The following is a 57,671-nucleotide window of genomic DNA, read 5'->3' as shown; positions in this document are numbered from 1 at the left end:
AGCCGCGCTTCTTGTCGTCGTCGAATATGCAGAACATCCTGTCGCAGGTGATGGTGCTCGGCATTATCGCGATCGGTCAAACGTTGGTGGTTCTCACCGGCGGCATTGACTTGTCGGTCGGCGGCATCGCCGCAGTTTCTATCGTGGTGGGCGGCTTGGTTATGCCGAGTGCTGGCGTTCTCGTTGGCGTGAGCGTGATGTTGCTCGTCGGCCTCTTAGCGGGGCTGGTCAACGGCATCCTCGTCGCCTACGTCAAGCTCGCCCCATTCATTGTGACGCTCGGGATGATGTCGATCACTGCGTCACTGGCGTACGTGCTTTCTGATGGCCGTTCCATCTTCAACCTGCCGGATGCCTTCGCATTCTTCGGCAAGGGAAACATCGCCGGCATCAAGTTTTATGTCATCGTCTTCGTCGTCCTTTATGTTGCGGCTCACTTCTTCTTGACACGAAGCAAGCCGGGTCGTTTCATCTATGCAATCGGCTCCAACCCTGAGGCTGCTCGCCTGTCGGGTATTCGGGTTTCCTTTTATCAGGTGATCCCCTACGCCGTCACTGGCCTGCTCTGCGCTTTGGCAATGACGATCGAGTCGTCGAGGCTCGGCACCATCGACCCCAACACCGGTAGCGGCTTCGAGTTGACCACGATCGCGGCGGTCGTTATCGGCGGCGCTTCGCTCATGGGAGGCAAGGGCAGCGTGCTCGGAACCCTGATCGGAATCTTCTTGATCGGCGTTCTTCAGAACGGCCTCAACATCATCGGCGTCAATGCGTTCTGGCAGGGCACGGCGTTGGGAACCGTCATTATCCTCGCCGTCGTTCTCGACCGAGTAGTTCGCGTTCGCAAACGCTAATTTTTCACCCGCACAAACACAGCAACACACACATATCAAAGGAGAATCATGCGTGTAACTAAACCCTTCATCGCCGCAGCGGCAATGGCAGCGTCAGCACTGGTGCTGTCCGGCTGTTCCATCGATGGAGCTGACTCAAGCGGTGCTAGCCCCGAGCTCACGGTTGCGGGGTGTGAGGCCTCGAACGTCGCCTACATCACCTCCGCCACGAGCGTCGCATTCTGGCGTTCGCTTTCGGTCGGCATCCAGGATGCAGCTGCAGAAGCTAGCGCTGAGGTCACGGTCTATGACTCAGACAACAGCCAAAGCAAGCAGCTTCAGAATGCTCAGGATGCGATCACTGCTGGCGTTGACGCCATCATCTTGTCGCCCACCGACACAGCCTCGGCTCCAGCCGTGCTCGACGCAGCTTCTGCTGCCGGCGTTCCGGTCATCATCGCTGACATCGGCACGGACAGTGGCGATTACGTCTCACTCATCAAGACCGACAACGTTGCTGCAGCGGAGGGCGCTGGCGAAGAACTCGTCGCAGCCCTTCAGGCAGCAGGCTTCGACGAGGGCGAAGTAGGCATCATCGGCATCTCGCAGACTCGCCAAAACGGTAAGGACCGCACCGAAGGGTTCTCGGGCCCGATCGAAGCAGCGGGTTACACCATTGTTCCCCTGCTCGAGTCGGCTGATTACACCCGTTCAGAAAGCCTCGGCTTCACTCAGGACCTCTTAGCCGGACACCCCGACCTTCTCGGTATCTTCACTGAGCACGACGAAGCAACTCAGGGTGCGCTGACCGCAATCGATGGAGCAGAAACTCCCATCGTTGTCGGCTTCGACGGCAGCCCTGACACTCTGGCATCCATCAAAGCGGGCGACGTAGCCGCTGCAGCAATGCAGCAGCCGGTACTGATGGGCCAAGAAGCATTCACCGCCGCGTGCAGCTTCTTGGATGGCGAAAGCGTTGATGCAGAAATCAGCGTAGAAACGATCCTGGTCACGACTGAGAACGTGCTCGCCATCGAAGACCAAGTACAAGACACCGTCTTCAAAGAATAGACATCGAGAACTGGCATGACTGTTAACATTCCGCTCCTCGAAGCTTCGGGGATTCAGAAGAGCTACGGTGCCACGCGCGCTCTGGCCGGTGTCAACTTTGACATCGGCCGGGGCGAGGTCGTCGCGCTGGTCGGAGAGAATGGCGCCGGCAAGTCAACGCTCGGCAAGATTCTTGCTGGCGCGACTGAGATGGATGAGGGCACGGTTTCCGTGAACGGCAAGCCAGTCTTGTTCCGCTCAACTAAGGACGCTCTCGACCACGGTGTTGCGATCGTTCTGCAAGAGTTCAATCTCATTCCTGAGATGACTGTGGCAGAGAACTTGTTTCTCACTCGCCCCTCTGGGTACCGCTGGGGTTGGTGGAAGAGCCGCAAGTCGCAGGTTGACCAGGCGTCGCACGCTATTGCTGACGCCTACATGGATTTCGGTATTGATCCCGAAGCGCTGGTGTCTGAGCTGAGTGTGGCCCAGCAGCAGATCGTCGAGATCATCCGTTCACTTTCGGTGGATGCTCAACTCTTCATTCTCGATGAGCCCTCCGCCGCTCTGGGCCGCCGCGAGACAGATTCGCTGCTTCAGCTCATTCGTCGTCTTCGCGAAGATGGCCGTTCGGTCATCATCGTCACGCACCGTCTTGATGAGGTTTATGCGGTTGCTGACCGCATCTTCGTTCTTCGCGATGGCGTAGCGCGCGGAGAGTTTGATCCTGCCACCACCAGTACCGACGATCTCATTGCGGCAATGGTGGGTCGTGCGCTCGATAAGGAGATGCACGAAGCACGTACCATCCAGGTTCCAGGTGAAGCTGTGCTCACGGTCGACAAACTTGTCGTTCAGGGCACGTCATCCGAGTGCTCATTTCAGGTTCGCCGCGGCGAAATTGTGGGTGTCGCGGGGCTCGTGGGTTCCGGCCGCACTGAGCTGATTCGCGCTATTTTCGGTGCAGACCCGGCCATGAGCGGAACGGTTGCTTTGGGTGGCACGTCGGGTGTCATCCGCTCGCCGCTTGCAGCCGTGCGCGCCGGTGCTGCCATGGTTTCTGAAGACCGCAAGACTCTTGGTCTCCACACCGCGCTCACCATTCACGACAATGTGGTGCTCTCCTATTTGGCGAAGCACGGCAAGTTTTGGCTTAACCGCAAGAAACTTGACGCGGATGTCGCCCAGCAGGTCGATGATCTGCGCATCAAGATCGGCGGAAGCTGGCTAGAAGCGGGTGTGCTCAGTGGCGGTAACCAGCAGAAAGTTGTGTTGGCGAAGTGGCTGCTGTCGAAGCCGGATCTGCTGATTCTGGATGAACCGACGCGAGGAATCGACGTGGGTGCTCGGGCCGAGTTCTACCGTGTGGTTGACGATCTTGTCGCTCAAGGCATGGCGGTGCTGATGGTATCGTCCGAGATGCCTGAAGTGCTGGCGCTCTCTGACCGCGTGCTTGTGATGAGCAAGGGCGCAATTGTCACCGAGCTCACCAGAGAAGAAGCGACCGAGGAACGAATTCTGTCCTTCACCGAGGTAATGGCCACCGCGTAAGCGCTGGCCCCGAAGAGAACGGATGCCCCATGGCTTTCCCTACCGGCACAATTGTTGATCTCACCCTTCTTCTGGCAGAGGAACTCCCCTGCACGTGGCCGGGCCACATGCCCTATCAACAGAAGACGTTCAACTTCTTTGAAGACGGCGGATCCACCGAGGCACACCTGCAATCTCATTGCGGCAGCTACCAAACGCGGTGGCTCCTCATTGACGAGCACACGGGAACCCATATGGATGCGCCTGCGCACTTCCTGCCGGGTTCCCACACCGGCATCGACGGAGCATCCGAGGTCGGCGACATCACTGCAGAACATGTTCCCCTGGAGCAGTTGATGGGCCCCGCCGTCGTAATCGACGTCGAGTTCTTGGTGGATGCCGAGATGGCGCCCGGCGTCAGCCCGGCGATCACAGCAGACCACATCCGGGATTTCGAGCGGGAGCACGGCGAGATCGCTGCTGGCGATATTGTGCTGTTTCGCGCCCGCTGGGATGAAAAGCACTATCGCGCTGGCCTCGACGGACGCGCGTACGCGCACAACGGCGTCATTCTCAAAACAGGTCCAGCCTGGCCCGCCCCGATCGCAGAAACGCTCGACTACCTGATCTCCAAGGGTGTGCGCTGTGTCGGCACCGACGGCCCCAGCATGGGATCTGCGCACGACGGCGGCGGCGTTCACCTCGCGGGCCTCGGCAACGGTGCAGTATTCATCGAAGCTCTCGGCCACCTCGGCGCACTGCCGACCCGTGGCGCAGACTTCGTGTTCGCACCGCTCAAGGTTGCGCGCGGCACCGGCGCGCCGGGGCGCGCGTTCGCGTTCGTCTAGACCAGCACTCGGCTACGCCGACAGAGTTTCGAGGGGCACCAGAAATACGGCACCCCTCGAAACGGTTCTGGCTAGATGCTTCTGACTAGATGCTGTTGTGGTCCTTTACTGCCGCTTCCATGTCGGCAAGCCCTGGTGCCATAGCGGCATCGACGGCGAGGGGGTTGGATGCGTTGAGCTCCTGCATTCCGCGGCCGTCGGGTGCCGATGCGTTGATCTCGTGCTCGTCTGAGGCAAGTCCGGTCATGACCTGAGCGACGACGTCAGAAACGGGGCGGCGCTCCCAGTCAGCGTTCTGGCTGCTCATCATCTCGGTGTCGGTGGCGCCGGGGTAAACCGTGGCCACGTGCACGCCAGTGCCGTGGAGTTCGCGACGCATCGCTTCACCGAACGCGGCGAGGCCAGACTTGGTGGCCGCATAGACGGCGTAGAACGGCATCGCTACAAGGGCGATCTCGCTCGAGATATTCAGGATGAGGCTTCCGTTGGCAGAACCGCTGGTGCGAAGCTGCGGCAACAGTGCCTGCGTAAGCAGCACCGGTGCGGTGAGGTTGAGGTCGATCATCGCGGTGGCTTCTGCTGCGGTGGACTCTTCGAGTCGGCCGGCACGCACGTTTCCGGCGTTGTTCACGAGAAGGTCAATGGTGTCCCACGACTTCACGGCGTCAGCAACGTTCTGTGCGCCATCCGCCTGGCCGAGGTCCTGAACCAGAATTTCGGATGTTCCACCGGCGTTTTTTACGAGGTCGGCAGTCTCCTGCAGGGTGGCTTCCTTGCGGCCAACGAGCAGCAGGTGTGCACCCTTGGCAGCGAATTCGAGGGCGATAGCCTGACCAATTCCTTGGCCAGCTCCGGTGATGATTCCGCGACGGTTGTTGAGATCCATTGTGGGGATCCTTCCTATTGTGGGGACGGGTCGCGAGGGCGACCCGGAAACAAACTCTCGTTATGTACCGAACGGTACCATAAACATCTGGCCGCTCTCCGAATAGGTCGGTATTCTGTTCCTCACACAATGACGTGCAACGGAAAAGAGGAGCTCATGCCTTACTTCACCGTAAATAAAAACGCCCAGCCCAACTCCGGCGACCACGAAGTTCATGATTTAGCTTCGACTCGAGGCTGTCTGCCCAGTGTCGACAATCGCACCGATCTTGGCGAGTTCGCCTCGTGCAGCGATGCTGTTACTGCCGCGAAGAGCCAGTACCCGAAAGTCAACGGCTGCTACTGGTGCGCGATCACCTGCCACACGACCTAACACTGCTCGCGCCAGTACTGTGTGACCATGCCGAACCGCATCCTCATTTCTGGCCCCGTGTCGTGGAACAGCATCGTCTATCTCGATCACTTGCCCGAACCTCGCCCGCACATGCAGTTTGCGCTAGAAGATTTCGAGACTGTCGGCGGCACCTCCGCCGGTAAGGCTCTGCACCTAGCCGGGTTGGGCCGAAGGGTCAGCTGCCTTACGGCGGCGGGTGATGATGCGGCGTCTATCCGGCTACGCGCGGTGTTGGAATCGGCGGGGATTGAGCTGCTGTGCGCCACCGTTCCCGGCGCCAGTGAACGCCATCTGAATCTGATGACGAAGGCCGGTGAGCGAGTGTCGCTCTACCTGTCGACCCCCGCTTTCATCGAGCCGGATGTCGCGCAGTTTCGCGCGCTGGCCGAAGGTGCGGAGGCGCTTGTTCTGGACCTATCGGAGACCTCTCGAGCGCTTCTCCCCGAGGCTGTGGCATCGGGTATCCCTATTTGGACCGATCTCCACGATTACGACGGCCGGTCAGATTTTCACGAACCGTTCGTTCAGGCAGCGTCGCACCTCTTCATGAACGCCGATGGGATGCCGGACCCGCTGCCTTTCATGCGCGATCGGGTGAACGCGGGAGCGACGGTGGTCGTGTGCACGCTAGGTGCCGAGGGAGCTATGGCGCTCGACGCCGATGGACTCCACCGAGTGGATGCCGTACCTGCCGAAATCCGCGACACAAACGGTGCCGGTGACGCATTCTTCGCAGGCTTTCTGCACGCAACACTGTCGGGCGCCGACACGGATGGGGCACTCGCTACGGCAGCCTCGCAGGCGGTAGTCGCGCTCGAGTCGAAGCACCTTCATCCGTGCGTTGAGAACGCGCTTGGGTAGTCTTCGATTTTCTTCGCCGAAGCCTGCCCTCGCGGCCATGATTCAGCAAACGCCTTCCACAGCATCGGCAGAAGCAGGGCCGAAATGACCAACAAGACACCGCCGAACACTAGAAAAACAGTCGGCGCATCGGTAGCCGTCGCCAAAAGCCCTGCGAGCCCAGCGCCCACAGGAAGCGCGATACGAGCCAGCACTAGGTAGGTGCTGCTAACACGGCCTAGCATGTGCGGTTCGACGGTGGCCTGCCGGATGGTGATGGTCATCACATTCCACACCGTGACGGCTGCACCGTTGAATGCAAGCAATACCGATGCGAGCCAGAGGTCACGTGTCCAGGTGAGGGCGATGATCGAGACCCCGCTAACGAAAACGGAAATGGCTGCAGCGCCTGGCGCGCCTAGTCCCCGAATGACCTGAATCGCGATGCGTGAACCGGCTAAGGAGCCGACTGCAGCCAGAGCCAGCATGATGCCGAACCCGATCTCGCCAGATTGCAAGTCGCGCAGCGCGTAGATCGCGGCAACTCCCCAAAACGCTCCGGACACTCCTGCCCATACCGCCAAGAGTAAGGACATGACGCTAAGCAGTCGAGAGTGCATCACTACGCGAATCCCCTCGGCCAGCTCCTCGAAGAAATCCCGGAGGCGCCCTCGCCGAAGCACTCGATGCGGCACAGCAGTTTCGGGCGCACCCTCCACTTCGCCCAGCGACACCAACGCAAGGGAAGCGGCAGCCAGCACCAGCACGTTCGCGAGTATCGGCAGTGGTTGAGCCACTGCGAACAGAATCCCGCCCAGCGCCCGCCCGACGAACATCTCGCCGACAATCTGGCCGGATTGCAGGTCAGAGTTCGCGCGTCCCAGATTGTCCGCAGCCACCAACCGGGGAAGGATCGCGTGTGATGCTGGATCCGAAACCGCCTCCCCCACCCCATACAGGAACGCGGCCGCGCACAGCATCGGGATATCGAGCGCCTCAAGGGCTATCGCGACCGCCACGACCGCCAACACGACCGCGCGCCCCGCCTGAGAGAACGCGATCAGCCGTCGCTTCCTTACCCGGTCTACGAAGACTCCGGCAACCTGCCCAAAGAGCAGCGCCGGCACGTACGTGAATACGGTCACCAACGCAATGAGTGTAGGGTTCTCGGTTACTTGAGTCGCCAGCAAGGGCAGTGCGACGAGACGGATGCCGTCGCCCACGTTGGTCGCAGTGACGGCGCCCCAGAAGACCCAGAACGGTCGCCCTTGCTTCTGCCCGCTGGACACTATTCGCTTCTCGTCGGACTGCCTACCGAATAGGTGAATGCGCCGAGCGAGACAATATCTCCGCCGTCGACCTCCAGCTGCCGGATGGATGCCAGTGCACTCTCCAGCAGGGCGACTGCGGCTTCTTTGCCAGCAGCATCCAACCTCACCTGCGAGACGAACAGTCGCTGGGACTGGCTTGCTTCCATCTGCGTTGCCAAGGCCCGGAGCACCGCGGGTCGGGCACCCGGTTCGCTGCCATCAGGATCGCCGTCAATGGACGGTGCCGTGATCCCCCAGAGTTGCTGTCGTCCGCCCCGAACCGTGCGCTCACCAACCTGGCGCACAATGCTGGCATGCTCGAGCACGCGCAAGTGGTAACTAATGCTGCCCTTGTGAAGCCCTAATTCGGTCGCGAGCTCGGCCATAGTCCACTCGCGGTCTCGCAGCAGCCGAAGCATGTCGAGCCTTGCAGCGTTGGCAAGGGCGCGCAGGTCGCCCGTGCCGGATGAATCGTCAGCCGGAACAGAGGCCGTGCCATCTACCGAATTCGTCATCTCATTAGTGTCAACGAGTGTCGACACTAATGTCAAGAAATTGTGGACAAGCCCATTCGCGCGACGGCGAGGGCACCGCTACCGCGGCGTCCGCGACCGCTTCAACGCCGCCATTGCCGCGCGGTCGAACCCGAAGGTACGGCGAGCAACGAATCCACCGATGGTCGTTCCGGCAGCCAAGCCGAGCCCGGTCGCGAGTGCCATGACCATCGAGGGCAGCGCATCGGTGACGCCGAACTCAGAATCCATGAGCGCGTAAATACCCCGGTACAAAGCAAGACCAGGGAGCAACGCAATAATGCCGACCATGTTGGTGGCGCCTTCTGGCACTTTCAGCCAGCGGTAGAGAAGGTAGCTCACGACGCCGGCCGCTGTTCCGGCAATGGCAGGAGCAAGCCCGGGCGACGACGCCAAGGGCAGCACGAACCAGTAGACGGCGTACACGAGGGCGGCACCCATCGCCATGATCGGGAGCAACCGCATCCGCACATAAGAAGCAAGGGCGAAGCCGACGGCGATGATGGCCGAGCCGACCATTCCCGAGACGACACTGCGGCTGTCCCCCAGCGTGTCACCGATCGCCACCGGGATTCCTAGGCGCAACGAGATGCTGAGCACGATCGAGATACCGACAGCAAGGCCGAGCGTCATCATGATGACCTCCATGCCGCGAGCCGTGGCGGTGACGTAGTAGCCGCCGATCGCGTCACTCGCCGCAGACGTGAGGCCGACACCGGACAGCAGCATGATGATTCCGGAGATCACAATCACGGTCGGGCTGTTCGATCCGGGAATATCGATCCCGATTGACCGCAGCCAAAACATGAACACCGCAATGACGCTGATGACGCCGGCAGCGGCCATCTGCGCGAAGAAAGCGGGGACCGACAAACGTTCAAGACGACGCGTCAGTACATCAGAGAGGGCGGCGGATATTGCAGCCACAAGAACCAGCACAAAGCTGGCGCCGAAGATCACAACAACACCTGCCGCGAGTATGCCCTTGCCGGCGGTGACGACCCAGCGTCGGTAGGGATGCGGTGTGGTGAGGATCGCGCCCAGCTCCTCGCGGGTCTCATCCACATCCCCCGGGCCGTCGGGCCCAGTGATCACATCGATGAGCCAGTACACGTTCTGCAGCCGCGTGTAGTCAATGGTGCGCACTTTTACGATGCGCATGATCGACATGGGGTCTTCGTTCATCCCGCGGTGTATCGAAACGGTGAGCGACGTAAAGGTGATGTCGACGTGCATTCCGGTAACGCCATAGGCGGTGCTGATGCGCAGCACGGTAGCCACAACGTCAGCAGCGGATGCTCCGGTCGCGAGCATCGCTTCGCCCGCGCGCAAACAGAGGTCGATGACCGAGCGCGCGTGACGCTGGGACAGCTGATGTTCGCTCCCCGGCAACGACAAGAGTTGAGTGGGCGCAGTGTTGGAGCGCAGGGCTCCCCCGGCCATGGTGATGAGGGATCGACTGATCCGTTGCTGGAATGCGCGAAGTCGATTGTTGCCCGTAGTCACCCCTCTAGGCTACGGGCTGCAACATGGGAATCGGTCCGCGACGGGACCAATATCCACCGCCACCTCAACTAAATCGACTACTCTGCACGATGGTGAAAAAATCCACCGCTCCGGATGCCGCACCCTGCGTTTCAGCTCAGGGCGGGCTCCCCCAACAACTACGGCACGCACCACTAGCCAACGAAAAGAAAACGAGTAAGCGATGACCCGAGTTCACCCCGTCATACGCACTGTCGGTGATGCCTTTCGCGGCATGCTGATTGGCTTCGCTGAGATCGTTCCCGGCGTCAGTGGCGGAACCATCGGCCTCCTTGTCGGCGTCTACGACACGCTCATCGATGGCGCCGGGCACCTCGCCCGTGGTGTGGCGCTCACGATCGCCGACGGCATCCGTGGTCGCGGCTTCTCTCGCGCTGGCGCGCACTTCCGCTCAGTGCGTTGGAATGTCGTGTTGCCCATTGGTATCGGGATGCTCGCCGCCATCGTGATCGGCGCTGCGCTGCTCGCTCCCCTGATCGAGCAATACCCCACCGGTACCCGCGCTGTCTCTGCCGGACTCATCGCCGCGTCACTCATCGTGCCCGCCCGCATGGTTGGTGGGCGTTGGACGTTCCCCGAGGTTCTGATCGGCCTCCTGGCCGCCGGTGTCGCTGTTGCGCTCACGGGCTTGCCGCGTGGCGGGGATGCGGATCCCACGCTCATCATCGTCTCGCTCGCTGCGGCCCTCGCGGTGTGCGCCCTCGTGCTGCCCGGAGTTTCGGGCTCCTACCTGCTGCTGATCCTCGGCATGTATGCGCCGACTCTCGCAGCCGTGAACGACCGCAACTTCGGCTACCTCGGCGCCTTCGCCCTCGGCGCCATCATCGGCCTAGGCCTCTTCGTCTCGGGCCTGCAGTGGCTCCTCAAGAACCGCCGCCGCGTCACCCTCGTCATCATGACCGGCCTCATGCTTGGCTCGCTGCGCGCTCTCTGGCCCTGGCAGACAGAGTCCGGCGAAGTACTCGCGCCCGAATCTGACTTCGGAGTCGTGCTGCTACTCATCGCCGTCGGTGCCGCGGTCGTGCTGGGCATCATCGCCGCAGAAGCTGCGCTCACGAAGCGGCGGATGCTCTCGCCAGAGATCGTGCCTGATCCGGAGCCGCGTTCAGACATCCCCAAGTAGACCCACGGCTTCTTGGTTGTTCGGATTCACTCGTGCTACTAGTGATATCAGACGCGAACCCACTCGAGAAAGGGTCGACGGATGTCGCCAATCCAACGGAACCATCCGGAAGCTCCTCTTCGCCCAGAGCAGCATTATTGATCGGCGAGACAAGCCCGTCGTGTTTCGGACCGAGTCCGACAACAGCGAAATCCAGGGCATAAGCAAGCGAATCATCGTCGCTACTTTGGGCTCTTGTCAGTGGCGATCGAACTGAGTGAGATCACACGCCTGCCATACGCCACCCACAACGAGCCACCTGCAACCAGATGGCTCGTTCGCAAAACTTAAAGGCTCTGGACGATGATCTCGCAAAAGTTGCATCCCTCCGGGTGTAAGAGGCGCAGGCCTGTGCACCGCGGATGAAACGAGCTGCTTGACCTAGCCTTTCCGAACAACATCCGGGAGCGTTCTCGCCGTGTGCCGGCTGGGGACATATCTATTCGCGTCAGTTCGGGCTGCTATGGATGGATCGGGGGCTTTACCTCATATGGTTGGCTCTATGACTGTTGAAATCGCTGCCCTGTTCGTAGGATCGCTCTCTGCCGCGACTTCGATTCTCAACGAAATTAGGAGGAAGCGGGATTCGGCCGCAGATCGCGGCTTGCTAACCGCTCTCTATGGACTGGATATGTCTGTTGCGCTCCATGGGATTTCAGACGTAGCGCTCGCGGAGCGAATGCGCGGCGCCATGACTAACAGTCATGCCCGAACTGTATTTTCGGATATTCAGATAAAGCGATTGTTGTCCGAGCTAGTGCTCACAACCGTCGTGGAGGACCAAGATTCGGCAGCTGCGTCGATTCGAGTGCTCGTCACAACACGTACGCAGTTCCTCCTGCAAGGCCAAGTCTCTGACGATGATTCCGAGTATTTTGCACACGGTCTCGTGTCACTTATGGATCAGTATTGCAAGCAACTGCTCGACGCTGCACTTGAGATCTCACCCGACGCAGTCATAAAGATGCAGAGCTTGAACGTTGCCAAGCGAACGCAAGCAATCCTCTTGCGCGTGTCAGAACAAGCCGATGCTGTGGCCCGAATTCTTGCTCCCGACAACCTTCAAGAACGTGAAGGATTCTATTCGGAGTATAAGAAGATCTGCGCGGAAGTCCATGGCGCGATCCAGCCTCCGGACTTCGAGACTAATCAGCGAATCCCCCTCAAGGACCTTTACGTTGGCCCAGCAATCTTCAAGCTCGCAGACGATGAAATCGACAGCCAGCTCACAATCGACGAGTTGCTCGATTCGCTCGACCGGACTGTTGTGCTCGGGGATCCTGGGGGAGGGAAATCAACTCTGTCGAATTATGTGGCGACGATGTGCTGCGAAGGGAATAACAGTCCTATCCCCTACCATTTGACGCTCCGCGAATTTGCCCCGTTCGCAGACTCGCTTTCGATTCTCCAGTTTATTGAAAGACAACTTCCTTCGCGGTACCAGATCGAGCCGCCAGAAGGCGCGGTTGCAGACACGCTGTTGGCAGGCGAGGCAGTGGTCATTTTCGACGGGCTCGACGAACTAATTGATCCGTCGAAACGACGCGCCATCACGGCTGCAGTTGAGACTTTTGGGATCAGATACCCGCTTACGCGAATCTTGGTGACGTCGCGACGAGTCGGCTATGAGCAAGCGAGATTGGATCCCGCTATTTTTCAATTGTTCAAAATCGACGGTTTCAGCAGGAGCCATGTAGCCGAGTATGTGCAGAAGTGGTTTTCTTCACAGACGGGGTATTCGGATGAAGAAGCGCACCGACTCTCGGCTCAGTTCATGACCCAGAGCAACACAGTCGCTGATTTATCTTCGAACCCTTTGATGCTCTCCCTCATGTGCATTATCTTTCGTGGCGAGAGCTTTATTCCTCGAAATCGGCCAGCAGTTTACGAAAAATGCGCCAATTTGCTTTTCGAGAAATGGGATGGCCATCGCCAAATCGAGGTCCCGCTGAGAGCTCGCGATCACGTCGATGCCGCAATGAAGCACATCGCGCACCTTTATCTAGTGAGTGGGGCCAGTGATCGGGGCATCACTCGGGTTGATTTGGTCCGCGAGATGACGAGCTACTTATTCCCTCGAGCGATGGAAACGCTAGAAGCAGCAGAACGCGCCGCAGAGGAATTCGTTGATTTCTGCGCGGGCCGCGCATGGGTCTTCTCAGATGCAGGAACTACCGCAACTGGAGAGCCAATATTCACCTTTACCCATAGGACCTTTATGGAGTACTTCGCCGCTGTTCATCTTGTGCGCACTTGCGACACCCCCGAAAAGCTCGCGCGGACCCTGCTACCTCGAATCGCCCGAGAGGAATGGGACGTCGTTGCGCAGCTCGCAGTGCAGCAGTGTGATAAATCTCACGATCAAGGGACCGAGCGAGCTCTGCGCGCGATACTTTACGATCCGCGGAAGCGAACACCAGAAAATAGAGGACGAATTCTCGATTTCGTAGCACGTTGTTGCCAGTTTGCCGTCTTCTCACCCGCGCTGATGCGGGAAATTTCTGCCGCATGCCTAGACTACTTTTTGACGGCTAAAGTTCAGTCAGACGGCAGATTTGATTTTCTGCATCCATGGTTAGCCCTCCAGTCTTCTGTGGTGGACGAGCAGGTCTCCCTCGCGGTAAGAGCCCAAAACGACTTGTTTCTTGAAGTGCTTTCGAACCCAGATGACCCTCGAATCACCAATGCAACTTACTTAAGTTTCTTAGGCCTCATCCGTCGTTTCAACGGCCGTATGCACGTTGAACGAAACCGTTCGTCAGAGTGGGACGACATGTTCACAGGTCTCGTTGCGCGGGGACTGGATCCAATCGAGGAGACTCTCGAATCGAATCCTGAATTCTGGATCTATCTCATTCTTGGTGCGGTCGTCCCGCCAAGCGAAGCGCTAGCTGCGATGCGCGCATCGGGGCTCTCTTTTTCCGAGATGTATTTCAAGACGCCAGCTCTAGAGAAACAAGACATCGCGGACCACAGTTTGGTGGCGATACTTCATTCGGTTGTTTCTCGCAACGAGAGCTGGATGCGTGTGGCTGACTTAGATATCTTGATTCATGTCGCCAGCGAATTTCTTGAAGACTACTCGAACGTGACCAGCGTAACCATCCCTGAGAGCTACTCCCCCGAGGAAGAATTCGGCTACTGGCAGCCGGTCATTCCAAGCCCAGAGTTCATGCGCGATAAGGAGCTACCCCAGACACTTGTCGATTTCATCCTGATTTCCGCGACTGCGATTTTTGAGCTACAGCGCGCAGAAGGCCCACGTTCAGAGATACGCATCGGCTCCGAATCCGGCTCGTCACTAGTGACTGTGCTCGAAAGTATGAAACCTTTAGCTTCGGCGACAGCCTTGGATTTCGCAACCAGGTGGCTCGCAGGTGACACCAACTTCTTTAATTCGGTCGTTGAGAATGTCAACGCGGTTTGAGCCGTGTCAAAGTGACGACTACACGACCAGAATCAGTTAGCGGCATCGTCGCCTAGTCCGGAAAGCTCGAACCACCGAGCTGCTAGCGTCTGGCGCGAAGACGAACGATACAGACGGCGGTCACAATGAGTCGCTGACGCCGAAACACGAAGGAGCAATCCTGAGTTCGCGCCGGTGATTCATTCACGCCGCACGGATATTCCATCGGAAGCGCTCGACAGGCCTTTTCGAAATGAGTCTTCACGAATTTAGGGTGAAATCTCAAGCCCACGAGGCGTTCCACTATCGCAACCTCCGGGGACGCGAGGGCGATCACACCCAGAGTGTTTAGTTCTATTGGCGGTCAATTCTGGTGGTTTTTCGCATGCACCGCTGCACTTCGCGATCTGTCAACTCGCTTTCCTGCCACCGTTTATCCTGCGCTACACCCGCAGTCGGAATCTTGAGGCGAACATCCCTCTCGAATAACCATTCCTATCGCACGCGCCCTCCCCCATCGGCCCAACGAGAACCTGGAGCTATTAGATTGTGATGTCCTCTGCTTGCTCAATCGCTAAGTCGAAGTCTTCAATCGTTTGCTTCGTAAAATCCGCACCCAGCGTAAACCGAATACGTCTCGACTCGCTGGCATGCATCATGTGGCTGTTCCAGTCACTTAGTACGTCAACACCACTCACGTCATAAACGGCGAGATCACTCTTGTAGACGTATCCGTCGATCGTGCAGTCAGTCTCGACCGTTACGCGCATAGCCATTTGGCCAGGTTCACCACTACTGAAAACTTCGAAGTTAACGGTACGGTCGTCAGGAAGAATTTCGTCAAACGTACCCCCCTCCAGCAATGTGTCAATCGGGCTGACTGTCATTCCCTCGCCGATGTACTCACCTATAGTCTCAGTAAGATCTTGCCCGTAAAGCTTTTCCAGAGCGCAGGCGGAGAGTTCGACAACTCGTTCTAAAGTGAGGCTCTCTTCAGCGACCCGAAGCATCTTCGCGAGCGGTTCGATCTCATCGTGGTGGAGCAATTCTGCGAGACTTTTCACGATGACCATTTTTTGCTTTGGTGAAATGTCGCTCTGCAAATGCGGATGCAACTGAAGATTGTCGTCGACGCAAAAGTCACTGTGATTCGCAGTCACGAAGATCAGCAGCGTTTCAGGGTCGTCGAGCCCGTTGCAGAGCTCACGGACGGTCTCCCAAAGAAGGGCGTCTCTGAAACCCTTCCCGCTCTCAGAAAAGGGTTTCCTAAAGTCGAGATCCCTGAATAGTACATCCGCGATCGGAATGTTCGGGAATGCCAAAACTTCTGCTTTCATGTCTTGAATGGCTTTCTCCCAAACACCATAGAACTCGGACCTGTCCATGACAGGCGGGTCATGAACGATGGGAGCGTCACCGACTTCACCAAGGATGCTGTTGAAGCCTTCTAGGGCATTCAGTAGCTTTGTTCGTTTCTCGGTAAACCTTTTCGCCCACTGCCTTGATAGCTCATGAAGGACGACGCTCGGGATCACTAATCGAACGTGCCCAGCCCGTGAAAGAGCCAAAACCTCTTTGCTATCCGCACGCGTCAACGCGTTCGGCCCAAACACCGCGTTGGTATCAAGGACTATTATCGGCTTCATCCCTGTAGCCTACTGAGGCTCTAGGCCCTGTCATATCGTTCCTACTTGTAGACGAGGCCCGGCACTCCGAGAAAGCGGTCGTCAAACTGACCCACAACCATACGATTAAGTGAAAATCGATCCTGCCCAGGGAATGCCCTGCCGACTGTGCCCAGAAAGGTCATGACGAAGTCTCATGCGGGCCTTGAACTTGTCCCGAGGCAGGTAGCCGGCACCGATGAAGGACCGTACTGCATAGAAGCGGTCACGTCGCTAGTTGAAATGGGTGTCCCGCTCGGTTTCGATCTCGAATCACATCGTGTCTTTACGTTCGCCCACAATGGAACGGTCGACGGGATCGTTGCTATATGAGTTGGAGAGCACGATTTCGGAGAGAGATTCCTTGCAAATCACGGCACCTTCAAGGAGATGCCGGCCACATGATTGTCGTGTCAGATCTGAGGGTATTTCGATCATCACCCGCCGATGTGAACCCCGGGCTGGAAGCTGCAGAGCGCGTTCCAGCCTGCGACACGCGCGAACGCCGCTCGCGCTACCAGAAGGCAAGGCTCAGCCAACTGGCGTAACTAGGCCTCTTGCTTACTGAGCCCGCGGGCCTCGCTCGGCGGAGGTTCCGGGCCGGAAATGCCAACACGCGCTTCAACAATGTTTCCCTGTTGTCGGTCGCGAGCACACTACCCAGCCGGGTAACCACATCAGAAGACCTTGAGACGCGTCTCGCCCCGGCGTTTTCGCGCCTCGCGCTGCCCAGCAGACTTCTTCAACGGGTGGCCGGCGTGCTCGAGCGTCGCAATTGGGCTGCCGGTGAAACATCCGACGACGCCACCGTCTCTGCAGGCCAGCGCGCGCTAGCTGACGCCGGTGTGGATGCCTCTGAAGTCGGCCTCCTCATTAATCCGTCGGTCAGCCGCGAGCACCTCGTCGAATTCGGGGAACGTGTAGCCGTCGCACCGCGCCTTCGAACCAGCTGAACCACACGCTGGCACGATTGCGAAACTGGGCCCCGCTCGAAGAATTGAGAGCTAGTACTTGCCTCGGCACCAGTGCGAACAATGACGCAACCCAAATCTCAGCTCTAGCGATTCTCCAACGAGCACGCTCGTTGTTCCATCAGCTCGCGCAACCGGAGCACCGCCGCAGCACGACTCGTGACTTGCAGCACGCGAAATACCCCTTCGAGGTGCTTCTTCACGGTTGACTCCGACATGCCGAGTTCGCGCGCGAGCTCGTTGTTCGAACCTCCGGTGCGCGCGAGGGTGAGCAGCACTTCGGCCTGACGACGGGTGAGACCTGCCACCAAGAGCGCGTTCGTGTCCGCTGCGACATCCTGTTGCCTACGCAACAGCAGCACCGTGGGGCCAAGCCGCACCGGATGCACGATGCACTGCCAGCGGTGCGTGCCGATGATCACATCGTGACGAGAATCGTTGCCCGGCGCTTGCGCGGTGTCGGCGATGATTGACGCGAGGCTGTCGGGAACACGGGCTCCGGCATCCAATACCGTCGACGACGACGCCTCCACCACGCCATCCGAGCGCACCGACACGACCGCCCAGGCGTAACGGTCCATCTCTGCATCCACGAGGCGGGAACGCTCAGCATCAAGCGACGAACGGTGGTGCATCGCGAGATGACCGCTCAGGGCGTCCATGACGGCAACGTCGCGATCGCTGAACTCCCCCAGCTGCTCGCTACGGTTCAGGGCATAGGCGACCACGACATCCGGTGGCGACGGCAACTGCGTCACCAGCTGAAAGCGCACGCCGAACGGTCCGTAGAAGTGGCGGTAGAGGTCGGTGCCGGTGACATCCGCACCGCCCACAACATCACAGAAGCGGATAGCGCCGAGCCCGCGCGCGGAGTTCGCCGCCGCGTTCAGCGGATGCTGGTGAAAATACTTGTCGTACTCAGGCTTGAGCCGGGTCGCTTTGGCAATCTCGGTGGCGGGCGAAATCACGTACCGAAAGTCGCGGGTGGCCAGGACCATGTCATTGAAGGATGCACTGTCGCAGTCGATGACTTCGCGCACAGCCTCGAGCACATCCGCAAATTCGAGGGGCGGATGCTGCGTAAGCCGACTGGCAACTCGCAAGACGGCTTGCGCATCAGAATCGCTGAGTCCCATGCTCAAATACCCTACCCGCGCGGCTACGCCGAAAGACGTATTGCACAACCACTCTGACGGCGAGGAACCTTGATCTCATGACAACTGCGCACTCATCCCTCATGCCCTCTTCCGTTCTCTGGGCGCGCAAAGCACGACTCGCAGCAATCGTTCTCGCTGTCACCGCAACGCTCGCTGCGTGCTCCCCCGCTGCCGACGAACCCGCAGACTCTGCCACGACAGAAGAAACGACGACAGCGGATGAGACGACGGGTGACGAAGGAACACCAGACGAGCCTGCTGCCGGTGGCTTCAGCTCCGACGATGTCGGCAACGCCACGCTCCGCATCGACGGCGTCGAGTTCCCGGATTTCACCGGGGAATGCGACATCAGCAGGCAGGCAGGCAAAGAAGACGTCGGAGACCTGAGCGAGCCTGGACTCTTCATGATCATCGCCCTCGACAATGTGAAAGCACACGAAGAGATGTCTATGAACCTCGTGTCAGTCGCTGATGGTGGATTCAGATTTGGAGACCTCGTAGAAGCTGCAGGGGTTGGCAGCCCCGCCAAGGGCGAACTAACGCCGCAGTCGGAACTGGGGCCGCGAACGGCCGATGGCAGCCGCGACATCGTCGAACTGCGCTTTGCCGGAGCCTTCGAAGACGGCACCCCAATCGAGGCAGACATTGTCTGCGAGCTGCAGAACGCGTTCTAGCTCGCGACACGCGCGAACGCCGCTCGCGCTACCAGAAGGCAAGGCTCAGTCAACTGGCGTAAACTAGGCCTCTTGCTTACTGAGCCCGCGGGGCTCGCTCGACGGAGGTTCCGTGGCCGGAAATGCCAACACGCGCTTCAACAATGTTTCCCTGTTGTCGGTCGCGAGCACACTACCCAGCCGGGTAACCACATCAGAAGACCTTGAGGCGCGCCTCGCCCCGGCGTTTTCGCGCCTCGCGCTGCCCAGCAGACTCCTGCAACGGGTGGCCGGTGTACTCGAGCGTCGCAACTGGGCTGCCGGTGAAACATCCGACGATGCCACCGTTGCCGCAGGCCAACGCGCGCTAGCCGAAGCCGGAGTGGATGCCTCTGAAGTCGGCCTCCTCATTAACACTTCGGTTAGCCGAAAGCACCTTGAGCCGTCGGTGGCGGTGCGCCTGCACCATGGCCTCGGCCTGCCCAGCTCGGCCATCAACTTCGACGTCGCGAACGCGTGTCTCGGTTTTGTGAGCGGCATGAACCTTGCCGCGAACATGATCGAGTCGGGCCAGATTCGCTACGCGATCATTGTCAATGGCGAAGACGCCGACGACATCCAAACCAACACCATCGACCGCCTCCTGAAGCAGGATTCCGATCGTGACGGCTTCATGAGCGAATTCGCGTCGCTCACGCTCGGCTCGGGAGCTGCCGCTGCCGTACTCGGACGCACCGACGAACACCCGGCCGGGCATCCGATTCTCGGTGGCGTCACTCGCGCGGCAACGCAGTTCCACGAACTCTGTGTCGGCAGCGTCGACGGTATGTTCACCGACGCGAAAGCCCTTCTCAAAGGTGGCCTCGACCTCGTCGTTTCGGCGTGGAAAGAGGCATCCACCGAATGGGATTGGTCAGCGATGGATCTGTACGTCACCCACCAGGTGTCGTCGGTGCACACCAACGCCATCGTCAAGGCAGCAAAACTCGACCGCGATCGCGTGCCCACTACTTTCCCGCAGTACGGCAACGTCGGCCCGGCGTCGATTCCCATCACGCTTGATGAAGCGCAAGGGTCGCTCAAGAAGGGCGACCGCGTTCTCCTGATGGGCGTGGGTTCCGGCCTCAACACCGCAATGATGGAGCTCGCATGGTGACTGAAGCCGCTTCCCGCCCGCCGCACGACCTGCCCGGGCTCGACCCGCGCTTCAGCCGAGTTACCTCCGTGCCCGGTAGCGGTGTGGATGCGGGACTCACCCGCGACTGGCACTACCTCGACACCGGCGACGAGTTGGCTCGCCTCGGCGTCCCCGTTGCCGGCACTATCTTGGCCGTTCACGGCAACCCGACGTGGTCGTACTACTGGCGCGAGCTGCTGACGCAATCGCTGCAGGCTGCTGAGGCTGAGGCTGAGGCTGCGGATGCATCTGGTAGCGCGGCGCCCGCGTGGCGCGTCATCGCCGTCGACCAGCTCGACATGGGCTTCTCTGAGCGCACCGGCATCCATCGTCCGCTCGCTCAACGAGTCGCCGATCTGAGCGCGTTCACCGACGCACTGTCTCTTGACGGCCCCGTGATCTCGCTAGGTCACGACTGGGGCGGCGTCGTCTCGCTCGGTTGGGCTGTCGATCACCCGGAGCATCTCTCGGGCGTCATGCTGTTGAACACGGCCGTCCATCACGAGACCAGCAAGCCAATCCCCGCGCCGCTGCGGCTGGCGCGCGCCCGTGGGATGCTGGCGGCATCCACCGTGCGCACCACCGCTTTCTTGGAGACCACGCTCGCGCTCACGACCGATTCGCTCGAACCGGCCGTGAAAAATGCGTACCGCGCGCCGTACCGCACGGCAGCACGTCGTGGCGGAATCGGCGGCTTCGTTGCCGACATTCCCGTCGATGCCAATCACGAAAGCTATCGCGAACTCGACCGGATCGCCAGCGCTGTGGCCACGCTCGACCTGCCGGCGCTCATGCTGTGGGGTCCGCGCGATCCGATCTTCAGCGACTACTACCTCGACGACCTCATCGAACGCCTCCCGCACGCGAACGTCCACCGCTTTGAGGGTGCCGGCCACCTCGTTGCCGAAGACGTTCCGTACGCCGACTCGGTGCTGACCTGGCTCGGCGACAATGCTGCGAGTCTCGCGAACCCGGGCTCGGCTTCGCCGTCGCCCCGGGAAGCGTTCGCTGCAGCATCCGCCTCCGCCGACGCCGACGATTCGAGCTTCGTGCCGCTCTGGCGCAACCTTGATGAACGCGCCGGCGACACCACCACCGCCGTGATCGACATGTCGACGCGCGGGCAACGCGGTCCTCAGCAGGTCAGTTGGCGACAGCTCTCGGACCGCGTGAGTCAGATCGCCGCCGGCCTCACCGCGATCGGTGTGACGAAGGGCCAGCGGGTCTCGTTGCTCGTCCCGCCCGGGCCGACACTCACCGCAGTGGTCTACGCCTGCCTGCGCATCGGCGCCATCATCGTCGTCGCGGATGCCGGCCTCGGCGTCAAGGGACTCACCCGTGCCGTGCGCGGATCGTGGCCCGACTTCATCATCGGCGAAGCCCCCGGCCTCACCGCCGCCCGCACGCTCGGTTGGCCCGGAGTGCGCATCTCCACCGCGCGACTGCCCAAGGTTTCCGCCGCAACGCTCGGAGTCTCGTACAGCCTGCGCGACCTCATCACGCTCGGCGCCAACACAGCCCTCCCCGCCGAACCGCGGGCTGAGGATGACGCAGCGATCCTCTTCACGTCAGGTTCAACCGGCCCGGCCAAGGGCGTTGTTTACCGTCACGGCCAGCTTTCTGCTCTGCGGGACGTGCTTGCGCGCCACTTCGAAGTCACCGCCGACACCGGGCTTGTCACCGGATTCGCTCCGTTCGCCCTGCTGGGTCCGGCACTCGGCACACGATCAGTGACGCCTGCGATGGATGTCTCGTCTCCCCGCACTCTCACCGCCCGCGCCGTCGCGGCCGCAGTGGAAGCATCCGGGGGCAGCATGGTGTTCCTCTCCCCCGCCTCGATCCTCAATGTCGTGGCAACCGCGGGAGATCTCACCGCGCACGACCGCAGCGAACTCGAGCGCGTGCGCACCTTCCTCTCTACTGGGGCACCGATCGGCGCAGAACTGCTCGCCTCGGCAGCCACCATCATGCCGAACGCAACACCGCACTCGCCCTACGGCATGACCGAATGTCTCTTGGTGACGGACATCACGCTCGACGGCATCCGTGATGCCGCCGGTGGCACTCATACCGGCGTGTGCGTGGGCAAGCCAATCGGCGAGAACCTCATTCGCATCAGCGCACTCGATTCCGACGGCGCCGCAACCGGAACACCGAGCACTGAGCCCGGGGTTCTTGGCGAGATCATCGTCTCGGCGCCGCACCTCAAGGATCACTACGATCGCCTGTGGCTCACCGATCGCGCCGCTGCGCGCGAGACTGCTGTCGACACGGATGCCGCGGGCGCGACGACCGCACCCGATGCGCCCTCCGCTCGCTGGCACCGCACCGGAGACGTTGGCCACCTCGATGAACTCGGCCGCCTCTGGGTCGAAGGCCGCCTTCCTCACGTGATCGTGACAGCAACGGGCCCGATCGCACCGGTCGGCGCCGAGCAGGATGTCGAGGGCGTCACCGCCGTGCGCCGTGCTGCTGTTGTGGGCGTCGGCCCGCACAAGCTGCGCCAAGCTGTCGCGGTAGTGGAAACTATCTCGCCGACCCGGAAGCCTGGGCTCGCCGACCCCGAACTGACGGCGGCCATTCGCGCGAGCACAAACCTGCCTCTCGTAGCCGTGCTTGCTGTTCCTCAGCTCCCGACAGACATCCGCCACAACTCCAAAATCGACCGCACACGGTTGTCCGAGTGGGCCGAGCGACTGCTGGCTGGCGGAAAGCCGACCGCACCATGATCGTGCTCGTCACCGGTGCATCCGGATTTCTCGGTCGCGCGGTTGCCGCAGAAGCAGTCGCCGCGGGGCACGACGTGCGCACGCTGCAACGACGGCCTTCTGGTGTCGACGGTGTCACCGACTTCCTCGGTTCGATTACTGACCCGGAGAACGTCGCGACTGCGATGGAAGGCGTCGAAGGCGTCATCCACCTCGCCGCGAAAGTATCGCTCGCCGGCGACCCGCACGCGTTTCACTCGGTCAACGTTGAAGGAACGCGCCTCGTTCTTGCCGCGGCCGAGGCTGCGGGCGTCTCGCGCTTCGTGCAGGTGTCGTCACCCTCGGTGGCGCACTCCGGCTCCGCGTTAGCCGGCGTTGGTGCCGAGCCTGCGTCACCCGAACACGCGCGCAGCGAATACGCGCGAACAAAGGCGCAAGCCGAACTGCTCGCTCTCGCCAGCGATTCCGACCGGATGCGCGTGGTTGCCATCCGGCCGCACCTAGTCTGGGGTCCTGGTGACACCCAGCTCGTTGGCCGCATCGTCGACCGAGCTCGCCGTGGACGCTTGCCGCTACTCAATGGCGGCACCGCCCTCATCGATACGACCTACGTCGACAACGCCGCATCCGGAATCGTCGCCGCCCTGCACCGCGCCGACGTCGCCCACGGCAAGGCCTACGTTCTGACCAACGGCGAACCGCGTCCCGTTGCCGACATCCTGGCGGGCATCTGCCTCGCGTCGGGAGTTCAGCCTCCGCGCTGGAGTGTCCCGGCCGCCGTTGGACGCACCGCTGGCTCTCTCGTCGAACGAGTGTGGGCAGTGCGCCCCGGTGCGGACGAGCCGCCCATGACGCGCTTCCTAGCCGAGCAGCTGTCGACAGCGCACTGGTTCGATCAGCGCGACATCCGCGAGGCGCTCGACTGGTCGCCCGCCGTGAGTATTGACGAAGGCCTACGCCGACTCGCCCGTCACGAGCGTTAGCGGGTACGCTCGGGGCACGAGCCACTCGGCTCACAGGAGGACAACGTCATGGCCGATAAATCACCCAAGAAATCATCCGGCAAGACTGTAGCCAGCAAGTCTCTCAAAGAGAAGCGCGCTGACAAGAAAGACAAGGCCGCCGGCAAGCGCAAGGACTAGAACTTGGTCAGCGGCGCGGGTGCTTCTTCGAACGGAAGCGCCCGACCCGCTGATGGGCGGTTGTGCACCGATACCGCAGCCCACGCGTCGCGCTCCATGTCCGCACTCAGCGGCGAATGAATCTGAACTACCAGTTGAAAACGTAGGTTGAACGGCGCGCAGAACTGGCGGTAGAGGTCGGTAGGGTGACATCCGCGAGCTGAAGAGGCGGATGCTCCGTGAACCGGCTCGGAAACTCGGCTGGGATTGGTCCTGGCCTGGGAGAAGTCTTCAAAGAGAGACTGGTCTTCACACGTTCTGGGTAGCCGACCCTGAAGCACGTCGACCAAACCAAGTCAGTGCATCGAGCACGTTTCCTATTCGCAGGCACGCGGCTCGAAGCTTTTCGAGGATCGTTGCGGAAAAAAGGAGCGTCGGTCCGCGTGCGTCCTACCGTCGCGCTGACGCCCTAGCGAGACCTAGGTTTGCCACCAGCCCCGTAAGTTGCGCGGAAGGGGCGACCCCGAGTTCGGTATCCAGAATCGCTGTGTAGTGCTTGACGTGGGCCAACGCGTCGGAGATATTGCCCTCGGCGAGGAATGCGGCGACGAGCGCTCTGCGTGGGCTCTCGCGCATCGGCTCCACCGCGATCGCGGCAAGTGCAGACTCGATCGCCTGCGCAAACTGACCCTTGCGACGGTACGACGCGGACATCTGCTCGAGAGCGTGCAGCGCCGTCATCCGAAAATGTTCACGCTCGATGTACACCCAGTCGTCGTCCCAGTCGGGCAGGAGCTCGTGCGCAAACCAGCCCAGCGGCACCACCACGCCTTCGTCGGGGTCGTGACCAGACGCGAGTGTGTCGGCAACACGAATGACGAGGTCGACGTCGGCCTCCACCTCAGCCCCGATCCATAGCATCTCGGCCTCGCCCTGGATGAGTTCGGGGAGCACCTTGCGCAGTCGCCACAGCGTAGATCTCAAGCAGGCGAATGCGTGATCCTGAGACGAATTGGGCCAGAGCACACCCGCGGCACGCGATCGTGGCACCGGCTGATGCTGCAGTCCAAGGTAGGCGACGAGCCGCGTCGCACTGGCCGGAATCGGGCGTGGCCTCCCGTCCTGGGTTACAGCGAACCCATTTAACAACGTGAGGTGCGTCCCACTTAGCGCGCCCATGTCCCACTCTCCACGGTCATCGTCGGCCCCTCCACGGGTCATCAATCGCGTGCCCACCACTCGCGGCTGGACCTCCACTTTATGACTGTTTGTCCTAGTTTGCGTCGATTGCGTCACCGCACTGTCACCGAGCGCTGTCGAGCGCGGAGATGCAACGGTGATGACGCGGTGATGGTCCCGCGATCACCATCGACGCTATGGATGAGGCACAACCACACGACGCCATGCTCTTCATTGCGGTGTGGCTCGAGGGAGGCCCGGAGCGGGCACTGCGGGTGAAAATCACTACCGTGGGCGATTACGCCGACGAAGTCTTCTACGCCACCACTGTTCCGGAGGCAGCCACCCAAGTGGAGCGGTGGCTGCGTCGTCAAGAAATGTCGCAACGGTGACGCTGCCATCACGCAGCGGTAACACTGCAGGGTTCATCGTGGGTCTCGCAACAGTCCACTTCAGCGGTCGTTGGGAGCAATGATGGAAACGGTTCACGGCACGTACGGCATGACGAGCGAGTCCTACCCACCCGCATTTACACCGCTAGTTGAGCCGAATCAGCTCCTCGAAGCAGGCACCGAGCCCCTGCAGCCGGAATCCCCTATGACCTCACCGTTCGCGGAGAGTTTCGCGACGCTCACCGAGGAGGAGTGGGAGGGTCAGGCACTCGAAGATCTCGCGAGCGAGATGGAGGATGAACAGTTCTCGGCTGCCGTCGACAGTCTGGTGAATGAGGCCGCGCGGCGCCATCTCAACGCAATGTCTGGGTGGCGCGAGGCCGAGGGTGGCTCTGCACTTGCGCAGAGCGACGTGGAGCAGTGGATGGAGTCCATCGTCTCCGAGGCGGAATACATGATCGATGAGCTGGAGCGCGAACACGACGGACAGTCACTCGAATGGTTTTCAGAACTTGAACTCGAAAACGAGTTGTTCGGTGCCGCCGAATACGAGGACAACGCTGGCAATCCGCTCGACTCTCAAGAACTCTTTTTCAAGGCCCTGCGGCGCAAGTTCAAGAAGGTGGTGAGTTTCGCCAAGAAGGTCATCAAGAAGGGCGTGAAGTTCATCGGCAATTTGAACCCGCTCAAGCGCATCTTCGCCGCCATCAAAAAGGCGGTGCGCCCGCTACTCAAGCGTGTCTTGCGCCGCGTGCTCGGCAAACTGCCACCACCATTGCGTGCCGTCGCGGTCCGTGTGGCCAAGAGGTTGGGGATCAAGACTGAGGTCAGCGAGCTCACCGAGGCCGAGGCGTTCGACCTCGACGTCGCGGGCGAACTCTTCGCCCCAGCGTTCAACACCGAGGGCGACTTTGAACACGAATCCGAATATGAGGGTGCACCCGGTGGCGACGCCTATGAGGCTGACGTCGCAACGCTCGACCGAGCCCGCGACCGCCTCGCGCATCAGCTCGCAGAAATGGAGAGCGGTCAGACGCCGCTGGCAGAGATGGAGCAGTTCTTGCCCGCCGTTATGCCGCTCCTCAAGATCGGCGTCAAGATCGTGGGCCGTAAGCGGGTGGTCGGCGTGGTCGCCAAGGCTCTCTCCGTCGTCATGGCTCCGCTGGTCGGGTCGCAGGCCGCAAAACTCCTGTCGCGCTACATCGCGGATTCGGGGTTGAAACTCATCGGCTTCGAGGCCGAGTCTGCCGCCAACGACCCCACGCTCGGAACATCCGCCCTCGTCGCGGCAGCTGAGGCGGCCGTGGCCCATGTCGCGACCCTCGACGAGTCTGTCCTTGACGACGACCGGCTGCTAGAGGGTGAGGTACAGGCCGCTTTCGCGGAGGCGGCCGCGCAACACATACCCGCTGCGCTCCTGCGCCCTGAGTTCGTGGACCCGTCGGCTGAGGGCGGAGTGTGGGTGTCGATGCCACGGGCAACCGCGCCAGTGTTTCGCTACAAGAAGTTCAGTCGGGTGATCCCGCTGCGGGTGCATAAGTCGCTCGCGCAGTCGGTGCGATTCACCAACGGAGAGACCCTGGAGTCGCGGATGCTCGAGGCAGGGGTCGAGGAGTGGCCCGCTGAGGGCGAACTGGAACTGTATGAGTTCCTGCCAGGTGGTGAGGTGGGCCACCTCACGGAGTACGAGTCAGACGGTGAAGCCTCGACCGCCGACGAGTTCGACGAGTTTTCCGAGGAAGTCGCCGGGATGCTGGCTCGCAACCGGCGCCTCGGCAGCAACGCCCGCGGGAGCGGGTCGCCGCGCAGGGTTTTCCGGATCAAAGTTGCGGGCAAGCGGCTGCGCAAGCGTTCCCCATTCTCAGTTCGACTCGACCTCTCGTCGCCACGACCGGAGATCCGCCTCTTGCTGCGCGTAGGCGAGCGCAGCGCCCATCGCATGGCGCGCATGCTCGACTCACGCCAACTTACCGAGGTAGTGAAGGTCGCGAGGTCGGTGTTCGGCGAGACTCTGACCGACGCGCTCGCGGCGCGGCTCGTCCACATGACCAAACGCCGCCAGATCACGATGCCGGAAGGATCCACCAAGAAATTGGCGGGAGTTCTGGTTACTGGGGCGATGACAGCCTTCTCGAAACAGCTCCCGGGGATGGCCTCGACGCTCAGTGCCGCCGCCAAGGACGCGGCCTCCGGAGTGACGCTCATGGTGACGTTCCGCTTCGCCGACAAGGCGGCGCTGATCGCCGCGTCGCCCGCGGAGCCCACGTTATCGATCAAAGCGGGGTACCACCGTGCCTAGTTCAGCAACAAAGCGCCAGCTCGCCGCGGAAATCGCCCACTGGTCGCTTGCCATCGACGCTCTCTATGATCTGGACACAGCGGCTTCTCCCGAGGGCTGGCGATCGCTCGAAAGTTATCTGAGCCGCAAGTTGAGAGACCGCATGCACGCCATGGTCGCGGAATTGCGGTCAGAGGGAGCCGACCTCATGCGCTGGCACGATGCCGGCGGCGAACCACACGAGGTGAGGCGCCGCCTACTCCGGCTGCGATCGCGTTACCTGCGCGCGGAGACGATCCTCGACTTCTATAGCACCGCGATCAACTCGCGATCCAATCCCACAATGGGATCGTTGCTGCGCGGCTACGACACGCTCGCGACCGACTCCATGGCTGCGGCTCTGCTCCCCCTCGGGCACGAGCCCATCCCGGCACTCGTCTACGCCGCGATCGGCAAGGGAGCGAGCGTGCTGCGGGCCGATGTCCAATTGTGGGACCACGCGCACCCCTCACCGGCCGCGGCCATCAAACTCACCCGGCACAATTTGTCGCACCCTACGGCCCTGTTCCACGAGACAGGACACCAGGTATCTCACCAAATCGGGTGGAAGGCCGAGCTGGCCGAGGCGCTCGAGCGCGAGCTGTCCCCAGCGTCCCGCAACGTCGCGCTGATGTGGGCGTCGTGGTCGAGCGAGATCGCGGCTGACGTCCACGCCTGGGCGCAGAGCGGCTGGTCGTCAGTCGCGGCACTCGCCAACGTGGTGGACGGCAGCACTCGCGAGGTCTTCCACATCCGACCGGGCGACCCCCATCCGTTCCCCGCGGCGCGCGTGGCATTCAACGTCGCTATGTGCCGCAGTTGGTTTGGCGCCGGTCCTTGGGACGACCTAGGTCAGGCGTGGCAGGAGCGACACGACGTCGAGAGCGCGGGACAGGCCGGCGAATTCATGACAATCAGCTCAGGGATGATGGAGCGCATCGTGGAGGTCTGCACCCGTAGGCCGATGAAGGCGTTTCAGGGCGCGACCGTCACCCACCTGATCGACCCGATGCGCGTCAGCCCTAGCGCGCTCGCCGCGCTCGCAACTCAAGCGGGACCGTCGCTCCTCACATCCACGTATCTGCGCCGGCGCGAACCGTTGCGCATCCTTGGTTTGCTTTCTGCGCGGTCCCTTGAAGAGCCGCACAAGGCCGCCGAACATCGCGCGGTTCTCCGCAGTTGGGTTACCCAGGTGGGTGCCGATGCTATCGACGCCACTGGAGCGCGCACCAGCGTCACTTCGCCACCTTCAACACTTGTTGCCTAGGAAAGGAAAACCCTCATGACCACTAACGAGTCCACCGCACCCGCATCGACCGGGTGGGACGAGCGTCAATTCGAGGAGATGTTCGACAGGGCGATTGCACGCTTCGCCGGCGGGCCGTTGTCCGCGCCTCGCGACTCCGGGCCAACGCGCGAGGAGGTAGTTCAGTCGGACACGGCATTTCGGTACGGGATGATCACTGGTCTGCTGGGGAGAACCGGGCGAGGCGGCAAGTCCACGTTCAGCGGCTTTGTGCCGTCGACGCTGCACGGCAGAACGCTCGTCATCGAAATCCCTCCGCGTGCACGCCGCGGTGAGACGGTGGAGCTTACGCTGCGCACAAAATCTGGCGAGATCGACTACTACGATGCGGGCGAATTGTCCGACGCAGGCACCGTTGAGGTGCCAAGTCAATCATCCGGATCCGCAGTGGTACTCGCGGTGGTGTACGACTCCGCTGGTCGCATGATCGCTGCGTCTGCGCACCCGACGAAGAGTTCGGCACATCTGCCCGAACCCGCTGTCGGTGCCCGCTCGAACTCCCCCAAATCGCCGAAATCACCCAAGAACTAGGAGAGAAGCAATGTTCCTCAATCTAGCGAACACGTTTGTAGCGCAGGGCAAGCCCGCCACATCCGTTTTTCTCGTGCACCCGGTCCAGCTCAGTCGATGGCTCGACGAGGCCTGGGCCGCGGGCGCCCTCGTTCCGCCCCTCCCTGGCGTCACTCCCCCGAATGCCGCTCCCCTGCTCGGCGCGAGCCAGATCATCGAGGACCTCAATCTGCCAACGCAGGCTGCAGGGGGGCTGATCGATCCATCCGGAATCAGCGTCACTAACCCCGACAACTGGTCGCGCGTGCGCGGGCCGCTTGAGGCTTCCCCTGGATCGGGCGGGCTGATCTGGCACCAGCTGATTTACGCCTACCTTGTCGAGAGCACCGGCGTCATGGAGATCTTCTCGGAGGTGGTGCGCAGAATGGTGCTCGGCGAGACCCTCGGCTCGCTGTCGCCCGAGAGTGTGAAGTGGCTGCGCAGCACGGAGGAACTGTTCTTCAGGGATCCGCCACTGTTTTCCATCGGCGGCGTGATCAGCGAGATGCGGCCCTACGCCCGCGTGAACCGCCGCAACGCCTACTGGCGGATGTTCGGGCTCGACCTCCCGCACCAGATCCCCAACATCTGGGGCGGCGCCACGACCCCCGACGCGTGGAAACAGGGAGTCGGGAGCGGAGTGAACCTCGACTTCCGCGAGAAGTGGACGGAGTTGTTGCGCCAGGTCTGGATGGGACTCGAGAACCGCAAGAACGCGGCAGGAGTTAACCCCACGGATCCGTCGTACGTCGCGCTGCTGTGCCGTGCGATCCGCGACATGCTGAATCAACGCAGGCAGGGCGGCGCGCTGGCGCGCGAGGAGTTCGCGTACGTGTCCGCGCTCAGCTGGTTCGACCTGACATTGCGCTCAGACTCGCCGATCGTGAAGGACCTCAAGGCCCAGGCGAGTACGCCAGACGGGCGTCTCACGGCCATCGCAGAGCGGGTGGGAATGAAGTCCGCCACCCGAAGCCGCGAATTGCTGGAGATGGCGGAACTCTCGTCGAGCGTTCTCCGCGCCATTGAGTTGGGAATCTTCGACGATCCGGTCCAGGCCGAGGCCCTCTACTCACCCGCGTCGCAGTTGACCGAGGACATGAACGACCTCATCAACCTGTGGCAGTCAGCAACAGGCGATCGAGTCAAAGAGCGTCCCACCGGCACTGCTGTGACCGCCAGCGCGCAGCCGCTGCGCGTGCCACGCCCAGAACTCGCGGCCACCCGCGCAGGTGCCTGACATGTCGACCGCAGATTACTTCGCCGCCCCGGCGTCGCCGTTTGGGGAGGTGTCGGACGTCGATGCAGACGGCGCCGCGCTGAGCGAGTGGGAGTCGTCCTCCGCCTGGGAGGACTTCGCCGACGACGAGGGGCCATCCATAGCTGAACCGGTGGGTGGGGATGTCACCGCGGAAGAAGACGGTTGGGAGACTTCCGAGGACGAGTGGGTGACAAGCGAGTTCTTCGACGAGGGTGCACGTGAGGCAGGCGACGAGTGGCAGCGGGAGCCAAGCGAGTCGCTGCAGGCCGAGGGCGACTTCGAGTCCGAACAGGAGTGCGAGGTCGACGAAGAGGATGAATGGGAAGCGAGCTTTGAGGATCAGGCATCTGCCCCTGCGCCAGCTCAGGTCGGCGCGCCCCACGCTCCGGTCCCCTCTACTGGCGCCCACTTCCCCGTGCGCTCCACCCACGCCCAGCCCACCGAGGTGAACTACAAGGCGAGCGACGGGACCGGCGTGGGAAGAAACGCGGGGCGCCGCTTCTCTGCAGGTCGACCCGCACGGGGTCCATTCACGCGGAGGCACTGCGCCGTCGATCTCAACGCCGAAATCGGCGACGAGGTTGTGGCGTGTGAAGACGGCCGCATCGTCGCGTTCTACGGGTTCTGCTGCGGACAAACCAAGACCACGTGGGCACTGCTCGTGGAACACCCACAAGTGGTCATCAACTACGGAGAGGTCTCGCCCGACTCCCTCACCCGTCACGGGCTCAAGGTCGGAGACACCGTGACAGCGGGGCAAACCATCGGCCTCATCGGGCGAAACCCCGGCGGGGGGCACATGCTCCACTTCGAGATGTATACCCGAGGAACCACACGCAACAAGCGGTGGACGCACGGTCAGGCAGCACCTGTGGGATTGCTCGACCCCACGACCTACCTGCTCGCGACGCTCGGCACCACAGCCTCGGGGCCGTCGCCAGCACCCCGTTCTGCCCCCACTCCGCCCACACCAGGACCAGTGCGCCCTACTTTGAGGCGCGGCGCCCGCGGCAGTGCTGTGCGGGAGCTTCAGACCGCCCTCTCGGCGGCGGGATTCGCTACAGCCAGCGACGGCATCTTTGGCGCGGGAACGCAGGCGAGGGTCAAGGCGTTCCAGGCGGCGCGAGGGCTGAGTGCTGACGGCGTCGTTGGTCCCATCACGTGGGCGGCTCTCGGGTCACCGGCCGCAAGTGCTGCTGCGGGCGCAGGCGCCGCCGGGGCAGGGGCGGGATCCGCGTCGAGCACGACGTCCTCGGGAGCGGCTGGGTCTGCGTCGACGAGCGCTAACCTCGCGGGAATCACACTCGGCACGCTCGAGTGCACGACGCCGCGGGGCACCTTCACGTACCCCTTCTCTGCGGACGACCTCATCTGGTCTGCCAAGTTGCTGGTGCACGAGGCCGGCGGCGCTGACAACGCCGACAACGCCGCCGTGCTGTGGGCGATGTTCAACAGCTTTGCGCTATTCACGCACACGGTTTATCCGACATTCACCCGCTTTATTAGGGCGTATTCCACGACACTGCAGCCAGAGTTGCGCAACCGGCGCGCGGCCGAACGACACTACAACCGGCCGAGTAGTCACTTTGTGCGCACCGGTGGCGTCTACCCGGGGACCAACATTCCCCGAGGTCAGTTGCAGCGTCACCTCGACGTGCAGCGACAGCCGTGGTCCGCCGTGAAGCTTTCCGCCCGCCAACTCGCGCAGCGCGCGCTTCAGGGCAATTTGCCTAACCCCGGCATCGGACTCGCGAGCGAGTTCGCTTCGACGCGGGTGTACTACAGGCAGAATCATGGCGGCGCGGAGCCGACCCTGCAGCAGTGGTTGGAGTACACCCACACGTTTGCACGGAGAAAAAACTGGCAGTTTGTGGGCGACATCTCGGGCCTCGACCCCCGCAAGAACGCCTTCTTCCTCGACAATCGCGCCAGGTCCTTGCCCACCGATGCCGTACGTGTAATCCCGGCAACTGGCGCCCGAGAGCACGAGTGGGAGTATGAGTTCGGCGAGATCGGCGAACTCGATGAGGCCTTTGGTGCGAGCGAGCACGTGGATGCGGGTTGAGGGCCGCGGCCAGGGACGCCAGGTTAGCCAAACCCACAATCCGTGAGTTCGGGGTATTTCAGTAGCTTGCGACAACACATAAATCACCCAAGAGATCATGCGGCAAGACTGTAGCCAGCAAGTCTCTCAAAGAGAAGCGCGCTGACAAGAAAGACAAGGCCGCCGGCAAGCGCAAGGACTAAAACCCGCTCAACGGCGCGGCTGCTTCTGTTAGCAGAAGCACCCTCCCCGCTGATGGGCGGTCGGGCACAGGTAACGGTGCCGCGATCATCCCTTGGGCTGAAGGATGACAGCTCGCAAACCGTCCACGTCGCCAGTGGCTGCCTAGGCTTCGTATAGACGCTCAGCGACCGTTTCGGCCGACGCAGGGGTTGCGAGGGCGAACCAGAGAGCGTTAGCTACTCGGGGACGAACATCGTCAATATCGACCTGGCTCAGAACCCAAGTAGCGGCGGCACGAGATACATCACGGAGCGAAACGTCGCCAAGCGTGGAGATCTCCGCCGTGAGGTCTGGAGCAACAGTGCTTAGTCGCACAAACTTCAACCTAGTTTCTCTCGCGCGACGCCTGCTTCGCGACACAGGTTGCGGTAAGTGAAGAGCAAGTACACGGCGTATGCCGCCGTGGCGACCGCACCGCCGATTCCGGAGATCGCATATACAAAGGCCCACGAAATCTCTGGGCGCGCAGCAACCAGAAACCCGATCACTGCGAACACGACCGCGATTGGCGCGAGAAGAAAATCAATGCGACGTCGGAAGATGAACGCTAACGGGAAGAAATGAGCTCCGATGATGAGCGCCACAGCGGGAAACACTAGACGCCACTCACCGAGCAACGCGAGCACGATCGCTACGATCCACAGCGTGCCATAAGAGATTCCCGAAAGGATTCCCATGCGCTTTCCGATAAGCGCACCTTCAGCGGTGGGCACATTGGGAAAGTTGGCGGCGTGCCGGATGTTGCGGACTGAGAGAAACACGACGACCGCGGCATAGGCGACCCCCACGACGAAAATGAGCGTCCCGACAACGGGAGCAGCGAAGATCCACCAGATCAAATACACGAGCATGAAGAACACTTGCACGATCGGCTGATACGCGGTGTTGCGCGCTGCTGAACCAAACCATTCGGGAGTGTTAGTTGACATGAGGGAATCGTAGCGGTGATGTGGAGAAGAACTCACATCTTCGCCTTGTGAATGCGAAAAAAGGACTGTCCCGAAGGGCGATCCTTTTTCCGTATTGCGGGCTGACAGGATTTGAACCTGCGCCCCTTGCTCCGCTACCCCTTGCTCAGCTATCGGGTTCCGAGTCCCGGCTCCCCGCCCCAACCGAGACCGGGCTTGATGGAGTTCGCGCCATCGCGCCCTGAACTCGCAACAGCAATCCGGCGTTACCGAACGACGAATCCGGGGAAAGTGTCATTCTGATGGCTCATATTCTCCGGCGACGCGATCGGTCGATGGGGCGCGGGTCAAGAAGGTGAGTTTGTCGTCGCTCATGCTTCGATAGTTTTCTGGAGGGCGTCGAGGTACGCCTGCACGGGCTGTGCTCCGGAGATGCCCTGCTGTCAGTTGCTGGTTCCGAAAGGTAAGCAGCGCGCGCAGGTAGCGCAGACGGTCACCGTCCCGATCGACCGCCTCCCGATGCCGGCGGTCCGTGAGCGCTTCACGTGCTGAGTCGCGGTCGAGTCCGACCTCGTGAGCGAGGTCGACGAGCTCGTCTTTACGTCCGATGCGGCGGCCTTCGGTGAAATATGCGGTGAAGTGCCTCTTGAAGAGAGCTGCCCGGTTCCCAGTCTCGTCAGCAGCGTCGAGTCGGACCTCAACCGACCTGTAAGCGACGTCGACCTCACCCTCGAAAGCGGCGACGGCTTTCTCGAAGCGGAGGTGCGCGATGAGGCACCACACGCATTGAGGGTCTGACCAGACCTCAACTCGTACGGGAGCTGAAGTGGCGGATGTCATGGCAAGGTCTACTTTTCGGCCGAGTCGGTCTTGGGACCACGGATGAGGACGAAGAGCACGAGGACGGTCATCACGGCGACTCCGACCCACATGGCCTGCTGCCACCCGGCGATGAACGCCTCCTGCGCGGCAGCGAGGATCTGCTCGGCGTACTCACCGGCGTTGTGGCTGACGGCGGAGGCGTTGGCGATGCCTTCGCTCGCTGTGGCGGCGAGGTCCTCCGGTACGCCGTCAAGACGAGCTGAGATGGTGTTTTGGTATCCAGCAACAAGGAGTCCTCCAAGCAGGGCGATACCAAGCGCAGAGCCGAGTTCGCGGGTGAGATCGTTGAGTGCGGACGCCACGCCTTGTTGTTCCCGCGGGAGCGAAGAAGTGATGGCCTCGGTCGACGGAGTCATCGCCAGACCTGCGCCAAGTCCCATGACGATCAGCCCGGGAAGAACGCTGAGATAGCCGCCTGAAGCGGAGACGAGTGCTGCCATAAGTGCAAGCCCTATGGTGGTGATGCTCAGACCTCCGGCCATTGCTGCGCGGGCGCCGATCCGGGCCGCGAGGCGAGGCGCAAGGCCGGACGCGAGCATCATCAGCAGCGCCATCGGCATCATCCCGAGAGTGGCCAGCAGCCCGCTCCAGCCGAGTACGACTTGGAAGAACGGGTACAAGACCAGAGAGATTCCACCCTGAACGCCGAACAGGACCAGCAGCAGCGTGGTTCCGGAGGAGAGTCCACGGGTACGGAAGTGCCTCATGTCCAGCAGAGGGAACGGGGTGCGCAGCTCCCACACTACGAACCCGACGGTGGCGATCAGCGCGGCGGCCAGAGTGGCGAGAACGATTGGAGCAGTCCAGCCGAGTCCGGGGGCCTCATGCAGTGCGAAGGTGAATCCCACAGTGGCGATGATCGAGGTGAGAGTGCCGAGCAGGTCGAACCGGCCCGGGGCTAGTTCGCGAGAGTTCGGAACGGCACGGACTCCGATTAGCACCGCTGCAACCGTGAGCACGATGGGCAGCGCGAAGAGCCACCGCCAGGACGCAACATCCACCAGCAGGGCGGAGAGGTACATGCCGAGGATGCCGCCGCCACCGGCCACCGCGGTCCACAAGCCGATCGCTCTGGAACGCTCCTTGTCGGGGAACGAGGAAGTGATCACAGAGAGTGTGACGGGCATGATCATCGCCGCGCCGATACCACTGAGTAGGCGCGCTGCCAGCATGACCTCCACGATCGGGGCGACGGCGGCGGAGATATTCGCGATCCCGAAGACGATCAGCCCAACGATGAGGACGGGCTTGCGTCCCAGTCGGTCTCCTGCTGCGCCTAGGGGCAGCAGGAGAGCTGCGAGGGTGAGGGTGTAGGTATTGATGATCCAGAGCACTTGCCCTTGGGAGGCATGGAAGGTCGTTGCCAGCTGTGGCTGGGCGACGTTAAGGCCCGAGACGGAGGCGACGACGGCCATCAGTGCGATGCAGACGGCCCAGAGGATCGCACGCCGTCGGCGTGGATCATCGATGAGTGGCGAGGCGATGGCCGCATCGGTCGCAGGGGTGGAGGTCATAGTTGAGGAGTTCCTTTCACGGTTGGTTCCGCCCGTCCGAGACAGGACGGGCGGAAGGGGAAAACAGTGCCGAGTAGAGCCTCGGCGTGCAACGAAGGGGCGAGTTAGGTGAGGCGGTGCGCGCGGACGATCACGTCGCGCAGTTGCACGGGGTGATCGCCTAGATGGACCGTGCGGGTGTTCTCGTAGTTTGTCTCGATGCGCCAGTGAGGCCTAGCGAACAGAGACGTGATCCCGGTCAGCGTCACTGTCGCATCGTCAGGCTGCTCGTGGCCGTGGCGATGCCCCACGATCAGAAGTGTGCCGCCCGAGGCTACCCATGAGGCGATGCGCTCATAGAACGCGAGTTGCCCGATATCGGCGTGGGCATAACTGGTGACCACGAGATTCCATGTCTGTTCAGGTTCCCAGCGAGCAAGATCCGCTTCCAGCCACTCGATCCGGTCATCCAGACCGGCAGCGGCGGCACGCTTCTGGGCGGTTATCAGCGCTGTCGCAGAGATGTCGGCAGCGGTGACCGCCCAGCCACGTTCTGCCAGCCAGAGTGTCTCAGCCCCGGCACCGCAGCCTGCGTCAAACGCGGTCCCGACAGGCAGGTGCGTGATCTCAGCCGAGAGATAGGGATTGACGGGGAGGCGTTGGTCCTCGCCGGTCAGGGCTGGGGACCAGTGGTCCTCCCAGTAGCTCTTATCGAACTCGCGCATCACGCGTTTTCCAACGCGTTTTGGCTGTCGAGTGCGCGCTTGGCGCGGACGAACACCAGCTCAGTATTCATGGTCATTGCCCTGTCCTCCTGTCGTTCGGGATGTCTGAACCAGACTCCCTCGCGACCACAAGTGGTGGCAAATATTCTTGCCGAATGGCAAAATCAAGGTATGGATGAAACCGCTAGCCAGACTCTCGACACTGTCGGGCCCCGACTCAAGCACCTACGCCTGCGGCGTGACGTCACCCTGACCACGCTTGCTGCAGAGACCGGTGTATCCGCAAGTACGCTCTCCCGGCTGGAGGTCGGCCTGCGCCGACCGACGCTGGAGCAGCTCCTGCCGTTGGCCCGCTATTACGGCGTCACACTTGACTCCCTTGTTGACGCACCCCGCACTGCCAACCCCCGCGTCGATCTTCGCCCCATGTCGTGCACCGACGGGTCAATCATCATCCCGCTCACCCGCCGCCCCGGAGGCATCCAAGCATTCAAGTTTGTTCTTCCCACGGGCAACGACGATGCCGTCCCCGCCCTCCGCTCTCACGAGGGATACGACTGGGCCTATGTCCTCAACGGCACTTTGCGCCTCGTCCTTGGTGACCACGACCTCACCCTCCGCGCAGGAGAAGCCGCCGAATTCGACACACGGACCCCGCATTGGTTCGGCGCGACCAGCGCGGGCCCCGTTGAGTACCTCAGCCTCGTCGGGCGGCAGGGCCAACGCGCCCACATCCGTGCCACTACCGACGATCAATAGACTCAGGTACGTCGTCTTCCGCCTTATCGCACCACCGGTCATTAGCCTCCCTCGAGACATCTGCCTAGTGCGTGGTGATCATTGAGTGCCTCCGGGAAGTCCCCTGGATGAGGGCGCCCCTAAACGATGCGCTGCAACGCCAAGGGCGCCTCACCATCCCCGAGCCCACGGCCAGAGCATCGCGACAGATTCTGTCATCCACGGGTCGACCGCGCCTACTTGGCCAAGGGGGCAGGGAAGACGACGTTCAGAAACGACAAATCCCTAATGGAAATCACTTCTCATCAGGGATTTCCCGTGGGGCTGACAGGTTTTGAATCCGAGACCCCTTGACTCAAAATCGTGGAGTCTGCCAGACAGCGAACTGTGCCGGCTGCCCGCGGAAGCTCGTCGTGCGGGTTACGGGACCGCGGCACTTCAGCTGAAGCGGCCTTCTTGGGGTCGCCCCGTGTCAAGACGAATCCAGAAGCCCCGGTATGCACCTCCCCCTCAGACTCGGCCCCGCGGGCGGGGCTGGCTTACCGAAGTTTGCATAGCCTCTTCTCGTTGGCGGAGCACAATGAGAAATGAGACTCATGGTGTCGAAGATGCAAAACCCGGGATGGCTGAACTCACCGACGACCGGCTGAAGGCGATATTCGAGTCGCTCACAATCGAATGCCGCCTAACGCCTCACAACACCACCGAGCTGACAAGGCTCAACATCGACAATATTGAGGGCACCGCGCGCAACCCACAGTGGGAGCCGTTCGAGCGAAAGCATGAGCTCGCGATCAACGGCGCCTCCCTCATCAACGCTGTCAATCAAGCACGCGGTAGCGGGCGCTTAAGCCACGACGATCGCTCCCCGTCAAAGGTTCTCAGATTCACCAGCTTCCTCGGCAGGCAAAGGCCAGATCTGGCTCAATATAATGTCGGAACCGAGTCCAGGAGGGTGCTAGCGAGTGAACGTTTCAGTACCGGAGTTGCCGATCGCATCCGTGTAATCGAATGTGACTGTCGTATCGGTAACTGTGTAGGCGATGACGCTGGACTGGCCGTCCAACTCGAAACCAAGCCGGTAGCTCCCCGGTTCGATGGTTTCGAAATCGGTTATCACCGCCCCGCGGAGAGGCTCCCCTGCAGGCCGAGCCGGGGTCGTGTGTGGCTGTGGATCCACGGCATCATTCGACACGGTTACTTCGCCAACCAACCCGCCATTGATATAGGGGTACGTTTCGGTTCCGTGATAGTGATATCCCGCGTTCTCATCGGGATGGCCGTTGTACTCGTCGAGCGCTTGGAGAGCTGACCCGTCAGGCTCCAATGAGCCGTAGATCGCATAGCCGTCAAGCGCATAGGCGATCGGTTTTGCATAGCCAACGGCGCTCTCAAGGTGAAGCGGCGCCACGTGATAGTGGTAGTCGTCAGCTTTACCACAGTGACCGCCCCATTCGTCGAGTTCTCCCGCAAGGAGCGCGTCATCCCCGCGGTTGTTCAATGCGTTGAAAATGGGAACGCCATTCACTGCGAGGGCAATGGCCCCGCTAAAGAGACCCGTTTTGGCCGACACAGGAGTCTCAGCTAACGACGGAGAAACGGGCAACCGAAACGCGTTGTCGCCGCTGAACGGCTGCGGGAAAGGGAATTGTTGCTGCCAACTGGTAATCCCCACCATCATGTTGTGGGAGGGGAGGCCAGTGCTCTCGACCATCCAATAGTCACCGTTGACGAAGGTATTGACCGTCGACGCGAACTCGTCGAATCCCGACAGTCCCGCTACAGCGCTTTCGGAGGGGACTGTCGATGGGCTAGCCCCCAGCGTTTCCGTGGTCCCGACTGACTCTGCACCGCAGGCAGCAAGGAGCAGCGCGCCGATGCTCAGCCCACCGGCGCTAAGGAGCGCTCGACGCGAGAGGGCCGCGGTCCGCGGCTCATGCGGGTGCACGTGTTCGTGCGGGTGGACGTGTTCGTGCGGATGCACATGTTCATGCGGATGCACGTGGTCATGCGGATGGACATGCTCATGGGGATGGACGTGCTCATTCATAGCGTTGCAACTCCTGATGGTTCGTTGGTCCGAGATGGGGGCGATTCTGCACGGTGATGTGAGGGAAAATTCTCAGCCCGTTTGCGACGGTGCCACGCTGCCGAGAGCGATACGACGCACGCCGTCGCGAAGATCCCCAGAGCGATCTGGCCGACCACATCAGCAGTGGCGAGGATGAAGACGCCGAGTACAAGTGCGGCCGTGGACGATACTCCCGTCAGTACCAGGTTCACGACCTCGTGCCTATGCGTGTCGTTGCTGGCCCAACGGTATGCCCGCGTTGCGAGGTGGCCGCTGGCGGTATCTCCCAGGCTCATCCCCGCAAGGAAGAGGATCGGGAGACCGACACTGAGTTCCACCATCCCAGAGAACTGTGACGATGAGCCTCCCACGATGAGCAGCGACACCGATGCCGCGGTGTCGAGGCTGAGACCAAACAGCAGTCCCACAACATACATCCGGCCGGGCCTAGGTACTGTGCCAACGAAGCGCTGGAGCACCGGCCACAAGCCACCGCGCGCTCTGGGGCGCGATTCGGATTTGGGCCCACGCTGTTCTTGTCGCCGGGCGCGGACGATCCTGAGAGTGATCAGTGCATTGATGAGACCCACCAGAATGAGGAAACACCCTGAAATCGTGCCCGCGATGCCGGTGCCGTCTGGAAGCACCGAGAAACTCGGCGACTCTGTTGCACCTGCCACGTTCGCCGCAGAAAGGGAGACAAAAGCGATGGCCACCACCGAGACGACAAACACGACTGTGCCGTGCCCCAGAGAAAAGAAGAATCCCAGCGTTGCACGCGGTTTCCCCTGGCCAACCGCTATTCTCGCGGAGTTGTCGATCGCCATAAGGTGATCCGGATCAAACGCATGACGCAGGCCGATGAGATAAGCGACAACGCCCACACCGACCACTGCCGCGCCGGAACCACTCATGCCCGCCGGCAACAAAATGGCGACTCCCAGAAAATGAAAAAGGACTATCAACGTCCAGACCAGACGTGGATGTGAGCGGCCCCGTCCCGTCTGGTGGACAGCCGGCCGCAAGGTCGAACCGACTGCCCTAACGAACGCGAGTCTCTTCGGCTTGGTACGCCCGACGAAGGGTAATAGCTCCCCGTGATGCCCGTTGCCAGAGTCAGAAGTTCCTCTCGGCTGCTCCTCGATATCGCGCGACGACGTCAATCGTCTGAGGTTGATGTCGCCCATAACTACGGTGATTCGACGACAGTACGGAACAAGATCGTGTTGTCCTGGGTCAGGCTGTCTGCCCAAATTAGCTGCGCGCTGGCGTCCCACGCCACTTCGGTGTAGCCATCTTTAGGGCCGACTTCGGCGGCAGTGAACTCCGACGCGAAATTCCAGCTGGTGGAGTCGTAGCCGTCGGTGAACCAATCCGCGTCGGCCTCGGTCTCGGTGAACGTGCACTCCACATCCGGGGCACTCGAATTTTCGCAGCTCGTGTCTAGCGGAGCCCGTTGGGTCACCAACGATGACCACGACGAGTTCGTCACCGCGACCACAGAGCCGGCATCGTCAGTGACCTGTGCGATCAGCCCTCCGTCTCCCATCTGCTGGTTCGGCTCCCCAATGTATTCGAGCCCGGAGTCGGTCTCCTTGAAGTCTTTGGCCTCGATTGCGATCGTGAGCGGGTAGCTTGCTGTGAAGGTTATGGTCTCCTTGTTGAAGGAGCGTTCGGTTGTAATTGGCACCGAGTCTTCGCCCACGAGTTCGCCATTGACGTAAAGAGCGAACCAGTTGTCAGCCCATACGTCCGCGGTAAATGTTTGCTCTTCAGCAACAGAATCACTGGGTACCGATGTCGACGACGGCACGGACGAAGTCGACTCTGACACCTCCGCGGAAGTGTTCGAACACCCCGCGAGTACGAGCAACGATGCAGCAGCAACGCCTGCGATCAGAGTGGATCTGGCTTGCTGAGACATATGGGGCTCCAAGCGTTTGAGCGGCCGGTCTGACCGAAAGCCACCATCTCAGCCAAATCTTGCAATTGGCTATGGGCTGGCCTGTAGAGTGCCTGATCAGCAACGATTCACGCGGCAATGCGACGCATGGTGCAATCGTCAGCGGCTCAGCTACTCAAAGTGTCGGGTTGGTGTTGGGTTGCATACGGCGTCGCAAAATCCCATAGAAAAAGCCCCGGACTTCGTGAAAAGTCCGGGGCACATTGTCGGGCTGACAGGATTTGAACCTGCGACCCCCTGACTCAGAATCGTGGGGTCTGCGGAATACCGGACGGTGCCGGAAACCGCGGAAACATAGGGGATCTAAGGCGTCCTTGATCGAAAATGGTTCTGCCAATTACTGACGATTTCGAAGCAATACCGATTCAAAGTGTTGGGTTAGTGTTGGGCAAGGCTTGACGAACGACGTTTCGCAAACCGTTCACGTCACCGGTGGCTGCCTGAGCTTCGTACAGGCAATCAGCGACCGATTCAGACGATGCGGGCGCTATGAGGGCATAGCAGAGAGCGTTCACCGCACGCGCTCGGGCAAACGCGTGGGCGTATTCCACAAGGGTTTCATCACCCGCTTCTGACTCCTGAAGATCCCAGGCCAACTCATCCAGTTCTTGAACAAGCTCCCACAGCTGGTCACGAACTCGATCACTCACGCGCCGCTCCTTCAGAGCGGAGAGCGCTACGACGAGGCGAGGATCCCCTATCTTCACCTGCCCGAGCGCCCAAGCCACGACAGCGCTCGATATAGCACTTAGCTCGGAGCCGTCACGCTGGGATATCTCTTCCACAAGATCCGGCGCCACGGTGGCCAATCGCACAAAGCTCACTTCATTTTTCCTCTCACAACGCTCGCGGTTACTTGAAAAACGCGGATGTGGTGATCACCCAGTCAGGCTTGAGTTCATCCAATTCTTGATGCCAGGGCTCCAAGCCCAAAGACGCGCGAAGCGCCCCTTCCAATATGGCGGGGGCCACTGTTCTCCGGTACTGCAAGAAGTTGATTTCAGCCCGAGTCGCGGGTCGGCTTCGCGTGCCTGAATAGTCAATTACGTGGATATTATCTATAGTTCCCATTGCGACTTTGTAGGCGGGGAGACGCACCGCAGCATGCACAGCCGTCCGCGTCACTACCGTCCAGTGCCCTACATAGATTTTGGCGTCCAAAGACAGCGCGAGAAAAAGCACCGGCGACGTGAGCGCCTCTATTGCTCTCTCGGCCGCAACTTCGAGAGGGAGCACAGCGTCAAAGATAGCGAAATAGTAGTAGCTCTTTCGATACAATCCCACCACTTGCCCCACGCCTGCACGACCATCACCCGTAGGGACGATAAATACATCCCCGATAACGATCTTCTTCACTGCGGGTCCCTTCCAGCACCTGAGCAACTAGTTTCACTCATGTTGAACGCCGGCCGCTAGATCGGCGGGCGGGGGCGGAAAAGTAAGCACTTCAGTTCGGAAAACAGGTGCACTACCGGGCGCGATCAAGGCAAGTTGCACAATGAAATCTGGCAGCGCATCCGGGGAAGCCTCCCTGGAAGCATCTCGCGCGTCCGGTTCCGACACCCAATCAATCAGATGGACGGTGACCGCATAAATCCCTTTGCCCACAGCGATTTCAGTCCCGCCCCCCATGAGCGAACCAATTTCTTCTAGGGCACCCACCTGTATCAGCCCCTCGGTCTTCAGCAGATAGGGCTCCGATGTAACGAGTCGTAGCCTCTGTTCTCTTTCGGTGAGCGCTTCGGAACGAACTTCAATCTTAAAAGTTGAGTTCCCACCCACGTTCAGAGGAACAAGGGCACCCTCTTTTATCATCTTTATGATCGATTCGTCGTTATCGAACGCATCCTCCCACGCGTCCAAGTCAGTCACATGGGTGAAACGCGACGGTTCCCACAGCGCACACATTCCGGCACGAGTCGTCGAAAGAAAAGCAGGATGGGGCTGTTCAAAAATGGTCATTTTCTAAAACCTTGGTCCAATCGTGATTCTGCAAGAGACGATTCCTGTGGGCCAACCACAGCAGCCATTCAGTCGAAGAGTGCCGCGGTCGTAGTCAGCTCGTTGGGCTTCAGCTTGTCGAACAGCTCTAACCACGGTTCCAAACCTAAAGAAGCTCGCAAAGCCCGCTCGAATCGCACAGGAGAGACGGTCGACCGGAACTCCAAGAGGTCAACTTCGGCCTCAGTGGCCGGACGACTCCGAGTGCCTGTGTAGTCAATTACGTGAATATTATCTATGGTTCCCATAGAGACTTTGTATGCAGGAAGCAAGATCGACGGGTCCACTTCCGCGTGCGCTACGACGGGCCAATCTCCAAAAAAGATTTTGGCGTCTAACGACAACCCAAGGAAAAGCAACGGCGATTTGAGCGCCTCTATTGCTCTCTCGTCCGAAACTTCCAGCGGGACAACGGTGTCAAAGATCGCGAAATAGTAGTCACTCTTACCATACACTCCCACCACTTGCCCCACGCCTGCGCGACCATCGCCAGCAGGAATGATAAAGACATCCCCAACCTTGATTTTCGTTTTCACCTTGGACCGCCTCCAACATGGCAATAGTAAGCTTCGCTCACCTGATGTCTCATGTTAGCCAGACCGCGTCTGGGATAAACCATTTTCGTGCTCGAACTAAGCGCGAGGCCACAATCCGAAGGTGCTTGGGCATAGAAAAAGCCCCGGACTTCGTGAGAAATCCGGGGCACATTGTCGGGCTGACAGGATTTGAACCTGCGACCCCCTGACCCCCAGTCAGGTGCGCTACCAAGCTGCGCTACAGCCCGCGACAACTCGAATAGCTTACCGCGAAATCTGAGCGCCGATGTTCAGTTTTGCGCCAAAACGGCAACTCCGGCCAAATCAGTGAGACGAGATGCCGTGCGCGGCGGCGAAGAACTCGCGTTCATGCTCCGTCGATGCCACGAAAGCCGTGAGCATCGCATCCCGAACCGCCGGGGTAGCGTCTGCGGCGAGCGCCGTCACTATCGTGATGGCCTGCTCTGTGGCATCCGTGAACGCGTCGTCGGCATACGTGGTCAGCCAGTCGGCGTAGGGGTGCTCCGGGTGCGCCAGCGGGTGCAGTCGCGACCCGACGTCGTGGTAGACCCAGAAGCACGGCAACAGGGCTGCGGCAAGGACCGCGTAGTCACCACGAGCTGCCGTCGCCAGCAGATGGTTCAGGTACCCGGTGGTGGTCGCACTGGGCGAAGCCGCGAACAGCTCATCGGCCACAGACCACGACTCGTGCAATTGCAGCTCCGTCACGATGCAGCCCTCAGCACTCGATGCCCAGAACGCTTGCTCCGCCGCCGTGGGTGCCAGCCGGGCAGCTTCGGCGAGCGCCCGCGCATAATCGCGCAGGTAGAGCGCATCCTGAGCCAGGTACCAGACGAAGTCGCCCCGGTCGAGAGAACCATCCCCCAGCGCCCGCACAAAGTCACCATTGTCGATCTCAGCCCGCACGGAAGCGATCTCTGCCCACCACTGCTCGCGCACCTCAGCCGCGGTCAGCGCCGTCTCTACGCCTCCGCGCTCCCACGACCCCGCAAAGTGGCTAATCGGACCACGCCCGCTCCCCACCTGCAACGCCGCACCGGCACGGATGCTCTCGCTCAACCACCGCTTCGACTCCCCCACAGCAGCAGCCCACTCACCGCCGGCCGCAATCCGGGTTGCGAGCGCACTCGACAGCGAACAGCCAGTTCCGTGGGTGTTGCTGGTCTCTATACGGATGCCAGCAAACTCGGTCACGACAGCAGCATTCCCGGAACGGGCATCCACCAGCGCGTCCGGAGCCTCGGCCCCGCTCAAGTGTCCGCCCTTGGCCAGTACGCGCACCCCGTAGGAGGCAGAGACTCGCGCCGCCTGCTCCAGCACCTCAGGCCACGTCTCAGCGGCGGGTTCTGCGGCGATGATCGCGAGCTCAGGAATATTCGGCGTGACAAGGTCACACACCCGCACCAGGTCGCGCAGCGCCTGCTCGGCTTCGGCATCGAGCAGTCGGTCGCCACTCGTAGCGACCATCACCGGGTCGAGCACGACCAACGGAGGCCGCGCAGCCTCAAGCCACGCCCGCACGACACCGACAACCTCGACGGTGCCGAGCATGCCAATCTTCACGGCATCGATTGCCACATCGTCGCTCACCGCATCCAGTTGCTCGCGCAAGAACTCAGCGGGCGGCACATGCAGTCCGCGCACCCCCTGCGTGTTCTGCGCCGTCAGAGCCGTGATGGCCGCCATCCCGTAGCCACCATTGGCCGCGATCGACTTCAGATCGGCCTGGATACCCGCACCACCCGAAGGATCGCTGCCAGCAATGCTCAGAACGCGAGGAACCCGCAGACCGCTACCGCTTTCGCTCCGTGTCTGGTCCCGTAGCCCGCTCCGTGCCCCGCTCATGCGTCTTCTCCTTCGTCTTCGGCCGCTGGTACGCCAGCCCACGCTGCGGCGAGCGCGCGAGCCGCCTCTCGCGGATCAGCCGCACCACAGATGGCAGACACCACTGCAGCACCGTCTGCACCGCCCGCACGCAGCAGCGCGAGGTCATCCGGCCCCACCCCACCGATCGCCACGGTCGGTCGCTTACTCGCCGCAATGAGCTCGGCCATGTGATCGTGCCCGAGAGCATCCGGAGCGTCCTTCTTTGTCGTCGTGGGGTGCAAGGCCCCGATGCCGACATAGTCGACACCCGCCGACCCCACACTGGCGTCGTACAGTTGGTCGTCAGTCGATGCGCTCAGACCCACAATCGCCCCCGGGCCTACGAGCGCCCGCACCGACGCTGCGGGCAGATCGCCCTGCCCGACATGCACCCCAGCAACCCGAGCACCCATCTCGCGCGCAGCGAGATAGACATCGACTCGGTCATTGACGAGCACGGGCACCTTCAGCGCCACCGCCGTAGACACTCGAAGCACCAGATCAAGGAAGTCGCGGGCGGGCATGTCCTTCTCGCGCAGCTGCACGATCGTCACTCCCCCGGCCACAGCCTCGTACACGAGATCAACGAGGTCATGCCCGGCAGCTTTCGCCTGAGCCGAATCCGTCACTAAATAAGTGGAAAGGTCGAAACTCTCTCGGAAGCCGCTCATGCGATGACCCCCCGTTCTGCAATATCGTCCACCGAGACTTCGCTCAGGGCATCCAACAGCGCTACCGCAAAGCTTCCCGGCAGTGCCGAACGCTCCGCCGCGAGGTCGGCCGCTACCGTGTACACGCTCGTCGCCGCAACAGCAGCAGTCAGCGCATCCGGAGTCACCGCCGCAAACGCCGCCATGATCGCGCCAAGCGCACAGCCACCACCCGTCACCTTGGTCAGCACCGGATGCCCGTTAGAGAGCCTCACGACACTCACGCCATCGGTCACCATGTCCGTCGCACCCGATACCGCGACGACACCGCCGGTCACCCGCGCGAGCATCTGGGAGGCGGTGAGCGCGGCATCCACACTGCTCGTGCTGTCGACGCCTCGACCTCCCGTGCCCAATTCGGCGAGCGCCAGAATCTCTGAGGCGTTGCCCCGCACGATGGAAGGCCCGAGGTCACGCAGGCGATACGCGAGTGGTGTGCGCACCGGCAGAGCCCCTATGGCGACCGGGTCGAGCACCCAGGGCGTTCCGGCAGCATTGGCGGCCGGTGCAGCTTCAAGGGCTGCAGCGCGCTGCTCTTCGCGACAGGTACCGAGATTGATGAGCACTCCGGATGCCACGCCAGCGAACATGCCGGCTTCTTCCGGGATATCCACCATGGCCGGCGCTGCTCCCACAGCAAGCAACGCATTGGCAGTGAAGCCCACCACCACACTATTGGTGATGCACTGCACGAGAGGCGACGTCGATCTCACCGCCTCGAGCGCATCTTGAGTGGCGGTCAAAAAGTTTGGTGGCGTACGCGACATGCACGACATCCCTTCGCTAGTTCTAACTAGATCAGGTTCGACGGGTGTGTTCTCAGCCCCGCAGGGCACCCCGTGTCACAAGTTGTGCCTCAACGATAGCGGCTTGGCACGGTGTCGTGTTCGCCTCAGGCGAAAGGCAATGTGGACTATTTCAGTGCCGGATGTCGTTGCACCAAGCGACAATAAAGATGACGCGAGATCTGTGCACCCTTTTCAATCCCGGCTGCTGCTTCGTCCTACCGCTTCACACACGACAGGATTTCTATGACCAGCACGGCGCCGATCACCGGCAGCATCCCTCTTTTTGACCCCAACGATGACGGGCCAGCCAGCCCGGTCGATAACAGCGGCCGCAACCGTTTGGTCATCGGCCTGATGCTCGCTGCCACCTTCGTGGTGTTCCTCAACGAAACCTCGCTCGTCGTGGCGATCCCCCGCATCATGGAAGACCTCAACATCGAGCCGAGCACCGCTCAGTGGTTGTCGACGTCGTTCATGCTCACGATGGCCGTGGTGATTCCGATTACCGGATTCCTCATCCAACGCTTCACGACGCGTGGCATCTTCATCACCGCAATGTCTCTCTTTACCATCGGAACTCTGCTGGGGGCTATGGCGCCCACCTTTGCCGTGCTGATTGTGGGACGGGTGATTCAAGCCTCCGGTACCGCCATGATGCTCCCCCTGCTGATGACAACCGTGATGACTCTGGTTCCTGCCGCAACTCGTGGCAAGACCATGGGCAACGTTTCCATCGTCATGTCGATGGCCCCTGCCGTCGGACCAACCGTTGCTGGCCTCGTCTTGGCCGTCTTCGACTGGCGCTGGGTCTTCATCGTCATGATCCCCATCTCTGTCACCGCTCTCCTGCTCGGCATCACGAAGGTAAAGAACGTCACCGACCCCCGCAAGGTATCGATTGACATGCTGTCGGTCATCCTCTCGGCCATCGCCTTCTCCGGCCTGATCTACGGGCTCTCCAGCCTCGGAGAATCAGCCGCCGGAGACTCTGTTCTCATCGCCCCAGCCATCCCCATCAGCGCCGGCGCCATCAGTCTCGTGTTGTTCATCATCCGCCAGCTGAAGCTGCAGAAAACAGACAGTGCTCTTCTCGACCTGCGCACTTTCGCTGCCCCCGGCTTTGCCGTCGCAATCGGCCTCATGATGGTCATGATGGCCGCCCTCTTCGGCACCATCATCCTGCTGCCCATGTTCACGCAAAACGTTCTCGGGCTCGAACCCATCCAGAGCGGACTGCTCGTACTGCCCGGCAGCCTCGTCATGGGGTTCTTGAGCCCCTTCGTTGGCCGCCTCTACGACAAAGTCGGCCCGCGCCCCCTCATGATTCCGGGCTCGATACTGGTGAGCGCATCGTTGTGGAGCTTCACGCTGCTCTCCGAAACCAGCTCACCGTTCATGGTCGTCGCCATCCACGTACCCATGAGCATCGGACTCGCCTTCATGTTCACGCCGCTCTTCACCTCGGCACTGGGCACGCTCAAGCCACACCTGTACTCGCACGGCAGCGCCACCATCAGCACCGTGCAGCAACTTGCCGGCGCTGCAGGCACCGCGCTGTTCATCGCGCTCCTCACGGTGCAGTCGGTCGCCCTTGCCGCTGAAGGCGCGCCAGAGGCCACAGCGCTTGCTGGTGGTGTGCGCCTCGCGTTCATGGCCGGCGGCATCATCTCGCTCTTCGCGATCGTCGCCACGTTCTTCGTGAAGCGTCCCGAATCCGAAACGGCTCCGAGCGACGCCCCTGTCGCTCACTAACTGCACGGTGTGAGCGGACCGCCAACCGGCATCCGCTCACTCCCGGGCGTCACACTCCGGGCGTCACACCCCGGGCGTCACACCCCGGGCGTCACACCCCAGCGGTTAACGCACAAACGGCGAGCCCCTCTCGAAAGAGAGCGGCTCGCCGTTTGGCGTTAAGCCGAAGCTTGTGACCTCGAGAACCTACTTGCGCTTGCGCTTCTCACGCACACGCATGTTGACCTGGATGGGGCTGCCATCGAAGCCGAAGATCTCGCGCAGTCGACGCGTAATGAATCGACGGTACTGCGGGTCCAAGAACCCGGTTGTGAAGAGCACGAACGTTGGCGGGCGGCTCGATGCCTGCGTACCAAAGAGGATGCGCGGCTGCTTGCCACCACGAAGCGGGTGAGGGTGCTCCTGCGTAAGTTCGGCCAGAAGCGCGTTGAACTTACCGGTCGGAATGCGGGTATCCCACGAGGCCAACGCCAGCTCAAGAGCCGGAACGAGCTTCTCCATGTGACGACCGGTCTTAGCCGAGATGTTCACGCGAGGAGCCCAGGCGACGTGCGCGAGGTCCTTGTCGATTTCTCGCTCGAGCAGGTCGCGACGTTCGTCGTCGAGAAGGTCCCACTTGTTGAAGGCCAAAACGAGCGCACGGCCCGATTCGAGCACGAGGTCAACGATCTTGAGGTCTTGAACGCTGAGCGGCTGGCTGACATCGAAGATGACAACAGCGACTTCAGCCTTTTCCAGTGCAGCGCTGGTGCGCAGCGTTGCATAGAAGTCAGCGCCCTGCGCCAAAGCAACACGACGACGGATGCCGGCCGTGTCAACGAAGCGCCAGAACTTGCCGCCGAGCTCAATCTGCTCGTCAACCGGGTCGCGAGTCGTGCCGGCGAGGTCGTTGACAACAACGCGCTCTTCGCCAGCAGTCTTGTTCAGCAGGCTCGACTTGCCGACGTTCGGGCGACCGAGGATAGCAACGCGGCGCGGGCCACCCACTTCTTCCTTGGCGACGGTCGAAATCTTCGGCAGAACCGTGAGCACGTGGTCGAGCAGGTCAGCAACACCACGGCCGTGAACGGCGGATGACGGCCACGGCTGACCAAGGCCGAGGCTCCAGAGCGCTGCGGCATCCGATTCCTGGTGGATGTCGTCAACCTTGTTGGCGACCAAAATCACGGGCTTCTTGGTGGCGCGAAGCATGCGCACGACGTGCTCGTCGGTGGAGGTGGGGCCAACCGTGGCATCCACAACAAAGAGCACAGCGTCGGCGAGGTCGATAGCGATCTCAGCCTGGGCAGCAACAGAAGCGTCGATGCCCTTAGCGTCGGGCTCCCAGCCGCCGGTGTCGACGATGGTGAAGTGACGGTTGTTCCACTCGGCCTTGTAGTTGACGCGGTCGCGGGTTACACCGGGGGTGTCCTCCACAACAGCTTCACGACGACCGATGATGCGGTTCACGAGAGCTGACTTGCCGACGTTCGGGCGACCAACGATCGCCAAAACCGGCAGGGCAGGCAGGTAGTAGATGGCATCCGGATCATCGGATGCGGAGTCGAGAACCGCGAGGTCGTCGTCTTCGAGGTCGTAGTCGCTCAGGCCGGCGCGGAGCGCAGACGTGCGCTGAGCAGCCTCTTCTTCGTTCATTCCCGAAAGACGCTCAACCAGATCTGGGTTCAGTTCGGGAAAGTCGTCTTCGGCGGGCGAATGATCGGCCATGGGTAGTCCTTTGTTTACATGCTGGAGCGAACAAAACTCGCGACGGCCGTCACGGTTTGATCGAAGTCAAGATTGGTGGAATCAATGGTGATGACTCCATCGGCGGCGTTCATGAAGTCCACGACTTTGGAGTCCTGCGCATCTCGATAACTGAGTTGTTGCGCGGTTGTCGTGCTCGATTCTCCGGAGAGTTCGGCCGCACGTCTTCCCATCCTAGCTTCTTCACTGGCTGTGAGCAGAATTCGAGCCTGAGCGTCCGGTGCAACCACGGTCGTGATGTCGCGTCCTTCGACCACAATTCCGGGTTTTTCGCTCCCCGCGATGATGCTGCGGAACAGGTCGACCATGTACTGCCGCACTTCGGGCACGCGTGCGATGTTCGAGACAACGCCCGTGATGCGGGGTTCGCGGATGTCGTCGGTCACGATCTCCGAGTCGACCTTCACAAAGTAGTTGTCAGGGTCAATCCCGATCGAGTACTCAAAACGTGGGAGCGTCTCGATGACGTCACCGGGCCCGAGGGTGTCGACACCGCGCTCGAGGCAGTGCAGGGCAAAACCGCGGTAGGCAGCGCCAGTGTCGAGGTAGTCGAAGCCGAGTTCGCGAGCAGTCGCTTTCGACACACTCGACTTTCCGCTGCCGGCCGGGCCATCAACGGCCACCACAACAAACGACGGGTTCTTGTTCACGCGAAAGTCTCTGCAATCTTCCAACCACGAGCTTCAAGCTCGCTTATCAATACGGCTTCCTTTTCGGGCAGCACCGAGATTTCAGCCAAACCGAACTGGGCACCCGGTGAATGCTCAAGGCGCAAGTCTTCCATGTTCACGTCGGCTTCGCCGATTTCGGTGAGCAGTCGGGCGAGCTCGCCTGGCTTGTCGTCGACCATGACGACGAGTTGGCTGTAGTGCTTGCTCGTTCCGTGCTTGCCGGGAATCCGCGCGACTCCGGCGTTGCCGCCGGCCAAAACTTCGGCGAGGGCACGACGGGCACCCGGAGCATCCGGAGTCTCGAGCGCCTCAATCGCCACACCGAGCTCGGTCTGCAGCTCGCGCAAAATCTCCGCAACGGGGCCCGAGTTTGCCCCCAGAATCTGCACCCACAGCTCGGGGGCGCTCGAGGCAATGCGGGTCGTGTCGCGCAGCCCTTGACCAGCAAGAGCAACAGCGGCATCGGATGCTCCCGCCAACCGATGCGCGAGCAAACTCGCCACCACTTGGGGAACGTGCGAAATCAGAGCCACCGCGTTGTCGTGATCGGAGGCTGACATCGCGACGGGAATAGCACCCAGCTCGATGACAACATCTTCGACCGCGCGACGACGGAAGGGCTCTCCCCTGCCGATGACCCAGGGCCGACCGATGAACAGGTCCGCGCGGGCCGCAATGGCGCCGCCACGTTCGCGTCCGGCGAGAGGATGCGAGCCAACGTAGCGATCAAGATCGGCACCCAGCGCAATGAGTTCCTCGAGCACGCCCACCTTCACGCTCGCGACATCCGTCACCGTGGCACGCGGCCAAGCAATGAGTTCGCGAGCGACAACCTCGGCGGTGACATCCGGCGGAACCGCCACAATCACGAGCGTCGGCTTATCGTCAGCCTGCGGCGCACGACCAGCGCCATAGTCAATCGCGAGGGTTGCGTTAGAGCGCGACGCATCGTGCAAAATCACATCGACGCCCTTGGCCCGCAGGCCGTGGCCGATGCTGGCACCGAGCAATCCCGCACCAACGATGCGTACTTGCCCAGTGATGCGGCCTAGGTTCACGACTGTTCCTCGGCCTCGCGGGCAATCGTCAGCACTGCACCCAACTCCACCTTCGTGAGGTTGCGAGTCTTTCCCAATCCGAGGCTTCCGAGGTTAAGCGGCCCAAACTGGCGACGAACGAGTTCGATTACCGGGTGGCCAACTTCTTCCATCATCCGGCGCACAATGCGGTTGCGGCCCGAGTGCAGGGTGAGCTCCACCATTGTCTGGTCGTTGGATGCTCGGCCGAGCGATCGCGCCTTGTCGACGGCGATCGGGCCGTCCTCAAGCTCGATGCCCTTCATGAGCTGCGAAATTGTTTGAGCGCTCACGGTGCCTTCGACCTTGGCGATGTAGGTCTTCATCACGCCGAAAGAGGGGTGGGCGAGCACGTGGGCAAGCTCGCCGTCGTTCGTGAGGACGAGCAAGCCAGAGGTCTGCACGTCGAGACGGCCGACGTTGAAGAGTCGTTCGTCGTAGTTGCCGGTGTACTGCATCAGGTCGGGGCGACCGCTCTCGTCGGACATGGAGCTCACCACGCCGACGGGCTTGTTGAGCATCACGTAGCGCTTGGTGGTGTCGAGCTGGATCGCACTACCGTCTACCGTCACGCGGTCGGTCGGCTTCACGCGACGGCCAGCTTCTTCAACGACCTTGCCGTTGACCGCAACGCGGCCCTGGTAGATCAAGTCTTCCGAAACGCGACGCGATGCCACACCGGCAGCGGCCATTACTTTTTGAAGGCGTTCGCCCTCGGGATTGCTGGGGCCTGAGCCATTAGCGTTGTTCATCAAAACCGTCCGTACCATCAGATAAAAGTGGCGAGATGGGAGGCAGCTCAGCAATGGAGTTGATCCCCAATTGTACGAGCATGAGCTCCGTTGTTTCGTAGTGGATGGCGCCCGTCTCGTTGTCGGTAAACGCTTCCGTAATAAGTCCTCGACTCAGTAGCGTACGCACTACTGAGTCAACATTCACCGCACGCACGGCAGCAATGGCTCCCCGGCTGATCGGTTGCTTGTATGCAATCACCGCAAGAGTCTCCAGCGCAGCCTGACTCAACCGCGATGGGTTTTGCGTATAAACAAAGTCGCGCACGGCCGAGTCGTAGTCTTCGCGCACATAAATTCGCCAGCCGCCACCGACTTCGCGGAGTTCAAAACCGCGTCGCGGGCCATCGCCTTCACCGTCGAAATCGGCGCACAGTGCAGTGATTGTCTTGCGGATCGCCGCCACGGGTGCGTTCAGGGCCGTTGCGAGGCTCACGAGGCTCTGCGGCTGGTCGGCAACCATGAAGATCGCCTCGAGCCCGCGGGCGAGGTCGACAACGGGGGTGGCTGTATGTTCGTCAGTTTCCATAATCTGCTCCCAGATTAGCGAGGCTATCGTCTGACCAGTGTTCTGCAGTCCAGCGCACGGTCAGTTCGCCTAAGGGTTCGATCTGTTCAAAGGCAACATTGCCGCCGCGATACAGCTCAAGCACAGCCAAGAAGCGCGCCACAACAACGCCCTTCAACTCGGCGCCGGCGATCAATTGGCGGAACGTCTTCGGCTCCCCCGCGCGCAACAGCGCGACGACATGCGCAGCCTGTTCGCGGATGCTGATGAGCGGTGCGTGCAAATGGTCGAGTCCCACGCTCGGAATCTCGCGCGGCGTGAACGCGAGGGCGGCGAAATCGTCGAGGCTGAGCGTCCACACGAGTTCGGGAGTTTGAGTGCGGTACTTCTCTTCCAAGCGCACCGATCGCACGGTGCGCGTCGCTTCCGCCTCGAAGTGCGAACCAAACCAGTCGCTCGCCTGTTTGAACGCGCGGTACTGCAGCAGACGCGCAAAGAGCAGGTCGCGCGCTTCGAGCAGCGCGACGTCTTCGGCATCCACGAGCTCACCCTGCGGAAGAAGCCCGGCAACCTTGAGGTCGAGCAGCGTGGCAGCAACGACCAAAAATTCGCTGGCCTGATCGAGCTCGTCGATGTCATCCGATCCGTTGTCGGATTCGAAATCGCGCAGGTACGCAATGAACTCATCTGTGATGCGCGACAGCGACACCTCGGTGATGTCGAGCTCATGCTTGGTGATGAGCGACAGCAGCAGGTCGAATGGACCGTTGAAGTTGTTGAGAGAGACCGAAAATCCTGGTGCGGATGCCTCGGTCTCGTCCACGTCGCTAGGCGACGGCGCCACGGGCGATCAGTTCTCGCGCCACCTGGCGGTAGGAGTGCGCCGCAGAGTGGTCGGGGGCGAAGGTCGTGATGGGGGCACCGGCCACGCTGGCATCCGGGAACTTCACGGTGCGACCGATAACGGTCTCGAGAACGTCGTCTCCAAAGTTTTCGACAACGCGTTCGAGCACTTCACGCGAGTGCAGGGTGCGCGCGTCAAACATTGTCGCGAGGATGCCATCGAGCTTGATCGCGGGGTTCAGGCGATCCTGAACCTTCTCGATTGTCTCCACGAGCAGGGCAACACCGCGCAGCGCGAAGAATTCGCATTCGAGCGGAATGAGCACGCCGTGAGCTGCCGTCAGCGCATTGACGGTGAGCAAACCGAGCGAAGGCTGGCAGTCGATGAGGATTACGTCGTACTGGTCGCTGACCTTGCGCAGTACGCGCGCCAGGATCGTTTCGCGAGCGACCTCATTGACGAGGTGCACTTCAGCGGCCGAGAGGTCGATGTTGGCTGGGATGACATCGAGACCGGGCACTTTGGTGTGAACGATCGCTTCTGCCGGGTTCTTGATCGTGCCGAGCAGCAGGTCGTAGATCGTGGGCACATCGTGAGTGGGAACGCCAAGGCCCGCCGAGAGCGCACCCTGAGGGTCGAAGTCGATGGCCAACACGCGGCGGCCATATTCAGCGAACGAGGCGCCAAGGTTAATCGTGGTGGTTGTCTTGCCGACGCCACCCTTTTGGTTGCACAACGAAATAATGCGTGCCGGGCCGTGGCCCGTGAGCGGTGGGGGTTCCGGAAAAACCGTGAGCGGCCGGCCGGTTGGGCCCATTGCCTGAACATCCAACCCCGCCAGCGTCGATTCGTTCTCGCGCTGTGTCGTCATACCAAAAGTTTACGTCGCGCATCCGTCGCAGCCCGCGCTCCCACGCGCGGACACGGCAGGGTCGCCTCTACCAAAGGTTGAAGGTTTGGCAGCGCGACACGCGGGTTAGCGGGGTCGCCGATCAGCCAGCAACGGCATCCCGTCACTCCCCCGGCGCTCGCTAACGTGCTCGCGGATGCGCCGTCGTGTACATGTCACGCAGCGTGTCAGCGGTGACCATGGTGTAAATCTGGGTTGTCGCCACCGAGGAGTGCCCCAGCAGTTCCTGCACTACGCGAACGTCGGCACCGCCCGAAAGAAGGTGCGTCGCAAAGGAGTGCCGAAAGGTGTGCGGCGAGATATCGATCTCAAGTTCTGCACGCTCGGCAGCGGCCTGGATGATCAGCCACACGTTTTGGCGAGACAGCCGAGCTCCCCGCGCCCCGAGAAACAACGCCGGGGTGGCCGCCCCCTTCGCCGAGAGCACGGGACGAGCACGCACGAGGTACTTCTCGATAGCCGACTGCGCAAAACTGCCGACGGGAACGATGCGCTGCTTGTTGCCCTTGCCGAGCAGGCGCACAATGTCGCCGTCGATCATGTCGTCGACGTTGAGTGCCGTGACCTCAGAAACGCGGGCACCGGTGGCATAGAGAAGCTCAAGCAGCGCAGTGTTGCGAAGCGAAATGACCTCATCGCCCGGGAAGGATGCCAGAACGGCAACCATCTGGTCGATCGTGATCGCCTTCGGCAATCGCATCGCTTGCTTCGGAATCGCGACGGTATGCGCGACGTCCTCCACCGCGAGCGATTCGTCGACGAAAAACGTGTGCAGCCCGCGCACTGTCGACAGCATGCGCGCGACCGAGGAGGCCGCGAGCGGACGCTCGGCATTCACTCGCAAGCTGTGCGCAAAGGCGGTCACGTCATCCGCTGACACTGCGGCGGGCGTGCTGAGACCGCGCGTACTGAGAAACGCCAGATAGCCGTCAAGATCGCGGCGATACGCTGCGAGAGTGTTCGCCGAAAGACCGCGTTCGATCGCCAGATGCCGCAGATAGCGTTCTGCGGCGATTGCAATCGCGCTTTTCGCTACGGGGCGCGCCGGCTCGGTCATGTCGCTCAACCTACCGCGAGAGGCTATTCAGCGTAGTTTCGCGGATGCCGCGGCCACGGTGCGTCTGGTGCGCCTAGCGTGTTCCAGCCACGGTCGCGTCCGAGTTGCGCCGCCAAGAGACCGAGGCACAGGATCGAGTTCTGCACGCGCCGCTCGAGAACCGCCTCAACGGCATCCTCCAGCGGAACCCAGCGCAGCTCAATACCGGCTTCTTCCGCATAGCGGTCAAACACTTCCCCAGTCGCGCTCACGCCACGGGCCAAGTAAATGCGCACCGCTTCATTGCTTCCGCCTGGCGAGGTCAGCATCTCGCTGAGCACATGCCACGATTCGGCTTGCAGGTCGGTTTCTTCGGCCAATTCGCGCTGAGCCGCCAACAGCGGTGACTCGTTCACGACATCGAGCAAGCCAGCCGGCAATTCCCAATCACGCAAGCGCACCGGATGCCGGTACTGCTTGATCAGGAGCACCCGGTCGCGCTCATCCATGGCCAGCACCGCAACGGCGCCGGTGTGGTTCACAAATTCGCGAGTGATCGC

General features: G+C 61.4%; 52 protein-coding genes, 1 tRNA gene, 1 pseudogene and 1 riboswitch (2 of these 55 only partly in view). Of the genes and pseudogenes, 22 read left to right on the top strand and 32 right to left on the bottom strand.

The genetic code is table 11. From position 1 onward, the window contains the following. The 4 genes in view from ACWFSR_RS06215 to ACWFSR_RS06200 are tightly spaced (at most 48 nt apart) and all read left to right on the top strand, a layout consistent with a single transcriptional unit that may run on beyond the window. Window positions 1-854: the 3' portion of an ABC transporter permease gene (locus ACWFSR_RS06215; RefSeq protein WP_447523348.1), read on the top strand. Its footprint begins 127 nt before the window's first position; the window shows 854 of its 981 coding nt (coding positions 128-981); the start codon falls outside the window, past its left edge; it ends in the stop codon at window positions 852-854. Between the two features lie 48 nt (window positions 855-902). Continuing rightward, a complete protein-coding gene (locus tag ACWFSR_RS06210; protein WP_447523347.1) occupies window positions 903-1,904 on the top strand; it encodes a substrate-binding domain-containing protein in 1,002 nt (333 codons plus the stop codon). A gap of 15 nt (window positions 1,905-1,919) precedes the next feature. Next, a complete protein-coding gene (locus ACWFSR_RS06205) occupies window positions 1,920-3,434 on the top strand; it encodes a sugar ABC transporter ATP-binding protein (RefSeq protein ID WP_447523346.1) in 1,515 nt (504 codons plus the stop codon). Window positions 3,435-3,463: 29 nt separating this feature from the next. Continuing rightward, window positions 3,464-4,261 (top strand): cyclase family protein, encoded by a 798-nt coding sequence (locus tag ACWFSR_RS06200; RefSeq protein ID WP_447523345.1) that lies wholly within the window; start codon window positions 3,464-3,466, stop codon window positions 4,259-4,261. Between the two features lie 85 nt (window positions 4,262-4,346). Here the strand turns inward: ACWFSR_RS06200 and ACWFSR_RS06195 are convergent, their stop codons facing one another. Beyond that, window positions 4,347-5,147, bottom strand: a complete 801-nt coding sequence (locus ACWFSR_RS06195; RefSeq protein ID WP_197110047.1) for an SDR family NAD(P)-dependent oxidoreductase — start codon at window positions 5,145-5,147, stop codon at window positions 4,347-4,349. A gap of 156 nt (window positions 5,148-5,303) precedes the next feature. Between ACWFSR_RS06195 and ACWFSR_RS06190 the strand changes: the two genes are divergently transcribed. Both ACWFSR_RS06190 and ACWFSR_RS06185 read left to right on the top strand, forming a co-directional pair. Beyond that, window positions 5,304-5,519, top strand: coding sequence for a hypothetical protein (locus ACWFSR_RS06190; RefSeq protein WP_447523344.1), 216 nt, complete (start codon window positions 5,304-5,306; stop codon window positions 5,517-5,519). A gap of 27 nt (window positions 5,520-5,546) precedes the next feature. Further along, entirely contained in the window at window positions 5,547-6,401 is an 855-nt protein-coding gene (locus ACWFSR_RS06185) for a carbohydrate kinase family protein (RefSeq protein ID WP_447523343.1), read from the top strand. Here ACWFSR_RS06185 and ACWFSR_RS06180 read toward each other — a convergent pair. The 3 genes from ACWFSR_RS06180 to ACWFSR_RS06170 all read right to left on the bottom strand — a co-directional run bounded on the left by ACWFSR_RS06180 (window position 6,371) and on the right by ACWFSR_RS06170 (window position 9,729). Then, on the bottom strand, window positions 6,371-7,669 hold the full coding sequence (locus ACWFSR_RS06180; protein ID WP_197105436.1) for an MFS transporter: 1,299 nt from the start codon (window positions 7,667-7,669) through the stop codon (window positions 6,371-6,373). The genes ACWFSR_RS06185 and ACWFSR_RS06180 overlap by 31 nt on opposite strands. Continuing rightward, complete coding sequence (locus ACWFSR_RS06175; protein WP_447523342.1) at window positions 7,669-8,205, bottom strand: ArsR/SmtB family transcription factor; 537 nt, start codon at window positions 8,203-8,205, stop codon at window positions 7,669-7,671. Before ACWFSR_RS06175 ends, ACWFSR_RS06180 begins: the two co-directional genes overlap by 1 nt. Before the next feature lie 78 nt (window positions 8,206-8,283). After that, the gene (locus ACWFSR_RS06170) at window positions 8,284-9,729 is read right to left on the bottom strand and encodes a threonine/serine ThrE exporter family protein (RefSeq protein ID WP_447523341.1); all 1,446 of its coding nucleotides are present in this window, start codon (window positions 9,727-9,729) and stop codon (window positions 8,284-8,286) included. Between the two features lie 202 nt (window positions 9,730-9,931). Here ACWFSR_RS06170 and ACWFSR_RS06165 point away from each other — a divergent pair, with 202 nt between their 5' ends. Then, window positions 9,932-10,891, top strand: coding sequence for a DUF368 domain-containing protein (locus tag ACWFSR_RS06165; RefSeq protein ID WP_447523340.1), 960 nt, complete (start codon window positions 9,932-9,934; stop codon window positions 10,889-10,891). Between the two features lie 541 nt (window positions 10,892-11,432). Next, window positions 11,433-14,357, top strand: a complete 2,925-nt coding sequence (locus ACWFSR_RS06160; RefSeq protein ID WP_447523339.1) for an NACHT domain-containing protein — start codon at window positions 11,433-11,435, stop codon at window positions 14,355-14,357. 521 nt (window positions 14,358-14,878) lie between these two features. Here ACWFSR_RS06160 and ACWFSR_RS06155 read toward each other — a convergent pair. Further along, complete coding sequence (locus ACWFSR_RS06155) at window positions 14,879-15,982, bottom strand: PIN domain-containing protein (protein WP_447523338.1); 1,104 nt, start codon at window positions 15,980-15,982, stop codon at window positions 14,879-14,881. A gap of 575 nt (window positions 15,983-16,557) precedes the next feature. Here ACWFSR_RS06155 and ACWFSR_RS06150 point away from each other — a divergent pair. Then, window positions 16,558-16,953: a hypothetical protein gene (locus ACWFSR_RS06150; protein ID WP_447523337.1), complete on the top strand. Its 396-nt coding sequence runs from the start codon at window positions 16,558-16,560 to the stop codon at window positions 16,951-16,953. A gap of 104 nt (window positions 16,954-17,057) precedes the next feature. Here the strand turns inward: ACWFSR_RS06150 and ACWFSR_RS06145 are convergent, their stop codons facing one another. Then, a complete protein-coding gene (locus ACWFSR_RS06145; protein WP_447523336.1) occupies window positions 17,058-18,107 on the bottom strand; it encodes a response regulator transcription factor in 1,050 nt (349 codons plus the stop codon). Between the two features lie 77 nt (window positions 18,108-18,184). On the opposite strand from ACWFSR_RS06145, the gene ACWFSR_RS06140 reads away from it, so the two are divergent. From ACWFSR_RS06140 to ACWFSR_RS06125, 4 genes are all read left to right on the top strand, one after another. Beyond that, window positions 18,185-18,802, top strand: coding sequence for a hypothetical protein (locus tag ACWFSR_RS06140; RefSeq protein ID WP_447523335.1), 618 nt, complete (start codon window positions 18,185-18,187; stop codon window positions 18,800-18,802). A 112-nt stretch (window positions 18,803-18,914) separates the two neighbouring features. Beyond that, window positions 18,915-19,937, top strand: a complete 1,023-nt coding sequence (locus ACWFSR_RS06135; RefSeq protein ID WP_197154093.1) for a 3-oxoacyl-ACP synthase III — start codon at window positions 18,915-18,917, stop codon at window positions 19,935-19,937. Beyond that, entirely contained in the window at window positions 19,931-22,687 is a 2,757-nt protein-coding gene (locus ACWFSR_RS06130; protein WP_447523334.1) for an alpha/beta fold hydrolase, read from the top strand. The genes ACWFSR_RS06135 and ACWFSR_RS06130 overlap by 7 nt, the downstream gene beginning before the upstream one ends. Beyond that, a complete protein-coding gene (locus ACWFSR_RS06125; protein ID WP_447523436.1) occupies window positions 22,684-23,649 on the top strand; it encodes an NAD-dependent epimerase/dehydratase family protein in 966 nt (321 codons plus the stop codon). The genes ACWFSR_RS06130 and ACWFSR_RS06125 overlap by 4 nt, the downstream gene beginning before the upstream one ends. Window positions 23,650-24,237: 588 nt before the next feature. Here the strand turns inward: ACWFSR_RS06125 and ACWFSR_RS06120 are convergent. After that, window positions 24,238-24,771: an AfsR/SARP family transcriptional regulator gene (locus tag ACWFSR_RS06120; protein WP_197110055.1), complete on the bottom strand. Its 534-nt coding sequence runs from the start codon at window positions 24,769-24,771 to the stop codon at window positions 24,238-24,240. 392 nt (window positions 24,772-25,163) lie between these two features. Here ACWFSR_RS06120 and ACWFSR_RS06115 point away from each other — a divergent pair, with 392 nt between their 5' ends. The 6 genes from ACWFSR_RS06115 to ACWFSR_RS06090 all read left to right on the top strand — a co-directional run bounded on the left by ACWFSR_RS06115 (window position 25,164) and on the right by ACWFSR_RS06090 (window position 32,853). Then, complete coding sequence (locus ACWFSR_RS06115) at window positions 25,164-25,358, top strand: hypothetical protein (RefSeq protein WP_197135345.1); 195 nt, start codon at window positions 25,164-25,166, stop codon at window positions 25,356-25,358. A 79-nt stretch (window positions 25,359-25,437) separates the two neighbouring features. Next, window positions 25,438-27,657 carry a hypothetical protein gene (locus ACWFSR_RS06110; RefSeq protein WP_447523333.1) on the top strand — a complete coding sequence of 740 codons (2,220 nt, stop codon included), beginning with the start codon at window positions 25,438-25,440 and terminating at the stop codon, window positions 27,655-27,657. Next, window positions 27,650-28,942, top strand: coding sequence for a hypothetical protein (locus ACWFSR_RS06105; RefSeq protein WP_447523332.1), 1,293 nt, complete (start codon window positions 27,650-27,652; stop codon window positions 28,940-28,942). The genes ACWFSR_RS06110 and ACWFSR_RS06105 overlap by 8 nt, the downstream gene beginning before the upstream one ends. A gap of 15 nt (window positions 28,943-28,957) precedes the next feature. Further along, complete coding sequence (locus ACWFSR_RS06100; RefSeq protein WP_447523331.1) at window positions 28,958-29,512, top strand: hypothetical protein; 555 nt, start codon at window positions 28,958-28,960, stop codon at window positions 29,510-29,512. A 10-nt stretch (window positions 29,513-29,522) separates the two neighbouring features. Next, a complete protein-coding gene (locus ACWFSR_RS06095) occupies window positions 29,523-30,767 on the top strand; it encodes a hypothetical protein (RefSeq protein WP_197135341.1) in 1,245 nt (414 codons plus the stop codon). Between the two features lies 1 nt (window position 30,768). Further along, on the top strand, window positions 30,769-32,853 hold the full coding sequence (locus ACWFSR_RS06090; protein WP_447523330.1) for a peptidoglycan-binding protein: 2,085 nt from the start codon (window positions 30,769-30,771) through the stop codon (window positions 32,851-32,853). A gap of 324 nt (window positions 32,854-33,177) precedes the next feature. On the opposite strand, the gene ACWFSR_RS06085 is transcribed toward ACWFSR_RS06090, so the two are convergent. From ACWFSR_RS06085 to ACWFSR_RS06065, 5 genes are all read right to left on the bottom strand, one after another. Beyond that, window positions 33,178-33,390 carry a hypothetical protein gene (locus tag ACWFSR_RS06085; protein ID WP_447523329.1) on the bottom strand — a complete coding sequence of 71 codons (213 nt, stop codon included), beginning with the start codon at window positions 33,388-33,390 and terminating at the stop codon, window positions 33,178-33,180. Between the two features lie 5 nt (window positions 33,391-33,395). Further along, window positions 33,396-34,004, bottom strand: coding sequence for a hypothetical protein (locus ACWFSR_RS06080; RefSeq protein ID WP_447523328.1), 609 nt, complete (start codon window positions 34,002-34,004; stop codon window positions 33,396-33,398). 273 nt (window positions 34,005-34,277) lie between these two features. Next, window positions 34,278-34,823 (bottom strand): DsbA family oxidoreductase, encoded by a 546-nt coding sequence (locus ACWFSR_RS06075; protein WP_447523327.1) that lies wholly within the window; start codon window positions 34,821-34,823, stop codon window positions 34,278-34,280. 8 nt (window positions 34,824-34,831) lie between these two features. Then, window positions 34,832-36,379 carry an MFS transporter gene (locus tag ACWFSR_RS06070; protein ID WP_447523326.1) on the bottom strand — a complete coding sequence of 516 codons (1,548 nt, stop codon included), beginning with the start codon at window positions 36,377-36,379 and terminating at the stop codon, window positions 34,832-34,834. Between the two features lie 104 nt (window positions 36,380-36,483). Further along, the gene (locus ACWFSR_RS06065; protein ID WP_447523325.1) at window positions 36,484-37,083 is read right to left on the bottom strand and encodes a class I SAM-dependent methyltransferase; all 600 of its coding nucleotides are present in this window, start codon (window positions 37,081-37,083) and stop codon (window positions 36,484-36,486) included. A gap of 171 nt (window positions 37,084-37,254) precedes the next feature. Here ACWFSR_RS06065 and ACWFSR_RS06060 point away from each other — a divergent pair, with 171 nt between their 5' ends. Continuing rightward, window positions 37,255-37,842: a helix-turn-helix domain-containing protein gene (locus ACWFSR_RS06060; RefSeq protein ID WP_447523324.1), complete on the top strand. Its 588-nt coding sequence runs from the start codon at window positions 37,255-37,257 to the stop codon at window positions 37,840-37,842. Between the two features lie 559 nt (window positions 37,843-38,401). Further along, a pseudogene (locus ACWFSR_RS06055) lies at window positions 38,402-38,641 on the top strand (HTH domain-containing protein); the annotation flags it as partial. A gap of 138 nt (window positions 38,642-38,779) precedes the next feature. Here the strand turns inward: ACWFSR_RS06055 and ACWFSR_RS06050 are convergent. The 11 genes from ACWFSR_RS06050 to thiM form a co-directional block, all read right to left on the bottom strand. After that, window positions 38,780-39,871, bottom strand: a complete 1,092-nt coding sequence (locus ACWFSR_RS06050; protein WP_447523323.1) for a YHYH protein — start codon at window positions 39,869-39,871, stop codon at window positions 38,780-38,782. Beyond that, window positions 39,868-40,806: a HoxN/HupN/NixA family nickel/cobalt transporter gene (locus ACWFSR_RS06045; protein ID WP_447523322.1), complete on the bottom strand. Its 939-nt coding sequence runs from the start codon at window positions 40,804-40,806 to the stop codon at window positions 39,868-39,870. Before ACWFSR_RS06045 ends, ACWFSR_RS06050 begins: the two co-directional genes overlap by 4 nt. 275 nt (window positions 40,807-41,081) lie before the next feature. Further along, on the bottom strand, window positions 41,082-41,816 hold the full coding sequence (locus ACWFSR_RS06040; protein ID WP_447523321.1) for a hypothetical protein: 735 nt from the start codon (window positions 41,814-41,816) through the stop codon (window positions 41,082-41,084). 404 nt (window positions 41,817-42,220) lie between these two features. Continuing rightward, window positions 42,221-42,505: a hypothetical protein gene (locus tag ACWFSR_RS06035; protein WP_447523320.1), complete on the bottom strand. Its 285-nt coding sequence runs from the start codon at window positions 42,503-42,505 to the stop codon at window positions 42,221-42,223. 202 nt (window positions 42,506-42,707) lie between these two features. Beyond that, window positions 42,708-43,211 (bottom strand): hypothetical protein, encoded by a 504-nt coding sequence (locus ACWFSR_RS06030; protein WP_447523319.1) that lies wholly within the window; start codon window positions 43,209-43,211, stop codon window positions 42,708-42,710. A 33-nt stretch (window positions 43,212-43,244) separates the two neighbouring features. Further along, complete coding sequence (locus tag ACWFSR_RS06025) at window positions 43,245-43,817, bottom strand: hypothetical protein (protein ID WP_447523318.1); 573 nt, start codon at window positions 43,815-43,817, stop codon at window positions 43,245-43,247. A 68-nt stretch (window positions 43,818-43,885) separates the two neighbouring features. Beyond that, window positions 43,886-44,392, bottom strand: coding sequence for an Imm26 family immunity protein (locus ACWFSR_RS06020; protein WP_197105415.1), 507 nt, complete (start codon window positions 44,390-44,392; stop codon window positions 43,886-43,888). 174 nt (window positions 44,393-44,566) lie between these two features. Next, a tRNA-Pro gene (locus tag ACWFSR_RS06015) sits at window positions 44,567-44,640 on the bottom strand. A 76-nt stretch (window positions 44,641-44,716) separates the two neighbouring features. Beyond that, window positions 44,717-46,258, bottom strand: a complete 1,542-nt coding sequence (locus ACWFSR_RS06010; protein WP_447523317.1) for a bifunctional hydroxymethylpyrimidine kinase/phosphomethylpyrimidine kinase — start codon at window positions 46,256-46,258, stop codon at window positions 44,717-44,719. Next, window positions 46,255-46,950, bottom strand: coding sequence for a thiamine phosphate synthase (thiE, locus tag ACWFSR_RS06005; protein WP_447523316.1), 696 nt, complete (start codon window positions 46,948-46,950; stop codon window positions 46,255-46,257). The genes ACWFSR_RS06010 and thiE overlap by 4 nt, the downstream gene beginning before the upstream one ends. Continuing rightward, complete coding sequence (gene thiM / locus ACWFSR_RS06000; RefSeq protein ID WP_197105412.1) at window positions 46,947-47,756, bottom strand: hydroxyethylthiazole kinase; 810 nt, start codon at window positions 47,754-47,756, stop codon at window positions 46,947-46,949. The genes thiE and thiM overlap by 4 nt, the downstream gene beginning before the upstream one ends. Next, window positions 47,748-47,839: riboswitch (TPP riboswitch) on the bottom strand. Its footprint overlaps the gene before it by 9 nt. A 181-nt stretch (window positions 47,840-48,020) precedes the next feature. Here thiM and ACWFSR_RS05995 point away from each other — a divergent pair. Beyond that, window positions 48,021-49,529 carry an MDR family MFS transporter gene (locus tag ACWFSR_RS05995; protein WP_197105411.1) on the top strand — a complete coding sequence of 503 codons (1,509 nt, stop codon included), beginning with the start codon at window positions 48,021-48,023 and terminating at the stop codon, window positions 49,527-49,529. Window positions 49,530-49,715: 186 nt separating this feature from the next. On the opposite strand, the gene der is transcribed toward ACWFSR_RS05995, so the two are convergent. From der to ACWFSR_RS05950, 9 genes are all read right to left on the bottom strand, one after another. Beyond that, entirely contained in the window at window positions 49,716-51,236 is a 1,521-nt protein-coding gene (gene der / locus ACWFSR_RS05990; protein ID WP_197105410.1) for a ribosome biogenesis GTPase Der, read from the bottom strand. A gap of 14 nt (window positions 51,237-51,250) precedes the next feature. Further along, a complete protein-coding gene (gene cmk / locus ACWFSR_RS05985) occupies window positions 51,251-51,925 on the bottom strand; it encodes a (d)CMP kinase (protein WP_197105409.1) in 675 nt (224 codons plus the stop codon). Continuing rightward, window positions 51,922-53,004 (bottom strand): prephenate dehydrogenase, encoded by a 1,083-nt coding sequence (locus ACWFSR_RS05980; RefSeq protein WP_197105408.1) that lies wholly within the window; start codon window positions 53,002-53,004, stop codon window positions 51,922-51,924. The genes cmk and ACWFSR_RS05980 overlap by 4 nt, the downstream gene beginning before the upstream one ends. After that, entirely contained in the window at window positions 53,001-53,774 is a 774-nt protein-coding gene (locus ACWFSR_RS05975) for a pseudouridine synthase (RefSeq protein ID WP_197105407.1), read from the bottom strand. The genes ACWFSR_RS05980 and ACWFSR_RS05975 overlap by 4 nt, the downstream gene beginning before the upstream one ends. Further along, complete coding sequence (gene scpB / locus ACWFSR_RS05970) at window positions 53,761-54,342, bottom strand: SMC-Scp complex subunit ScpB (protein WP_197105406.1); 582 nt, start codon at window positions 54,340-54,342, stop codon at window positions 53,761-53,763. Before scpB ends, ACWFSR_RS05975 begins: the two co-directional genes overlap by 14 nt. Further along, on the bottom strand, window positions 54,332-55,165 hold the full coding sequence (locus ACWFSR_RS05965) for a segregation and condensation protein A (protein ID WP_447523315.1): 834 nt from the start codon (window positions 55,163-55,165) through the stop codon (window positions 54,332-54,334). The genes scpB and ACWFSR_RS05965 overlap by 11 nt, the downstream gene beginning before the upstream one ends. After that, window positions 55,149-56,036, bottom strand: coding sequence for a ParA family protein (locus tag ACWFSR_RS05960; RefSeq protein WP_197105404.1), 888 nt, complete (start codon window positions 56,034-56,036; stop codon window positions 55,149-55,151). The genes ACWFSR_RS05965 and ACWFSR_RS05960 overlap by 17 nt, the downstream gene beginning before the upstream one ends. A 160-nt stretch (window positions 56,037-56,196) precedes the next feature. Beyond that, window positions 56,197-57,132 (bottom strand): site-specific tyrosine recombinase XerD, encoded by a 936-nt coding sequence (locus ACWFSR_RS05955; protein ID WP_447523314.1) that lies wholly within the window; start codon window positions 57,130-57,132, stop codon window positions 56,197-56,199. Between the two features lie 23 nt (window positions 57,133-57,155). Continuing rightward, on the bottom strand, window positions 57,156-57,671 hold the 3' portion of the coding sequence (locus ACWFSR_RS05950) for an NUDIX domain-containing protein (protein ID WP_231599716.1). It continues 117 nt past the right edge of the window; the window shows 516 of its 633 coding nt (coding positions 118-633); the start codon falls outside the window, past its right edge; the stop codon is at window positions 57,156-57,158.

Source organism: Salinibacterium sp. NYA9b (assembly GCF_976973725.1).
This window is presented reverse-complemented; position numbering and strand designations above follow the sequence as displayed.

Excerpts from the sequence above, each read along its gene's own strand:
- ACWFSR_RS06075 (WP_447523327.1), bottom strand. The coding sequence starts at position 34,823 with ATGACATCCGCCACTTCAGCTCCCGTACGAGTTGAGGTCTGGTCAGAC.
- ACWFSR_RS05960 (WP_197105404.1), bottom strand. The coding sequence starts at position 56,036 with ATGACGACACAGCGCGAGAACGAATCGACGCTGGCGGGGTTGGATGTT.
- ACWFSR_RS06100 (WP_447523331.1), top strand. The coding sequence starts at position 28,958 with ATGACCACTAACGAGTCCACCGCACCCGCATCGACCGGGTGGGACGAG.
- ACWFSR_RS06040 (WP_447523321.1), bottom strand. The coding sequence starts at position 41,816 with ATGTCTCAGCAAGCCAGATCCACTCTGATCGCAGGCGTTGCTGCTGCA.
- ACWFSR_RS06110 (WP_447523333.1), top strand. The coding sequence starts at position 25,438 with ATGATGGAAACGGTTCACGGCACGTACGGCATGACGAGCGAGTCCTAC.
- ACWFSR_RS06045 (WP_447523322.1), bottom strand. The coding sequence starts at position 40,806 with ATGAGTGGTTCCGGCGCGGCAGTGGTCGGTGTGGGCGTTGTCGCTTAT.
- ACWFSR_RS05995 (WP_197105411.1), top strand. The coding sequence starts at position 48,021 with ATGACCAGCACGGCGCCGATCACCGGCAGCATCCCTCTTTTTGACCCC.
- ACWFSR_RS06210 (WP_447523347.1), top strand. The coding sequence starts at position 903 with ATGCGTGTAACTAAACCCTTCATCGCCGCAGCGGCAATGGCAGCGTCA.
- ACWFSR_RS06070 (WP_447523326.1), bottom strand. The coding sequence starts at position 36,379 with ATGACCTCCACCCCTGCGACCGATGCGGCCATCGCCTCGCCACTCATC.
- ACWFSR_RS06195 (WP_197110047.1), bottom strand. The coding sequence starts at position 5,147 with ATGGATCTCAACAACCGTCGCGGAATCATCACCGGAGCTGGCCAAGGA.
- ACWFSR_RS06140 (WP_447523335.1), top strand. The coding sequence starts at position 18,185 with ATGACAACTGCGCACTCATCCCTCATGCCCTCTTCCGTTCTCTGGGCG.
- ACWFSR_RS06125 (WP_447523436.1), top strand. The coding sequence starts at position 22,684 with ATGATCGTGCTCGTCACCGGTGCATCCGGATTTCTCGGTCGCGCGGTT.
- ACWFSR_RS06095 (WP_197135341.1), top strand. The coding sequence starts at position 29,523 with ATGTTCCTCAATCTAGCGAACACGTTTGTAGCGCAGGGCAAGCCCGCC.
- ACWFSR_RS06010 (WP_447523317.1), bottom strand. The coding sequence starts at position 46,258 with ATGAGCGGGGCACGGAGCGGGCTACGGGACCAGACACGGAGCGAAAGC.
- ACWFSR_RS05975 (WP_197105407.1), bottom strand. The coding sequence starts at position 53,774 with ATGAACAACGCTAATGGCTCAGGCCCCAGCAATCCCGAGGGCGAACGC.
- ACWFSR_RS06025 (WP_447523318.1), bottom strand. The coding sequence starts at position 43,817 with ATGACCATTTTTGAACAGCCCCATCCTGCTTTTCTTTCGACGACTCGT.
- ACWFSR_RS06200 (WP_447523345.1), top strand. The coding sequence starts at position 3,464 with ATGGCTTTCCCTACCGGCACAATTGTTGATCTCACCCTTCTTCTGGCA.
- ACWFSR_RS06050 (WP_447523323.1), bottom strand. The coding sequence starts at position 39,871 with ATGAATGAGCACGTCCATCCCCATGAGCATGTCCATCCGCATGACCAC.
- ACWFSR_RS06130 (WP_447523334.1), top strand. The coding sequence starts at position 19,931 with ATGGTGACTGAAGCCGCTTCCCGCCCGCCGCACGACCTGCCCGGGCTC.
- ACWFSR_RS06175 (WP_447523342.1), bottom strand. The coding sequence starts at position 8,205 with ATGACGAATTCGGTAGATGGCACGGCCTCTGTTCCGGCTGACGATTCA.
- ACWFSR_RS06165 (WP_447523340.1), top strand. The coding sequence starts at position 9,932 with ATGACCCGAGTTCACCCCGTCATACGCACTGTCGGTGATGCCTTTCGC.
- thiE (WP_447523316.1), bottom strand. The coding sequence starts at position 46,950 with ATGAGCGGCTTCCGAGAGAGTTTCGACCTTTCCACTTATTTAGTGACG.
- ACWFSR_RS05955 (WP_447523314.1), bottom strand. The coding sequence starts at position 57,132 with ATGACCGAGCCGGCGCGCCCCGTAGCGAAAAGCGCGATTGCAATCGCC.
- ACWFSR_RS06145 (WP_447523336.1), bottom strand. The coding sequence starts at position 18,107 with ATGGGACTCAGCGATTCTGATGCGCAAGCCGTCTTGCGAGTTGCCAGT.
- der (WP_197105410.1), bottom strand. The coding sequence starts at position 51,236 with ATGGCCGATCATTCGCCCGCCGAAGACGACTTTCCCGAACTGAACCCA.
- ACWFSR_RS06060 (WP_447523324.1), top strand. The coding sequence starts at position 37,255 with ATGGATGAAACCGCTAGCCAGACTCTCGACACTGTCGGGCCCCGACTC.
- thiM (WP_197105412.1), bottom strand. The coding sequence starts at position 47,756 with ATGTCGCGTACGCCACCAAACTTTTTGACCGCCACTCAAGATGCGCTC.
- ACWFSR_RS06190 (WP_447523344.1), top strand. The coding sequence starts at position 5,304 with ATGCCTTACTTCACCGTAAATAAAAACGCCCAGCCCAACTCCGGCGAC.
- ACWFSR_RS06080 (WP_447523328.1), bottom strand. The coding sequence starts at position 34,004 with ATGTCAACTAACACTCCCGAATGGTTTGGTTCAGCAGCGCGCAACACC.
- ACWFSR_RS06160 (WP_447523339.1), top strand. The coding sequence starts at position 11,433 with ATGACTGTTGAAATCGCTGCCCTGTTCGTAGGATCGCTCTCTGCCGCG.
- scpB (WP_197105406.1), bottom strand. The coding sequence starts at position 54,342 with ATGGAAACTGACGAACATACAGCCACCCCCGTTGTCGACCTCGCCCGC.
- ACWFSR_RS06155 (WP_447523338.1), bottom strand. The coding sequence starts at position 15,982 with ATGAAGCCGATAATAGTCCTTGATACCAACGCGGTGTTTGGGCCGAAC.
- ACWFSR_RS06115 (WP_197135345.1), top strand. The coding sequence starts at position 25,164 with ATGGATGAGGCACAACCACACGACGCCATGCTCTTCATTGCGGTGTGG.
- ACWFSR_RS06065 (WP_447523325.1), bottom strand. The coding sequence starts at position 37,083 with ATGCGCGAGTTCGATAAGAGCTACTGGGAGGACCACTGGTCCCCAGCC.
- ACWFSR_RS06090 (WP_447523330.1), top strand. The coding sequence starts at position 30,769 with ATGTCGACCGCAGATTACTTCGCCGCCCCGGCGTCGCCGTTTGGGGAG.
- ACWFSR_RS06205 (WP_447523346.1), top strand. The coding sequence starts at position 1,920 with ATGACTGTTAACATTCCGCTCCTCGAAGCTTCGGGGATTCAGAAGAGC.
- ACWFSR_RS06185 (WP_447523343.1), top strand. The coding sequence starts at position 5,547 with ATGCCGAACCGCATCCTCATTTCTGGCCCCGTGTCGTGGAACAGCATC.